The organism is Microbacterium sp. UCD-TDU (genome assembly GCF_000340625.1).
In the GTDB taxonomy this organism is placed as follows: domain Bacteria; phylum Actinomycetota; class Actinomycetes; order Actinomycetales; family Microbacteriaceae; genus Microbacterium; species Microbacterium maritypicum.
In genome coordinates, this window is the sequence record NZ_KB454446.1 from 1425278 (window position 1) to 1482948 (window position 57671).

General features: G+C 69.0%; 51 protein-coding genes (1 of these 51 cut by a window edge). 25 read left to right on the forward strand and 26 right to left on the reverse strand.

Annotated elements, in window-relative coordinates:
* Positions 1 to 41: 41 nt before the first annotated feature.
* The 6 genes from D514_RS29795 to D514_RS29820 all read left to right on the forward strand — a co-directional run bounded on the left by D514_RS29795 (position 42) and on the right by D514_RS29820 (position 5256).
* Complete coding sequence (locus tag D514_RS29795; RefSeq protein ID WP_017830016.1) at positions 42 to 1478, forward strand: NAD(P)/FAD-dependent oxidoreductase; 1437 nt, start codon at positions 42 to 44, stop codon at positions 1476 to 1478.
* Positions 1479 to 1639: 161 nt separating this feature from the next.
* Positions 1640 to 1942 (forward strand): DUF427 domain-containing protein, encoded by a 303-nt coding sequence (locus D514_RS29800; RefSeq protein ID WP_017830017.1) that lies wholly within the window; start codon positions 1640 to 1642, stop codon positions 1940 to 1942.
* Between the two features lie 60 nt (positions 1943 to 2002).
* Positions 2003 to 2875 carry an ABC transporter ATP-binding protein gene (locus D514_RS29805; RefSeq protein WP_017830018.1) on the forward strand — a complete coding sequence of 291 codons (873 nt, stop codon included), beginning with the start codon at positions 2003 to 2005 and terminating at the stop codon, positions 2873 to 2875.
* Complete coding sequence (locus D514_RS29810) at positions 2872 to 3555, forward strand: ABC transporter permease (protein WP_017830019.1); 684 nt, start codon at positions 2872 to 2874, stop codon at positions 3553 to 3555. Before D514_RS29805 ends, D514_RS29810 begins: the two co-directional genes overlap by 4 nt.
* Positions 3552 to 4277, forward strand: coding sequence for an ABC transporter permease (locus D514_RS29815; RefSeq protein WP_031205882.1), 726 nt, complete (start codon positions 3552 to 3554; stop codon positions 4275 to 4277). The genes D514_RS29810 and D514_RS29815 overlap by 4 nt, the downstream gene beginning before the upstream one ends.
* 64 nt (positions 4278 to 4341) lie before the next feature.
* Positions 4342 to 5256: an ABC transporter substrate-binding protein gene (locus D514_RS29820; protein ID WP_017830021.1), complete on the forward strand. Its 915-nt coding sequence runs from the start codon at positions 4342 to 4344 to the stop codon at positions 5254 to 5256.
* Positions 5257 to 5329: 73 nt separating this feature from the next.
* Here D514_RS29820 and D514_RS29825 read toward each other — a convergent pair whose 3' ends face one another.
* On the reverse strand, positions 5330 to 6547 hold the full coding sequence (locus D514_RS29825; protein ID WP_017830022.1) for an AI-2E family transporter: 1218 nt from the start codon (positions 6545 to 6547) through the stop codon (positions 5330 to 5332).
* Between the two features lie 62 nt (positions 6548 to 6609).
* Between D514_RS29825 and D514_RS29830 the strand changes: the two genes are divergently transcribed.
* The 3 genes from D514_RS29830 to D514_RS38130 all read left to right on the forward strand — a co-directional run bounded on the left by D514_RS29830 (position 6610) and on the right by D514_RS38130 (position 11845).
* The gene (locus D514_RS29830) at positions 6610 to 6909 is read left to right on the forward strand and encodes a chorismate mutase (protein WP_017830023.1); all 300 of its coding nucleotides are present in this window, start codon (positions 6610 to 6612) and stop codon (positions 6907 to 6909) included.
* A 164-nt stretch (positions 6910 to 7073) separates the two neighbouring features.
* Positions 7074 to 8240 carry an ROK family protein gene (locus D514_RS29835; RefSeq protein ID WP_017830024.1) on the forward strand — a complete coding sequence of 389 codons (1167 nt, stop codon included), beginning with the start codon at positions 7074 to 7076 and terminating at the stop codon, positions 8238 to 8240.
* Positions 8241 to 8473: 233 nt separating this feature from the next.
* Positions 8474 to 11845 (forward strand): family 20 glycosylhydrolase, encoded by a 3372-nt coding sequence (locus tag D514_RS38130; RefSeq protein WP_017830025.1) that lies wholly within the window; start codon positions 8474 to 8476, stop codon positions 11843 to 11845.
* Between the two features lie 99 nt (positions 11846 to 11944).
* Here D514_RS38130 and D514_RS29845 read toward each other — a convergent pair whose 3' ends face one another.
* The 4 genes from D514_RS29845 to D514_RS29860 form a co-directional block, all read right to left on the reverse strand.
* Positions 11945 to 12379, reverse strand: coding sequence for a DUF3995 domain-containing protein (locus D514_RS29845; protein ID WP_017830026.1), 435 nt, complete (start codon positions 12377 to 12379; stop codon positions 11945 to 11947).
* Between the two features lie 172 nt (positions 12380 to 12551).
* A complete protein-coding gene (locus D514_RS29850; protein WP_017830027.1) occupies positions 12552 to 13478 on the reverse strand; it encodes a carbohydrate ABC transporter permease in 927 nt (308 codons plus the stop codon).
* Positions 13479 to 13480: 2 nt separating this feature from the next.
* Positions 13481 to 14452: a carbohydrate ABC transporter permease gene (locus D514_RS29855; RefSeq protein ID WP_017830028.1), complete on the reverse strand. Its 972-nt coding sequence runs from the start codon at positions 14450 to 14452 to the stop codon at positions 13481 to 13483.
* 31 nt (positions 14453 to 14483) lie between these two features.
* Positions 14484 to 15728, reverse strand: coding sequence for an extracellular solute-binding protein (locus D514_RS29860; protein ID WP_017830029.1), 1245 nt, complete (start codon positions 15726 to 15728; stop codon positions 14484 to 14486).
* A gap of 326 nt (positions 15729 to 16054) precedes the next feature.
* Between D514_RS29860 and D514_RS29865 the strand changes: the two genes are divergently transcribed.
* Genes D514_RS29865 through D514_RS29885 form a run of 5 tightly spaced genes read left to right on the forward strand, consistent with a single transcriptional unit; the run spans position 16055 to position 20536 of the window.
* Complete coding sequence (locus D514_RS29865; RefSeq protein ID WP_017830030.1) at positions 16055 to 16951, forward strand: SIS domain-containing protein; 897 nt, start codon at positions 16055 to 16057, stop codon at positions 16949 to 16951.
* A gap of 24 nt (positions 16952 to 16975) precedes the next feature.
* On the forward strand, positions 16976 to 17968 hold the full coding sequence (locus tag D514_RS29870; RefSeq protein ID WP_017830031.1) for an ROK family protein: 993 nt from the start codon (positions 16976 to 16978) through the stop codon (positions 17966 to 17968).
* Positions 17965 to 18909 carry a 1-phosphofructokinase family hexose kinase gene (locus tag D514_RS29875; protein ID WP_017830032.1) on the forward strand — a complete coding sequence of 315 codons (945 nt, stop codon included), beginning with the start codon at positions 17965 to 17967 and terminating at the stop codon, positions 18907 to 18909. The genes D514_RS29870 and D514_RS29875 overlap by 4 nt, the downstream gene beginning before the upstream one ends.
* Positions 18906 to 19760, forward strand: coding sequence for a class II fructose-bisphosphate aldolase (locus D514_RS29880; protein ID WP_017830033.1), 855 nt, complete (start codon positions 18906 to 18908; stop codon positions 19758 to 19760). Before D514_RS29875 ends, D514_RS29880 begins: the two co-directional genes overlap by 4 nt.
* On the forward strand, positions 19760 to 20536 hold the full coding sequence (locus D514_RS29885; protein ID WP_017830034.1) for a DeoR/GlpR family DNA-binding transcription regulator: 777 nt from the start codon (positions 19760 to 19762) through the stop codon (positions 20534 to 20536). The genes D514_RS29880 and D514_RS29885 overlap by 1 nt, the downstream gene beginning before the upstream one ends.
* A 247-nt stretch (positions 20537 to 20783) precedes the next feature.
* Here D514_RS29885 and D514_RS29890 read toward each other — a convergent pair whose 3' ends face one another.
* From D514_RS29890 to D514_RS29905, 4 genes are all read right to left on the reverse strand, one after another.
* Positions 20784 to 23234: a CHAT domain-containing protein gene (locus D514_RS29890; RefSeq protein ID WP_017830035.1), complete on the reverse strand. Its 2451-nt coding sequence runs from the start codon at positions 23232 to 23234 to the stop codon at positions 20784 to 20786.
* A 274-nt stretch (positions 23235 to 23508) separates the two neighbouring features.
* Positions 23509 to 25080 (reverse strand): S8/S53 family peptidase, encoded by a 1572-nt coding sequence (locus tag D514_RS38135; protein WP_017830036.1) that lies wholly within the window; start codon positions 25078 to 25080, stop codon positions 23509 to 23511.
* A 57-nt stretch (positions 25081 to 25137) separates the two neighbouring features.
* The gene (locus tag D514_RS29900; RefSeq protein WP_017830037.1) at positions 25138 to 25593 is read right to left on the reverse strand and encodes a hypothetical protein; all 456 of its coding nucleotides are present in this window, start codon (positions 25591 to 25593) and stop codon (positions 25138 to 25140) included.
* Entirely contained in the window at positions 25590 to 26216 is a 627-nt protein-coding gene (locus tag D514_RS29905; protein ID WP_236610939.1) for an RNA polymerase sigma factor, read from the reverse strand. Before D514_RS29905 ends, D514_RS29900 begins: the two co-directional genes overlap by 4 nt.
* Positions 26217 to 26339: 123 nt before the next feature.
* Between D514_RS29905 and D514_RS29910 the strand changes: the two genes are divergently transcribed.
* Positions 26340 to 26558, forward strand: a complete 219-nt coding sequence (locus tag D514_RS29910; protein WP_017830039.1) for an SCO4848 family membrane protein — start codon at positions 26340 to 26342, stop codon at positions 26556 to 26558.
* Positions 26559 to 26590: 32 nt separating this feature from the next.
* On the opposite strand, the gene D514_RS29915 is transcribed toward D514_RS29910, so the two are convergent.
* Positions 26591 to 27886, reverse strand: coding sequence for an MFS transporter (locus D514_RS29915; RefSeq protein ID WP_017830040.1), 1296 nt, complete (start codon positions 27884 to 27886; stop codon positions 26591 to 26593).
* Between the two features lie 74 nt (positions 27887 to 27960).
* Between D514_RS29915 and D514_RS38140 the strand changes: the two genes are divergently transcribed.
* Entirely contained in the window at positions 27961 to 28551 is a 591-nt protein-coding gene (locus D514_RS38140; RefSeq protein WP_017830041.1) for a helix-turn-helix domain-containing protein, read from the forward strand.
* 19 nt (positions 28552 to 28570) lie between these two features.
* Here the strand turns inward: D514_RS38140 and D514_RS29925 are convergent, their stop codons facing one another.
* The 7 genes from D514_RS29925 to D514_RS29955 all read right to left on the reverse strand — a co-directional run bounded on the left by D514_RS29925 (position 28571) and on the right by D514_RS29955 (position 35094).
* A complete protein-coding gene (locus D514_RS29925) occupies positions 28571 to 29680 on the reverse strand; it encodes an aromatic acid exporter family protein (RefSeq protein ID WP_017830042.1) in 1110 nt (369 codons plus the stop codon).
* A 165-nt stretch (positions 29681 to 29845) separates the two neighbouring features.
* Positions 29846 to 30532, reverse strand: coding sequence for a hypothetical protein (locus tag D514_RS29930; protein ID WP_017830043.1), 687 nt, complete (start codon positions 30530 to 30532; stop codon positions 29846 to 29848).
* Positions 30532 to 31446 (reverse strand): ABC transporter ATP-binding protein, encoded by a 915-nt coding sequence (locus D514_RS29935; protein ID WP_017830044.1) that lies wholly within the window; start codon positions 31444 to 31446, stop codon positions 30532 to 30534. The genes D514_RS29930 and D514_RS29935 overlap by 1 nt, the downstream gene beginning before the upstream one ends.
* Positions 31443 to 31832: a GntR family transcriptional regulator gene (locus D514_RS29940; protein WP_017830045.1), complete on the reverse strand. Its 390-nt coding sequence runs from the start codon at positions 31830 to 31832 to the stop codon at positions 31443 to 31445. The genes D514_RS29935 and D514_RS29940 overlap by 4 nt, the downstream gene beginning before the upstream one ends.
* 123 nt (positions 31833 to 31955) lie before the next feature.
* Positions 31956 to 32468 carry a GbsR/MarR family transcriptional regulator gene (locus tag D514_RS29945; RefSeq protein ID WP_017830046.1) on the reverse strand — a complete coding sequence of 171 codons (513 nt, stop codon included), beginning with the start codon at positions 32466 to 32468 and terminating at the stop codon, positions 31956 to 31958.
* Positions 32469 to 32479: 11 nt separating this feature from the next.
* Entirely contained in the window at positions 32480 to 34102 is a 1623-nt protein-coding gene (locus D514_RS29950; protein WP_017830047.1) for an ABC transporter permease, read from the reverse strand.
* Positions 34102 to 35094 (reverse strand): ABC transporter ATP-binding protein, encoded by a 993-nt coding sequence (locus D514_RS29955; protein ID WP_017830048.1) that lies wholly within the window; start codon positions 35092 to 35094, stop codon positions 34102 to 34104. The genes D514_RS29950 and D514_RS29955 overlap by 1 nt, the downstream gene beginning before the upstream one ends.
* A gap of 90 nt (positions 35095 to 35184) precedes the next feature.
* On the opposite strand from D514_RS29955, the gene D514_RS29960 reads away from it, so the two are divergent.
* The 4 genes from D514_RS29960 to D514_RS29975 all read left to right on the forward strand — a co-directional run bounded on the left by D514_RS29960 (position 35185) and on the right by D514_RS29975 (position 39914).
* Positions 35185 to 36315, forward strand: a complete 1131-nt coding sequence (locus tag D514_RS29960; RefSeq protein WP_017830049.1) for a class I SAM-dependent methyltransferase — start codon at positions 35185 to 35187, stop codon at positions 36313 to 36315.
* Positions 36316 to 36652: 337 nt separating this feature from the next.
* On the forward strand, positions 36653 to 37954 hold the full coding sequence (locus D514_RS29965) for a glycine betaine/L-proline ABC transporter ATP-binding protein (protein WP_017830050.1): 1302 nt from the start codon (positions 36653 to 36655) through the stop codon (positions 37952 to 37954).
* Positions 37954 to 38955 carry a proline/glycine betaine ABC transporter permease gene (locus D514_RS29970; protein ID WP_017830051.1) on the forward strand — a complete coding sequence of 334 codons (1002 nt, stop codon included), beginning with the start codon at positions 37954 to 37956 and terminating at the stop codon, positions 38953 to 38955. The genes D514_RS29965 and D514_RS29970 overlap by 1 nt, the downstream gene beginning before the upstream one ends.
* A gap of 53 nt (positions 38956 to 39008) precedes the next feature.
* Complete coding sequence (locus D514_RS29975; RefSeq protein WP_017830052.1) at positions 39009 to 39914, forward strand: glycine betaine ABC transporter substrate-binding protein; 906 nt, start codon at positions 39009 to 39011, stop codon at positions 39912 to 39914.
* A 50-nt stretch (positions 39915 to 39964) separates the two neighbouring features.
* Here the strand turns inward: D514_RS29975 and D514_RS29980 are convergent, their stop codons facing one another.
* From D514_RS29980 to D514_RS30000, 5 genes are all read right to left on the reverse strand, one after another.
* The gene (locus D514_RS29980; RefSeq protein ID WP_306413949.1) at positions 39965 to 41218 is read right to left on the reverse strand and encodes an ATP-binding protein; all 1254 of its coding nucleotides are present in this window, start codon (positions 41216 to 41218) and stop codon (positions 39965 to 39967) included.
* A 296-nt stretch (positions 41219 to 41514) separates the two neighbouring features.
* Entirely contained in the window at positions 41515 to 42282 is a 768-nt protein-coding gene (locus D514_RS29985; RefSeq protein WP_017830054.1) for an ABC transporter permease, read from the reverse strand.
* Positions 42279 to 43052 carry an ABC transporter ATP-binding protein gene (locus D514_RS29990; protein ID WP_017830055.1) on the reverse strand — a complete coding sequence of 258 codons (774 nt, stop codon included), beginning with the start codon at positions 43050 to 43052 and terminating at the stop codon, positions 42279 to 42281. Before D514_RS29990 ends, D514_RS29985 begins: the two co-directional genes overlap by 4 nt.
* Positions 43049 to 43417 (reverse strand): DUF1048 domain-containing protein, encoded by a 369-nt coding sequence (locus tag D514_RS29995; RefSeq protein WP_017830056.1) that lies wholly within the window; start codon positions 43415 to 43417, stop codon positions 43049 to 43051. The genes D514_RS29990 and D514_RS29995 overlap by 4 nt, the downstream gene beginning before the upstream one ends.
* Before the next feature lie 2 nt (positions 43418 to 43419).
* Positions 43420 to 43782: a PadR family transcriptional regulator gene (locus D514_RS30000; RefSeq protein WP_017830057.1), complete on the reverse strand. Its 363-nt coding sequence runs from the start codon at positions 43780 to 43782 to the stop codon at positions 43420 to 43422.
* Positions 43783 to 44282: 500 nt separating this feature from the next.
* Here D514_RS30000 and D514_RS30005 point away from each other — a divergent pair, with 500 nt between their 5' ends.
* A complete protein-coding gene (locus D514_RS30005; protein ID WP_017830058.1) occupies positions 44283 to 49379 on the forward strand; it encodes an isopeptide-forming domain-containing fimbrial protein in 5097 nt (1698 codons plus the stop codon).
* Between the two features lie 82 nt (positions 49380 to 49461).
* Here the strand turns inward: D514_RS30005 and D514_RS30010 are convergent, their stop codons facing one another.
* From D514_RS30010 to D514_RS30025, 4 genes are all read right to left on the reverse strand, one after another.
* Positions 49462 to 51981 carry a LuxR C-terminal-related transcriptional regulator gene (locus D514_RS30010; RefSeq protein WP_236610940.1) on the reverse strand — a complete coding sequence of 840 codons (2520 nt, stop codon included), beginning with the start codon at positions 51979 to 51981 and terminating at the stop codon, positions 49462 to 49464.
* 71 nt (positions 51982 to 52052) lie between these two features.
* On the reverse strand, positions 52053 to 53408 hold the full coding sequence (locus D514_RS30015) for an anaerobic C4-dicarboxylate transporter family protein (protein WP_017830060.1): 1356 nt from the start codon (positions 53406 to 53408) through the stop codon (positions 52053 to 52055).
* The gene (locus tag D514_RS30020) at positions 53405 to 54145 is read right to left on the reverse strand and encodes a peptidase E (RefSeq protein WP_017830061.1); all 741 of its coding nucleotides are present in this window, start codon (positions 54143 to 54145) and stop codon (positions 53405 to 53407) included. The genes D514_RS30015 and D514_RS30020 overlap by 4 nt, the downstream gene beginning before the upstream one ends.
* A 103-nt stretch (positions 54146 to 54248) precedes the next feature.
* Positions 54249 to 54986 (reverse strand): SGNH/GDSL hydrolase family protein, encoded by a 738-nt coding sequence (locus D514_RS30025; protein ID WP_017830062.1) that lies wholly within the window; start codon positions 54984 to 54986, stop codon positions 54249 to 54251.
* 182 nt (positions 54987 to 55168) lie between these two features.
* Between D514_RS30025 and D514_RS0119450 the strand changes: the two genes are divergently transcribed.
* The 4 genes from D514_RS0119450 to D514_RS30040 form a co-directional block, all read left to right on the forward strand.
* Entirely contained in the window at positions 55169 to 56302 is a 1134-nt protein-coding gene (locus D514_RS0119450; RefSeq protein WP_017830063.1) for an MFS transporter, read from the forward strand.
* Between the two features lie 37 nt (positions 56303 to 56339).
* The gene (locus D514_RS30030; RefSeq protein WP_017830064.1) at positions 56340 to 56891 is read left to right on the forward strand and encodes a hypothetical protein; all 552 of its coding nucleotides are present in this window, start codon (positions 56340 to 56342) and stop codon (positions 56889 to 56891) included.
* A gap of 82 nt (positions 56892 to 56973) precedes the next feature.
* Entirely contained in the window at positions 56974 to 57303 is a 330-nt protein-coding gene (locus tag D514_RS30035) for a hypothetical protein (protein ID WP_144052993.1), read from the forward strand.
* Positions 57304 to 57331: 28 nt separating this feature from the next.
* Positions 57332 to 57671, forward strand: partial view of a glycoside hydrolase family 15 protein gene (locus tag D514_RS30040; RefSeq protein ID WP_017830066.1) — the 5' end (the start) only. 1487 nt of this gene lie beyond the right edge of the window; only the first 340 of its 1827 coding nucleotides appear in the window; the start codon lies at positions 57332 to 57334; the stop codon falls past the right edge of the window.

Below are 57671 nucleotides of genomic sequence, written 5' to 3' on the forward strand. Positions count from 1 at the left end.
GAGACTGGGCCACGTAACCGGCTCATGGAGAGGTGCGACGCATGAACGCTGCGGAGAAGACCGACGAGTACGACCTGATCGTCTTGGGCGGTGGTCCGGTGGGCGAGAACGTCGCCGATCGGGCTGTGCAGGGCGGGCTCACCGCGATCATCGTGGAGAGCGAGCTCGTCGGAGGTGAGTGCTCGTACTGGGCGTGCATGCCGTCGAAGGCGCTGCTGCGTTCGGCGCAGGCGCTCCGTGCCGCTCAGCACGTGGGCGGGTCTTCGCAGGCGGTGACCGGAAAGCTCGACGTGCGCGCCGTGTTCGACCGTCGCGACTCGTTCACCAGCAACTGGTCCGACGACGGTCAGGTCAAGTGGCTCGACTCCGCAGGCATAGACCTGGCCCGCGGCCACGGACGCATCACGGGCGAGCGCGAGGTGACCGTGACGGATGCCGACGGCGCGGAGCGCGTGCTCAAAGCCCGGCATGCCGTCGCTATCAGCACCGGATCGGATGCCGTCATCCCACCCATCGAAGGCCTGCGCGAGGCCACCCCGTGGACGAGCCGCGAAGCGACCAGCGCCGAGGAGCTTCCGGAGAGCCTGGCCGTCATCGGCGGAGGCGTCGTGGCCGTCGAGATGGCGACCGCCTACGCTGCACTGGGCTCGAAGGTCACCGTGATCGCCCGCAGCGGTCTGCTCGGCGGCATGGAGCCCTTCGCGGGCGAGCGCGTCACCGCAGGCCTCAAGGAACTCGGCGTCGACGTGCGCACCGGCACGGGAACGACATCCGTGCACCGCGGCGCGAACGGCGTGACCATCACCCTCGACGGTGGCGACGAGATCACCGCCACCGAGGTGCTGGCCGCGACCGGTCGTTCGCCGCGCAGCGGTGACATCGGCCTCGACGTGGTGGGGCTGGAACCCGGCCGCTGGATCGAGACGGATGACACGCTCCGCGTTCCCGGATCGGACTGGCTGTACGCGGTCGGCGACGTCAACGGGCGCGTGCTCCTCACCCATCAGGGCAAGTACCAGGCCCGCGCCGCGGGCGACGTGATCGTGGCCCGCGCCCAGGGTAAAGGCGTGGACGACGCCCCGTGGGGCCGTCACGTCGCCACCGCCGACCAGGCCGCCGTGCCGCAGGTCACGTTCTCGATTCCCGAGGTCGGCTCCGTCGGTCTCACCGAGGCCCAGGCGGTCAAGGCCGGCATCGCGGTGAAGGCCGTCGACTACGACCTGGGCTGGGTCGCCGGTGCGAGCCTCTACGAAGACGGCTTCGAGGGCCAGGCACGGCTCGTGGTCGACACCGACCGCGACGTCGTGGTCGGTGCGACGTTCGTCGGTCCCGAGGTGGCGGAGCTCGTGCATGCGGCCACCGTGGCGATCGTCGGCGAGGTCCCGATCGCCCGCCTCTGGCACGCGGTGCCGTCGTACCCCACGATCAGCGAGATCTGGCTGCGGCTGCTCGAGGGATACGGCCGCGACTCCGCCTGATCCGTGGAGGGAGTCGATCCCGACATCGGGAGCAATCCGTTCGCGTGATCGTGCCGAACAGGAACGGGATTGTTTCTCATATTGACGGCCGCGACGCAACCCTCATCCCCGATGTCGCAGCCGTCTTATACGCTCGAACTCACATCCGAGGAGGCAGGACCATGAAGGCTGTACTCGCAGGAACCGTCATCGCCGAGGCCGACGAGAGCGATCTCGCCCGCATCGAAGGGAACTGGTACTTCCCGCCCGCATCCATCACACCCGGGGCGCTCGTCGAGAGTCCCACGCCGTACACCTGTCCGTGGAAGGGCGCGGCGCAGTACTTCTCGGTGCAGACCGACGGAGAGCTCTACACCGACTACGCCTGGTCGTACCCGAACCCCTACCCCTCTGCGTTCGATCGCGTGGGCAAGGACTTCTCCGGGTACGTCGCGTTCGATCCCCGCGTCGAGGTCGGCCCGTAGCCATCTGAAGAGCCAAGACTCGTCCCCTCGCACATCGATCGACCGACTGGAGACCAGCCCATGATCGAGTTCCGCAACGTCACCAAACGGTTCCCCGGTGGTGCCCTCGCCGTCGACGACTTCAGTCTCGTGCTGCCGTCGCGCAAGACCACCGTGTTCGTCGGTTCGTCCGGCTGCGGCAAGACCACCCTGCTCCGCATGATCAACCGCATGGTCGAGCCCACCTCCGGCGATGTCGAGATCGACGGCGAGAACGTGCTCCAGGGCGACCCCGTGGCTCTGCGCCGCCGCATCGGCTACGTCATGCAGAACTCCGGCCTCATGCCGCACTTCACGGTGATCGACAACGTGGCCACGGTGCTGCGGCTGACCGGCGTGAAGAAGACGGCTGCCCACAAGCGGGCGCGTGAGCTGCTCGACACGGTGGGCCTCGACCAGGCGCTCGCCGACCGCTACCCCAGTCAGCTCTCCGGTGGGCAGCAGCAGCGCGTCGGTGTCGCCCGCGGACTCGCCGCCGACCCGAACATCCTGCTCATGGACGAGCCGTTCGGCGCGGTCGACCCCATCGTGCGGGCCGACCTGCAGCAGGAGACCCTGCGGCTGCAGCGCGAACTCGACAAGACCGTCGTGTTCGTCACCCACGACATCGACGAGGCGTTCCTGCTCGGCGACCAGGTCGTCATCCTCGACAAGGGCGCGCGCATCGTGCAGGTGGGCAGCCCGAGCGAGATCATCGAGAATCCGGCAGACGATTTCGTCGCAGCCTTCATCGGCGCCGATCGAGGTCGCCGCGCCCTGCACCTCAAGCAGACACCGCGCGGCACCGTGGTGGTCGACGCCGACGGCCGCACCCAGGGCTCGATCGTCGATGTGCCGGATGCCGTGACCGACGCTCTCCTGAGCGAGGAGAGCGTCACGAAGGGCGCTCCGTGAACTGGATCGTCGACAACCTCGGCCTCATCCTCGAGCTGACCGGGATCCACCTTCAGCAGAGTGCGATCGCGATCGTGCTCGGCTTCGTGCTGTCGGTGCCGCTGGGCTGGGTCGCCTGGCGCTATCAGCTGGTGAAGGGGCCGGTCATCGTCCTCACCGGGCTGCTCTACACGATCCCCTCGCTGGCGCTGTTGATTCTTCTCCCCTCCGTCGCCGGGTATCCGGCCCGCAGCCCGGTCAACCTCATCATCGGCCTCACCATCTACGCGGTCGCGATCCTCGTGCGCGCCGTGTCCGACGGCCTCGACTCGGTCGATCCCGCCATCCGGCAATCGGCCACCGCGATGGGCTACGGCGGCTTCCGCCGGTTCTGGACCGTCGACTTCCCGCTCGCAGGTCCCGTCGTGCTCGCCGGTCTCCGCGTCGCGGCCGTCAGCACGATCTCCCTCGCCACGGTCGGCATCCTCGTCGGTGTGACCAACCTCGGCTATCTGTTCACCAACGGACTGCAGCGGCGCATCCTCGCCGAGGTCTTCGCCGGAGTGATCGCCGTCGTCGTGATCGCTCTCGTGATCGACCTGCTGCTCCTGCTTCTCGGGCGGGCACTGATGCCGTGGACGCGCGCCGCGAAGACGCCGTCCGCCGCGCGACAGACCGCCACCCTGAGGGCCGCCGCATGAACGTGTTCACCGAGGCCTTCGCCTGGCTCTTCTCCCCCGACCGGTGGGAGGGGTCGTACTCGCTGCCCATCCTGTTCGGCCAGCACATGTACTACACGCTGATCTCGGTGCTGATCGCCGGGGTCATCGCGATTCCTCTGGGCTGGCTCATCGGCCACACCGGCAAGGGGCGCGAGATCGCGGTCGCCGTCTCCGGGGCAGCGCGCGCCATCCCGTCGTTCGGTCTCATGGTGCTGCTCGTGCTGATCCTGGGCGTCCTGCGCATTCCCGAGGCCGCCGTCATCACGTTCGTGCTCCTCGCGATCCCCTCCCTCCTCGCCGGCGCCTACACCGGGCTCGAGGCCATCGACCGTCGAGTGCTCGACTCCGCGCGTTCGATGGGCATGACCGAGTGGCAGGTGTTCTGGAAGGTCGAGGTTCCCCTCGGACTGCCCCTGCTCGTCGGCGGCATCCGGGCGGCTCTCCTGCAGGTGATCGCCACGGTCACGATCGCGGCCTATGTGAATCTCGGCGGGCTCGGATGGCCGATCATCCAGGGCATCCCGCTGCGAAAGTTCGATCAGGTGCTCGGTGGGGCGATCCTCGTCGCCGTCCTCGCGCTCGCTGTCGACCTGATCTTCGCCCTCCTCCAGCACGCCGCCGTCCCCGCCGGGGTGCGCGCGCCGACCACCACACGCCGGTCGCGAGCCGCAGCCTCGTCTCCGTCGCCCGCCACAGCCTGACCTCCACAGCCCCGACAGAGTTCCACAGCACCATCCCTGTTGTCCCAGAGAAGAGGAAGTCCTCATGTTCACAGCACGTAAATCACGACTCGCCCTTGCCGGTGGTGCCGCGCTCGCCGCGGTGCTCGTCCTCGGCGGCTGCGCGAACAGCAACCCGCTCGACGCCCCGAGCGAGGGCTCGAGCTCCGCCGACGACACGATCGTCATCGGCTCGCAGGCCTACTACTCCAACGAGATCATCGCCGAGATCTACGCGCAGGCTCTCGAGGGCGCGGGGTTCAAGGTCGACAAGCAGTTCAACATCGGCCAGCGCGACGCCTACATGCCCGACGTCGAGTCCGGCGCGATCGACCTGTTCCCGGAGTACACCGGCAGCCTTCTCGAGTACCTCGACAAGAACGCGACCGCGACCAGCCCGGAAGACGTGTACACGGCGCTGAAGGAGGCGCTGCCCGAGGGGCTCACCGCTCTCGACTACGCGGAGGCTTCCGATCAGGACACGTACACGGTGCTGAAGAGCTTCGCCGAGGCGAACGATCTCACCTCGATCGGCGACCTCGCCAAGGTCACCACCCCGGTGACGATCGGTGCCTCACCGGAGTTCGAGGAGCGTCCGTACGGCCCCGCCAAGGCCAAGGAGGCCTACGGTGTCGACCTGACGTTCTCGGCCACGGGGCCGACCACCCTCGAATCGCTGCTCGCCGGCGAGATCCAGGTGGCCGACATCTACACCGCCGACCCGGCCTTCCAGACGGAGGAGATCGTCGCGCTGGAAGATCCGGAGAACCTGATCATCTCGTCCAACGTCGTGCCGATCGCCTCGAGCGACGTCGCTGACGAGATCGCCGATGTGATCAACGCCATCAGCAAGAAGCTCACCGCCGAGGAGCTCGTGGGTCTGAACGTGCAGAGCACGGTCGACCAGAAGTCGGCGGAGGACATCGCCAAGAAGTGGCTGGCCGACAACGACCTCAGCTGAGTCGCCCAGACGGAAGCGCCCGGACCCTCGCGGGGTCCGGGCGCTTCTGTGTGTGCGAGAGGCGAGGAGACGTCTAGAGCCGGGCGTCCTGCTTCGGGACGAGCACCTGCTTGATGATGATCAGGATCGAGGCGGTGACCGGCACGGCCACGAGAGCACCGAGCAGGCCGAGCAGCGTGCCGCCGGCGAGGGCACCGATCACGACGAGTGACCCCGGGACCGAGACGGCGCGGTTCATGACGCGCGGCGTGATCACGTAGGCCTCGATCTGCATGTAGACGAGGTAGATGGCCGCGAAGATCAGTGCCGCGATGGGGTTGGAGAACAGTGCGAGGCACGTGCCCAGGATCCAGAACAGCACCGAGCCCACCAGGGGGATCAGGGTGACGCAGAATGCGATCGCCGCCATCAGCGGGGGGAACGGGAGCCCGAGGAAGAAGTAGAGCAGGAAGGCGAGCGTCGCGTTGCAGAACGCGAGCACCACCATCCCCATCACGTAGCCGCCGACTGAGTCGGTGATCTGCTCGACGATGTCTCCGGCGCGAGCGCGGTCGCGGGCGGGAGCCAGACGCAGCATCCCCTGCTTCATGGAAGGGAGAGATGCGAGGAAGTACAGCGTGAGCACGAGCACCACGATGGCGCCCGAGATGCTGGTGGCGATCGAGGCCCCCACGGCCAGAGCGCCGCCGCCGATCGTGGCCAGGTTGCCGAAGTCGGTGAGGAACGACTGCACCTGGGAGACGAGCTCCTGGAACTGCTCGCCGAACTGGGCTTCGAGGGTCGCGTAGAGGTCGCTGCGGGTGAAGTCCCTGATCATGCCGGGAACCGACTGCACGAAGCTCACGATCTGGTCGATCACCACGGGAACGATCATCCACAGCACGAGGGCGAACACCACGAGGAGCGCGAGGATCGTGATGACCACCGAGATGACGCGCGAGAGGCCGCGACGTTCCAGGAACCGCACGGCGGGATCGAGGCCGAGCGCAGCGAACAGCGCGAGGGCGATGTAGATGAGCACGGTCGACAGGTTCGATAGCGCGAGGCCGATCACGATCGCCCCGAGTCCTCCCAGCGTCACCAGGAAACCGAACACGAACGGGCGGTCGATGCGTGTCCAGAACGACCGGCTCGGGGTCATCGGCTCGATCACGACGGGGAGCGGAGCGTCTGTCGTGGCGGTCACAGGTGCCCGGCGAGCTGTGCGTCGGGCGGTCGCGGATGCGGCGGGAGCTGCGGCGGATGCGTCGTCGTCGTGGGGCGCGGATTCCGGCGACTCTTCGTTGCTCATGTGCTCACGATAGCGGTGCCACGGATCGAAACCAGGATGTCACGCGGCTCTAGAGTAGGGGCATGACCGCCGCCGAGGATCCGAAGGCCGAACTGCTCCGGCTTCGCGCCACCATCGACAACATCGACGCCGCACTGATCTTCATGCTGGCCGAGCGCTTTCGCGCCACCCAGCAGGTCGGGCATCTGAAGGCCGAGCACGAGATGCCGGCGTCCGACCCCCGTCGGGAAGAGCAGCAGGTCGCGCGGCTGCGCGCTCTCGCCGAAGAGGCGCATCTCGATCCGGAGTTCGCGGAGAAGTGGTTCAACTTCGTGGTGGCGGAGGTCATCCGGCACCACACCGAAGCGGCCGAGAGCCGATGAGGAGGAGGAGCCGGACGGGCGACGGTGTGTGCAGCACTCGCCCGTCCGGAGCTTTGTGAGGTCGGTTGACCAACTAAGTTCAATGAATAAACTTAGGGAGAGACTACGGATCGCGTCACGATCTGTCAACTGCTCGCAACGGACGAGCGTCGGAACGGAAACGCATGCTCAGCACGGATGATGGCTTCGATACCCAGGCGTCGGTCCGGCGCGCGAACCTTCGGCGGGCGCTGCAGCTGGTCTTCCGGAATCCGGGGACGCAGACGCGGGCAGGCATCGCGAGGGCGACAGGTCTGACGGCCGCCACCGCATCGTCGCTGGTGGCCGAGCTCATCGAGAACCGACTGATCATCGAGGGGGAGCAGGCGGCGAGCACAGGTGGCAAGCGGGCGACCACGCTGAGCGTCGACGCGAGCCACCACCTGATCCTGGTGCTGGTGATCCAGCCGCGGCACGTCGACATCGCCCTCGTCGCCCTCGACGGCACCGAGGTCGACATCCGGCGGGTGAGCTACTCCGTCGAGAACCGCGATCTCGCCCTCGACGAGGCGGTGTCTGCGGTGGCCGAGGAGTTCCGGGGGCGACTCCTCGGCGCCGGTGTCCAGCTTCCGGGTACGACGGATGGGCGGTCGGTGCTCGAGAGCGTGCAGCTCAAGTGGGAGGACGTGCCTCTCGCCGAACGGTTCGAGCGTGTGCTGGGTGCGCCCGTGCTGCTGATCAACGACGTCGACGCCGAGGCCATCGCCGAAGCCGGCATGGAGGAGTCGCCGTCCGGCTATCGGCTCTTCATCCACCTTGGTGGCGGTGTCGGTGCGGCGGTCACGCTCGACGGCGAACTGGCGCCGGGGCCGCGTGATCGGGCGGGCGAGATCGGGCATGTGCAGGTCGTCTTCGGTGAGGCCGCGCGCGCCTGCCGATGCGGTCAGCGCGGATGCCTCGAGTCGGCCGCCGCGCTCGGGGCGATGCTCGGCGAGGAGTTCTCCGACGCCATGGATGCGCCGGAGATCCGTGAGCTCGCCGCCCAGGCCGATGAGGAGCACCTCGACGAGGGTGCTCGCGCGTTGGCACGGGCCGTCAAGCTCATCGGTGCGCTGCTCGACCCGATCGAGGTCGTCATCGGCGGACCGGCGACGCAACTCGGGCCCCGCTTCCTCGACCGTGTCCGTCGGGAGACCGAGTACCCCGCCCGCGGCACGGCGCAGGTGCCCGTCCGCTACGCCGACCCTCGCGTATCGCTCGCGGCGGGAGCCGCCCAGGCCGCCCTGACCGCGGCGCTCGGCGTGCGCTGGAACCCGGAGCAGCTGCGCGCCGCATCCGCGTCGAGTCTCTGAGCGCCGCGCGTCTTCCCTCGCGGGGGGCGTGGAGTCCCTCGAGATGAGGGAGAGACAGTCGAGACGGATTTCGTCGGCATCCTTGTGCTCTCGCCGATCCTCTGGATACTCTTTACCCATCCAATAATGAATGGATACTTAACAAACTAAGTATCCCGGCGTCAGCTTCACTGTGGAACGACGCCAGAGACGCGAGTCGCCTCGTCGGAAGCACGCTCCCGGAATGTGTCGAGATGACCCCGCACCAGCTCGAACTGGAGATCAAGATGCGCAACGACGCACACCGTGACCGTCCCCGATCCCTCCTTCGCCGTCTCGCCGGCGCGCTCGCCGTGCTCGTGACGCTCGGCGGTCTCGCCTTCTCCGCCTCTCCGGCCAGCGCCGCAGACAGCCGCGACGTCGCGCGTGAAGGCACCGCCACGGCACGGTCCACGTACTCGCTGAGCGGCAGCTTCGCCGCGGCGCACGTGAACGACGGTGACGCCGCGACGCGCTGGGGGTCGAGGTACACACGCACGAACCCGAACGACACCTACGACACGAACGGCGAATGGGTGCAGATCGCCCTCGCCGAGCCCACCTACATCCTCAAGGTCGTGCTCGACTGGGAGGCCGCCTACTCCACCGACTACGAGATCCAGGTGTCCCAGGACGGGGCGGAGTGGACATCCCTGCGCCGGGTGACGACCCCCACCGGGCAGGCCGTCGGAGGCCGCCTCGTGCAGCAGAGCGATGTCGACACGTCCGACGCCTGGTCGTTCGTGCGCATCCTGTCCCACAGCGTCGCGACGAAGTACGGCCTGTCGCTGTACTCGTTCCAGGTCTGGGACCAGCCCGTCAGCGTCCCTCCGGGGGAGGCGAGGGACCTTGCCCTCGACGGCACCACCACGGCGAAGTCCTCGTACAACACCACGACCTTCGCTCCCGCGAACGCCACGGACGGTGATTCGGCATCGCGCTGGGGCTCGCACTACACCCGCGGTACTCCCGCCTACGACAACAGGTCCGACTGGATCCAGGTCGAGCTCGCAGAAGCCTCTCGCGTGCACACGATCGTCCTGAACTGGGAAGCGGCCTACGGAAAGAAGTACCTCCTCCAAGTCTCCGGCGACGGTGCAGCGTGGACGACGATCCATGAAGGCGCCGCCACGAAGGCCGGTGTGCAGGAGATCGTCGTCGACACCGCGGATGCCTGGAAGTTCGTGCGCATGCAGGGTGTGGAGACGGCCGGAATCTACGGGTACTCGCTGTTCGACTTCGAGATCTGGGGAGCGGCCAAGCCTCCGGTGGAGGTGCCCGACCCGCAGGGCGGAGACATCGTCCCGAAGCCCGTGAGCCGGAACGACGCCGACGGCGCCGCGTTCACCCTGGGAGCGGATGCGCGCGTGGTCGCTCCCGCATCCTTCTCCGGCATCGCCGAGCAGCTCGCGGCGACCCTCCGCAGCGGCACGGGTTACGCGCTCCCGGTCGTCGCGAACCCGCCGCGAGACGGCGACATCGTGCTCGTCGAGGGTGACCCGGCCACGGGCGGCGCGAAGGCGTACCAGAAGGAGCAGGGATACCGGCTGAACGCCGACGCCTCGCGTGTGACCATCACTGCGCAGGCCGCGGCCGGAGTGTGGAACGGTACGCGCACCCTGCTGCAGCTGCTGCCCTCCTGGGTGCTCGCCGGCGACCCCGACGTCGTCGTCGACTGGACGGTGCCGGCGACCGAGGTCGTCGATCACCCTCGGCTCGAGCAGCGCGGACTGATGATCGATCCGGCGCGCAACTTCATCACGGTCGACGCGGTGAAGGCCATCATCGACCAGGCCTCGCAGGCGAAGATGAACAGGCTGCACATGCACCTCACCGACGACCAGGGCTGGCGGCTCGAGATCGCCTCCTGGCCGAATCTCACCGCGCACGGCGCATCGTCGTCGATGAAGAACGGGCAGTCCGGCTTCTACACGCAGGCCGAGTTCCGCGACATCGTCGCCTATGCGGCCGCTCGCCAGGTCACGGTCATCCCCGAGATCGACGTGCCGGGGCACGTCGATGCGGCACTGTCCTCCTACCCCGTGCTCGATTGCGCCGAGCGCAGCATCCCTATCCGCACCACCGGCGGCATCTCCACCAACTCGCTGTGCATCGGCAAGCCGATCGTCGAGACGTTCATGCGCGACGTGATCGGCGAGCTCGCCGCGATCACCCCCGGCGACTATCTCCACATCGGCGCCGACGAGGTGGAGGGTGTGAGCACAGAGCAGTACGCATCGTTCATCCGCATGGTCGAGCAGATCGCGGCCGAGAACGGGAAGAAGATCATCGGCTGGACTCCGATGCCGCAGGCCGGAGTCTCCAAGGACGCCGGGCATCAGTACTGGGCTGATCGCAAGAACCACCTCGCGACCAGCTGGTTCGAGGGACGCGACGTCATCCTCTCCCCCGTGAACAACGCCTACATGGACTACAAGTTCCCCGGATCGCCGCTCGGCTTCCGGGAGGCGATCTACAGCACCAAGTACCAGTACGACTGGGACCCCAGTCGTGTCGTCGACGCCACGACGAAGAAGAACCTCAACACCTCCTTCGGTCTCACCGAGGACGACGTGCAGGGTGTCGAAGCGGCAGCGTGGGGAGAGACCTTCCTCCGCGGAGGCGAGGATGTGGAGTACATGCTCTGGCCGCGCACGCTCGGCATCGCCGACAAGGGCTGGTCGACCAAGGCGGACACCACCTCGTTCGCCGACTTCTCCCAGCGCGCAGGGGCGCAGGGCGCACGGATGCTGGTGCAGGGGCAGAACTTCTGGAACGACCCCGAGCTGGCCTGGGTCAGCGAGCTCGCCGGCACGCGAGTCGCCGCGGGCTCCGCGGGCGAAGTCGCCGGCGTCGTCGCACAGATCGCCTCGCCCCGGGTGCCGAAGGGTCAGCTCAACGCGACGATCACCTGGCCGGACGGACAGACGTCGGCAGGGGTGATCGACGGCAAGGATGCGATCGGGGCGGATGCGGCCTCGCTCTTCACCGTGACCGGCAGCCACACCAGTGCTCCCTCCGCTGCGGCCGGCACCGGCTCGGTACGGGTGACGGGGCCGGCGGGTCTGGACATCACGGCACCGTTCATCGTCGAGGCCGAGGTCGTCGCACCTCCCGTGATCGCGCTCTCCACCTCCACCATCCAGGCCGGATCGACGGTCACGGTCGATGCCACCGGCCTGACCCCGGGGGAGCGGGTGTCCTTCGCGCTCCATTCGGATCCGGTCGACATGGGGGCGGCCATCGCCGATGACGACGGTGCGGTGTCGCTCACCTGGAAGGTGCCGACGGGCACGCCGGCCGGGGCGCACGAGGTCGTGATGACCAGGGCCGACACGACCACGATCGCCGTGCCGCTGACCGTCACCGCCGCGGCCGTGCCGGGAGGCGATCCCGGCACGGGGGGCGGCACCGGTGGAGGGGCGGCATCCGGTTCCGGTTCGGGTTCGGGCGCCGGATCGTCGGGACCCGCCGGGCTCGCCGGAACCGGAGCGGACCCGATCCTCATCGCCAGCGGACTGCTGCTCGCGGCGCTGCTGCTCGCGGGTGGTGCGGTCGCGCTCAGGCGACGGAGCCTCGGGATCTGAGCGCGACGTTCCGCCGCCGGTGGTCGGTGCGCGCGGGAACCTGGAGCGGCCGCGGGCAGGGCTCCAGGTTCCCGCCCCTCGGTAGCCGACCCCGCGACGTCAGCTTCGTCGGTCGCCACGCACCGCGAGGGCGATCGCGGCGCCGGTGATGAGGCACAGCGGACGGTAGATGCGCCTGTCGAGCGCGACGAATCGGCGATGGGGCCCCGGACGCCCGAGAAGCGCGGTCACTCGAGCCCCGTCCATCGCGCCGCGGAGGAGGAACGCCAGTGCCGCCGCCACGCGGGCGGCGATGGCGAGCGTGCGGGTGCCCCCTGCGCCCGCGACGATCGCGCTCCCGGCGAGCATTCCTCCACCGACCACGAGGCATGCGCCGGCCGAAGGCATCTCGTCGCTGCCGATGACCTGTCGCGCCAGCCGCTTCCGGTTCGGTGCCGGCCAGGAGGCGCCGGAGGCCCACAGCAGATGGATGGCTCCGATGGCGCCGAGCGATGTCGTCGCGACGACCTGACCGATCCGTCCGAGAGGAGTCATGCCCCCATTGTCCTCTGAGCCGGATCAGCCGCCGAGTTCACCGGTGCCGCGCCCGGCGCGGATGTCGGGAGAACGGACGGATGTCGGGTGACACGCCGCAGGTCGGTCCTGCAAACGCACATCCGCCCGACAGATGTGCTGTCGGGCGGATGGCGAAGCGCGGCGAGGAGCGTTACTTCACGCTGCCGGCGGTGAGTCCGCCGACGAGTCGCTTCTCGATGAGCATGAACAGGATGACCACCGGCAGGATCGCGACGATCGAGACACCGAACACGTACTGCCAGCTGGTCTCGTACTGACCGACGAACTTGGTCAGAGCGACCGACAGCGGCTGGTTCTTGTCGGTCGACAGGATTACGAGGGATGCCGCGAACTCGTTCCAGCAGGCGACGAACGTGAACACGATCGCGGTCACGATGCCCGGCCACACGAGCGGCAGGTTGATCTTGAACAGCACCGTGAAGCGCCCTGCCCCGTCGATCTGGGCGGCCTCGTCGACCTCCTTGGGGATGCCCGCGAAGAACGAGTGCATGATCCACACCGCGAACGACAGGTTGAACGCGGCGTTGATGAAGATCATCGCCACCCAGGTGTCACCGAGTCCGAGGACCGTGAACTGACGGAAGAGACCCGAGGTCAGCACCGCCGGCTGCAGCATCTGCGTGACGATCACGAGGAAGAGGAACACCATGCGGCCGGGGAACTTGAACCGTGCCGTGTAATACGCCGCCGGCAGCGACACCAGCAGCACGAGCAGCGTCGCGAACACCGCGATCACGATCGTCGAGATCAGGTTGTATGGCAACGGCGTCTCGGGGGTGGACCACATCGTGATGTAGTTCTCCCAGTGCCACTCCGTCGGCAGGTACGTCGGGTCGACCGACCGGATCTGCGGCTTGGTCTTCACGGAGCCGAAGAACATGATCAGGTACGGCAGCACGAAGATCGCGAGCACCAGGAACCCGGCGGCGGTGCGCAGGATGACGCGGGGCAGCGTCACCTGGTCTTCGGTGTAGCGGCGCTTGCGGCCGGGGGTCGGCGGTGTACGACGGCCGCGGCCACCGGCGGTGGTCACGAGGGCGGTCTCGGTCACGGTCATGATCAGACCTCCTTCATGGGCTTGACGATCTTCACGTAGGCCGCGACGATCAGGATGACGATGAGGAATGCGACGACCGAGAGGGCGCTCGCGACATCGACCTTCTTCTGCAGCTCGATGTACTTGAAGATCAGCGTCATGATCGTGTCGGCGCCGTAGCCGGGGATGGATCCGGTCATCACCTTCAGGATCGGCAGCGAGTTGAACACGTTGATGATGTTGATGAGGACGGCCACGGCGAGAGCGCTGCGCAGCTGCGGCAGCACGATCGACCAATAGGTGCGGGCGGGGCTGGCCCCGTCCATCTTCGCGGCCTCGATCGCATCGGCCGGTACCGACTGGAGCCCGGCGAGGATCGTGTAGGTCGTGAAGGGGAGCGACACGAAGATCGCGATCACGATCGACCAGGTGAAGGCCGTCGCGGGGTTCTTCGTCCACCCGTATCCGACCGCGTCATCCGAGAGCCCGATGTCGTAGAGGAACTTGTTGAAGACTCCGAAGTACGGCTCGAGGCTGTAGTAGAACACCATCGTGGTCATGACGACCGATGCCGCCCACGGCACGATGACGGCCATGCGGACGAGCTGGCGTCCGGGGAAGGCCTTGTTCAGGATCTGCGCGAGGCCGAGCGAGATGACGACCGTGAAGACCACGACCGACACGACCCAGAGGATCGTGCGGAAGAAGATCGGCCAGAACTCGGCGAACGTGAAGACCGTGACGAAGTTGTCGAAGCCGACCGATCCCTTGTCGAGGCCCGACAGCGAGATGTCGCGCGTCGAGTTGAAGAACATCACCCCGGCGGGGAAGAACACCACGCCGATGATGAGCAGCAGTGCGGGGGCGATCCAGGGCAGCGCCTGGAGGAGGTCCTTTCCGCCCGGCCTGCCCCGAAGGGCATCCGGGGTCTTCCGGGTGCGGGGGCGGCCGGTGGCCGCCCCCGCGAGGTTCGAGGACTCTGTCTTCTGGTTCATTCGGGTACCCGAACCTCTCCGTTCAGCGGGCTCAGCCCGCGTCGACCTGCGCCTGGATCTCGGTCAGCACGTCCTGAGCCGGCTTCGTCTGGATCTGACCGAACAGGGACTTGAACGCACCGTCGGCGGCAGACCACTGCGGGTTCGTCGACGGGTAGAACTGCGCGTCGGGCAGCACGTCGAGGAACGGCTTGAGAGCCTCCTCGCCGGAGAGCTGCTCAGCACCGGACTTGGTGACGGGCAGGAAGCCCTCGGCCTGCACCCACGGCACGTACACGTCTGCCGAGTAGTAGTAGTCGAAGAACTTGGTGATCGCTTCCTTCTTGTCGTCGTCGTTCTGGAACGCCATCAGCTGGTCCATGACGCCGAGCGTGAACGGCGAGCCGTCCTTGGTCGGGATCGGGACGATCGAGTAGTCCAGGTCGGGGTTGCCCTCTGCGATCTGGCCGACCGTCGGCGGGAGGCCGACCTGCATGCCGATCTTGCCCTGGATGAAGATGTCCATCAGCGGGGAGCGCTGCGTCGAACCCGGGTCGGCCTGGGTCGCACCGGCGTCGATCATCTTCTTGATCTGCTCGGCACCCGCCAGGTTCTCGGGGGTGTCGATCGTGATCTCGGATGCGTCGCCGAACGATCCGCCGCCGCCCCACAGCCACACGGCCGCTTCGGCCTGAGCCTCTTCGGATCCGAGCGGCATGCCGTAGCCGGCGACGCCGCCGCCGAGCGCGGAGACCTTGGTGGCGGCATCCAGCAGCGAGTCCCAGTCGGTCGGCGCCTCGACGCCGGCCTGGTCGAGCAGGGCGTTGTTGACGAACAGGGCGCGAGCCGACGCGATCAGCGGGAGAGCGTACGCGGTGCCGTCGATCTCGGCGTTCTTGATGAACGACTCCTGGAAGTCGGAGAAGGTGTCTTCGGAGACGACGTCCTTCGTCGGGTAGAGCAGCTCATCCCCGACGAAGCCCGCGAAGGGTCCGCCGTTGTAGATGTCCGGAGCCTCACCGGCCTGGATCTTGGTGGAGACGACCTTCTCGAGGTTGTCCCACGACTGCACCTCGAGCTTGACCTTGATGTCGGGGTTCGCCTTCTCGAAACCCTCGATCACCGTCTCCCAGTTGGCCTTGGTGCCGTCGGAGTAGCTGGGGACGAGGAGATCGAGCGTGGTCGCTCCATCGGCATCGCCGCTGTCGCCGGAAGAACCGCCGAACCCGCACGAAGCGAGCGAGAGCGTGGCGACGGCCGCGATGGCGGCGGCGCCGAACCGCAGTGACTTCTTCATGTGTATTGCATTCCTCACTGTGATGTCCGAACCCTCGGCGGCGGGGCCGCTTCGGGAGGGGGTGTGGTGCACAGTCGCAAGCACATCACGCGACAGTGCGTGGTGATCGCGTCGCCCGGGAGGGCTGCCGCGATCGTTCAAGCCGGGGCTCGGGGCTCTCGACGTCGGCCGGGGTCGGCGTCGAGGGTGGAACTCGTCTGATTATTTGTCAGGAGAACAAACAAATCAAGGTAAAGCTGGTGTTGCGTCGATCTGACGCCATACTATGATCGAATCAAGCTTCAAACAATCACAAGTCTGCAACTTATCGCCAGAAAGGCACATCGATGACCGAATCGCTGCCCGGCGCACACATGCGCGAAGAGCTCAACTCACAGCCTCAGACGTGGGCCACGGCCGCAGATCTGAAGGCCGAGCAGGCGCTGCTGCCTGCCTCCGGCGCCCGGATCGCCGTCGTCGGCTGCGGCACCTCATGGTTCATGGCGCAGTCGTACGCGGCCCTGCGCGAGTCCGCCGGCCACGGGGAGACCGACGCGTACGCGGCGTCCGAGGCGTTCCTCGACCGCGGATACGACGCCGTCGTCGCGCTCACCCGTTCCGGCACGACCAGCGAGGTGCTCGAGCTCGTCGACCGCATCAAGGGGCGCATCCCCACCGTCGGCGTGATCGGCGACCCGGACTCGCCGCTCGTCTCACTCGTCGACGAGGCCGTGCTGCTGCCGTTCGCCGACGAGAAGTCGGTCGTGCAGACGCGATTCGCGACCACGGCGCTGGCCCTCTTCCGCGCTTCGCTCGGTGAAGACCTCACCGGAGCCATCGCCGATGCCGAGGCCGTGCTCGCCGAGGACGGCGACGACGAGCTGCGTGACGCCGAGCAGTACACGTTCCTGGGTCGCGGCTGGACGATCGGTCTCGCCCACGAGGCCGCGTTGAAGCTGCGGGAGTCGTCGCAGTCGTGGACCGAGGCGTACCCGTCCATGGACTACCGCCACGGCCCGATCGCGATCGCGGCACCGGGGCGCGTCACCTGGCAGTTCGGCCAGGCTCCCGAGGGGCTCGCGGCGCAGGTCGAGGCCACCGGTGCCCGGTTCGAGCAGCGGACGATCGACCCGCTCGCCGACCTCGTGCGCCTGCACCGCACCGCGCTCGACCGCGCTGTGGCGCGAGGCCTCGACCCCGATCAGCCCCGCAACCTCACGCGATCCGTCATCCTGGATGCATGACGCAACCCGCCGCCGGAGCTGACCATGACCCGAGCTGACGGGACGGCCGCCGTTCCCGACGTCGAGCGTGACGCCACCGGGGAGAAGCTCGCCGCCGTGCGTACCCTCGGTATCGGCGCGCCCGTGCTGGCCTTCGACGTCGGCGGCACCGACATCAAGTCGGCGCTGTTCGACGCCGAAGGCACCGCTCTCGGGCTGCGCCGCACGCCGACGCCGATCGCTGAGGGCGACCGCACGCAGGTGCTTCTCGAACGCCTCGAGGTGCTGGCGGAGGAACTCCGTGCCGCTCACCCCGAGGTCGTGCCGCAGGCGGTGGGACTCGTCGTGCCGGGGATCGTCGATGCGGATGCCGGACTGGGCGTCTTCGCGAGCAACCTCGGCTGGCACGACTCCCCGCTGCGCGACCTCGCAGCCGATCGCCTCGGGCTGCCCGTGGCGTTCGACCACGACGTCCGCGCCGCGAGCTGGGCGGAACGGCGCCTGGGCGGCGCGCGGGATTACGCCGACTCGGTGGTGCTCGTGATCGGCACCGGGATCGCCGGCGCCTTGCTCGTCGGCGGCGTGCCCTACACCGCCGGGGGATACGCGGGCGAGATCGGGCACTCCCCGATCGCGGACGGGCCGATCTGCGCGTGCGGGGCCCGAGGCTGCCTGGAGGCCGTCGCATCCGCCGGTGCCATCGCCCGGCGCTACCGCGAGGCGACCGGGATCGCTCCCGACGGCGCGAAGGACGTAATCGCCCGCGCGGCGGCCGGCGACCGGATCGCCGCGGATATCTGGAACTCGGCGCTCGACGCGCTCACGATGTCGCTGGCTCAGCTCACCGCCGTCGTGGCTCCGGAGGCCGTGGTCATCGGCGGCGGGCTGTCGCGCGCCGGAGGCGCACTCTTCGACGAGCTGCGCACCCGCCTGGCCGCACGGCTCAGTTTCCACCGCATCCCCGCCCTCGTGCCCGCCGAGCTCTCCGGCAACGCGGGGCTGCTCGGGGCTGCCCTCCGCGCGCGGGAGCTCACGTGATCCTCACCGTCACCCCCAATCCCGCACTCGACCTCACCTGGCGCGTCGAACGGCTCGTCGAAGGCGGAACGCACCGGGCGGATGCCGGGGCCGCACGCGCCGGCGGCAAGGGGCTCAACGTCGCGCGCGTGGCGCACGCCGAGGGCACTGAGGTGCTCGCGGTGACCACTGTGGGCGGTCGGGTCGGCGAGGAGTTCGCCGCAGAGCTCATCGCGAGCGGGGTGCCGCACGCCCTGGTGCCGGTGGCTGCCGAGACCCGTCGCAGCATCGCGGTGGTCGATGAGACCCTCGGAGACACCACGATCATCAACGAGCGGGGCGTGAACCCGACCGATGTCGAATGGGCTGCCGTGCTCGCCGAAGTCGTCGAGCGGCTCTCGGGCGCGCGTGTGCTGGTCGTGTCCGGCAGCGTGCCCCCCGGAGCGCCGGAATCGCTCATCCCCATGCTCATCGCGGTGGGCAAGGATGCCGGCGTGCCGGTGATCGTCGACACCTCCGGTCCCGCCCTGCTGCGTGCGGCGGATGCCGGCGCCACCGTCCTCAAGCCGAACGCCGCCGAGCTGGTCGAGGCCACGGGTGTGGCGGATCCGGTCGAGGGTGCCCGCTCGCTGATCGCCCGAGGTACCGAGCTCGTGCTGCTCTCCCTCGGAGCCGAGGGCATGCTCGCGGTCACGGCGACCGCTCTCGTGCATGCGCGTCTCGACGAACCGCTCGCCGGCAACCCCACGGGCGCGGGCGATGCCGGTGTCGCCGCCTGTGCCGTGCAGTACGCCGACGGGGTGCGCGATCCCGAGCAGATCCTCCGCCGCGCCACGGCGTGGTCCGCCGCCGCTGTGCTCACCCCGCTCGCCGGCGACATCTCCCCGCGCTGGCCCGAGATCGAGCAGCAGCTGCGCATCTCGCATCCCGACCCTGAATCGTTCCGGAAGGACCCTTCGTGACCCTCGTCTCCGCTCGTGACCTCGTCTCCGCCGCATCCGCTGCCGGCACCGGTATCGGCGCCTTCAACGTGATCCACCTCGAGACCGCGGAAGGGCTGGTGCGGGCGGCCGCTCTGGCGCAGCTGCCGGTCATCCTGCAGATCTCGCAGAACTGCGCCGATTACCACGGCGGGCTCGAGCCCATCGCCCTGGCCACGCTCGCGGTGGCGCGGCGCGCGCAGACACCCGTCGCGGTGCATCTCGACCACGCCGAGCGGCCCGAGCTGGTCGACGAGGCCATCGCGCTGGGCTTCGGCTCGGTCATGTTCGACGGGGGCGCGCTGCCCTACGACGACAACGTGGCTCTGACGGCGGCGGTCGCCGCCCGTGCACACGAGGCCGGGGTCTACGTCGAGGGCGAGCTCGGAGAGGTGGGCGGAAAGGACGGTGCGCACGCTCCGGGTGTGCGCACCGAACCCGAAGAGGCGCGCGCGTTCGTGGCCGCCACGGGGGTGGACGCCCTCGCGGTCGCGGTCGGCTCCTCGCATGCGATGACCGATCGCACGGCGTCGCTGGACCTCGATCTGATCGGGCGCCTGCACGAAGCGCTCCCGGTGCCGCTGGTGCTGCACGGATCGTCCGGCGTCGCGGATGCCGTGATCGCCGATGCCGTGCGCGCCGGGATGACGAAGATCAACGTCTCCACCCACCTGAACGGGTTCTTCACGCGGGCGGTGCGCGACAAGCTCGACGCCGACGAGCGTCTGGTCGACTCCCGCAAGTACCTCGCGCCCGCCAGGGAGGCACTCGCAGAGGAGGCCGCCCGCATGCTCCGACTCTTCGCGCTGCAGCCCGCGGAACCGGTGTCCTGATGAAGCGGGCCGCCCGGCTGAACGCGATCCTCGACCTGCTGGCCGCGAAGGGCGAGGTCACGGTCGAAGAGCTGGTCGAGCAGTTCGAGGCGTCGTCTGCGACCACGCGGCGAGACCTCGACACGCTCGCCGAGCAGCGCCTGCTCACCCGCACCCACGGCGGTGCGGTGGCGCAGACCGTCGCCTATGAGCTGCCCATCCGCTACAAGAGCCACCTGCGCACGCACGAGAAGGAGAGCATCGCGCAGACCGCCGCCGGCCTCGTCGCACCCGGCATGGTGGTGGGGCTCTCCGGTGGCACGACCACCACGGCCATCGCGGCAGCCCTCGCCGCGCGCGACGATCTCGCAGCGAACGGCGGCATCACCGTCGTCACCAACGCCGTGAACATCGCCGCCCAGCTCGCCACGCGGCCCGAGATCAAGGTCGTCGTCACCGGCGGCGTCATCCACTCGCGCAGCTACGAACTCGTCGGTCCGTTCGTGGAGCAGCTGCTGCGCGGGGTGCGGCTCGACATCGCCTTCATCGGCGTGAACGGGATGGATGCCCTCGCCGGTGCGACCACGCAGGACGAGCGCGAGGCTGCGGTGAACCGCATGATGGCCGAGCGTGCCCGCCGCGCGGTCGTGGTGACCGACGCCAGCAAGCTCGGTGTCGAGGCGTTCACGGCCGTCGGCGGGGTCGACCTCTTCCCGACCGTGATCACCGACGCCGGAGCGGATGCCGAAGCACTCGCGTCGCTGCGGGCGGCCGGGTACGTGGTTCTGGTCGCCTGACCCCGGGGACACCCCGAGGGCCCCGACGTCCCCACAACGTCGAGGCCCTCTGAGGGTGTCACGGCTGTGCGCCGCGATGCCCCCGAGTAGATGGTGTCCGTGTCGTGTTCGCGCTCCCCAGTGCGCATGATCCCCAGATCCGACAGCGCCTCCCTCGCGCCTCATCCTTCGAGGCCCTTCGCCTGGCACCTTCCGAAGAACAGGAGCGTGCGGCCTCCGTTCTGATACACCGAATGGAGGAAAAAGTTCAGAATCCGTCGCCGTGGCACTGGAACGGCGCACTCAGACCGGTGTCGAGGCCCGCCTTCGCGAGCGCGACAGCGGGCGCTGCGCCTTCGGAGAGACCGATGTGCACGGCGCTGAGCAGTTCCCCGGCCACATCATCGGGGACCGCGACGGGGGCGGCGATGACGCAGTCGGCTCCGGCGTGCAACCACACCCGTGTCATGCCCAGCGCTTCTTCTCCCCAGCGCACCGAGGAGCGTCCGAGTTCGCAGGCCGAGAGGATCACGATCGTCGGGACGCGAGGTATCAGGTCGACGTCGTAGCCGAAGAGGATGCCGTCGCTGAGCTCGAACCCGGAGAACAGCGGGTTGTCCACCGCGTGCCGGCCGTGCGCGGCGATATGGAGCACGTCGGTGGCGGCGGCGAGCTCGGTGACCGCCGCGACGGTCGCCGCGGAGGACTCCAGGATCCGGGGTTCGCGGCCCGCGTCGCGCCAGGCCGCAGCCGCACGCGCGACCTCGCCTCCGGCGCGCGGGACACGGGGACCTGCGGCGAATCCGATCGTCGTCGGCCGGGTCCGGTCGCGGGCGGACGCGGCCAGCAGACGCGACACGGATGTCGCGAGGGTGAACGCGATGCCGGACATGCCGGGGAGCATCGCCCACGGCACGCCGCCCAGCGCTCCTGGCACCGTGATCGCGAGACGCGCCGCGGTCGGCGCCGCCAGCAGCAGCGGGGTGAGCAGTTCGGCGTCGAGGATCGCCAGCCGTGACGCGAGCGCCCGCGCGGTGACCTCCCCCATCAGTCCGCCACGGGTCAGCGCGACCATGTCGAGGTCGGCGCGCAGGCCGTCGAGAGCCGACTGCACCCGCTCCCACGACAGGTCGACGATGGTCGCCCCCGACGAGGTGACCACGATCGCATGCAGTGTGGACCCGGTGAACACGTAGGACAGGACGACGACGTCGGCGTCGAGCATCGCGGTCGCCTCGGCGAGCCCCCATCGTTCGCGGGTGCCGCCCGATCCGGTGGCCGCCCATTGCCGCTCGCGCACGCGGTCGCGGAGGGCGCGCACCCTGGCATCCGTCGTCCAATCGGCTCCGGCCAGCTCGGCGCGCAGCATCCGCAGCTCCGCCAGATCCACCGCCAGGGATTCGTCACGCGGGGGTCGCACCGGCGCGACCTGCTGGCTGAGGTGGCGTGCGCGTTCGGACCACTCGAACAGGATCGCGGGGTCGCGCAGTCGGGCAGCAGCGGCGAGGCCGGCGAACATCAGGTCGCTGCCGTGCATCGCGACGGATGCCTGCAGGTCGAGTGCACCGAAGGATTGCTGCCAGGCGGTGAGCAGGTCGAGGCCTTCGGCGGCCGCACGCAGCGCGTCGCGGTCACGGCCGGCAGCTGCGGCGCGCGCAGCACGCACCTCCTGGGCGCGCAGACGCAGAGGCGTGGGGGCGGCGTCGTCCAGCCGTGGGAGTCGTCCGGTGCCGTCGCGTCGAGCACTCAGTCGCAGTGCTGTCGCCTCGGTGCGAAAACCTCCCCGGTCCAGGGCTTTCGCTGTGCGGGCGAACTCCGCGTCGTCAATGGGACGGCGCGGTCTCGCCCGCTGCTGCGCCTCGAGACGCACCGCCTCGGCCCGCGCCGCCCACCCGTGGTTCGCGAGTGCTGTGAACCGTCGCGCCGCGGTGCGGGCTGCGCGCTCGGCGGCGGCGGGATCGTGGCGCAGGAGCGAGCGGGCGAGGTGGAACTCCGACTCGCCTCTGGCCTGCCGCATCCGCTGCGCGCCGAACTGGGTGGCGACCTGCTCCAGGAGCGCTTCGGCCTCGGTCGTGAGACCCGCGTCGCGCAGCACCTCCGCCCGGTCGAGGTCGCTGATCGCCGCCGCGAGGTCGCTGATCGCGGCGAGCTTCGGTCGAGAGCGGGTCATGAGCGTGAGCGCGGTGACGAGATCTCCGCCGAGCAGCGCCGCGTACCCGAGATTGTGCCGGGCCTCCGCCAGCGGCTCCTCGTCGTCGTTCGCCTCGTACACGGCCACCGCGCGCCGCAGATCCGCGATGCAGGAGTCGAGCTCGCGCTGCTGCATCCGCACCACGGATCGGTTCATCAGGAAGTTCGCCAGCTCGGTCGTCTCGTCTCCGGCCGCCGTGAGCGTGTCGATCGCGCGGGTGAGTTCGGCCTCGGCGTCGACCAGCCGACCGCTGTGCGTCAGGAGCGTGCCGAGCTGGCCGCTGAGCACCGCGATGGTCTCGGCACGCAGTCCGGATCGGCCGAGGGCGTCGCGACACAGCTGCTCGGCGGACGCCGGCTCTCCCGTCTGGGCGAGGACGTAGGCGGTCGTGCCGTCGATGCGCGCACGAAGATCAGGGTCTTCTGTGCGGGCGGATGCCGCGTCGAGAGCGCGCTGCGCCTGCGCGAATCGCCGGGCGTTGGCCGCTTCGACCCCGCGCCGGTGCAGCTCGATCGCGGACAGGGGCATCCCTTCAGAATGCCGTGCGTCGGGGCTGCAGGGAAGAGCGCGTGTTCCGAGCGGGAGCGGTGCGTGATCGCTCGGGTGAGGCAGTGGACACCTGTCGGGAGGAAGAGCACGTGTCGGGCGACACGCGGGGTTCGGATCCGACAGCCGTGCATCCGCCCGACAGGTGCGCCGGAAGAGCCGCCCCGAGCGTGTCCCCGCGGGCCACGAGGGCGGCGGCGCTCGGCACCAGGACGAGCCGCCCGCGTCGGTACGGACGGCTCGTCCCGGGGGTGCGTCAGCCGGGGTCGACCGGGGTCGGCAGGGACTTCAGGACTGCGGCGACGGCTTTCGCCGCAGCGCCGGGGCTGACGCCGCCGACGGGGACGGTGCCGAGCTGGGCGGCGATGCGCGCTGCGACGTACGGGGCCGAGAACGAGGTGCCGCTCCACACCGCGAAACCGCCCCGATAGTCGTCGGGATCGATCGTCTCGCGGCGGAGGCCCTCGACGTCGGCCCTCGTGACCGCTTGGGTGCCGCCCACGAACGCGGGCGACGTGCTCACCACGGCGGCCCCAGGCGCGTAGGCCTGAACCCACGGGCCGATGTTCGAGAAGAGGGCGACCGACTGCGCCGAGGGGTTCAGTGCTCCGACCGACACCAGCGGCGCGTCTCTGTCCCGACGGATGCCGTTGTCGGCGCCGGGCCAGGGCCAGAGCGACGCCGGGAACGAGGGGCGGTCGATCGCGTCGTTGCCGGCCGAGCACACGACCACGCAGCCGAGCTCGCGTGCCTTGGCCAGCAGCTGGTACAGCGTGAGGCTGAACAATCCGTCGATCGGCGTCTCGTGGTAGTAGCTGAGCGACAGGTTCAGCACATCGATCGGGAAGCCCGTCTTCGGGTCCTCCCGGTGGCGGGCCAGCAGGGTCACGACCTGGGCCACGGTCTCGAGCAGGGTGCTCTCGTCGACCACCCCGAGGGCTCCCGCCACCCGGATCGAGAGGATGTCGGCCTCCGGAGCCGCCTGTCTGACGATGCCGGCGATGAAGGTGCCGTGTCCGGCGACCGCGTCGATCTCACCATCGAGCTGTCCGTACAGATCGGGGTAGCGTTCCGGATCGGCGTCGTCGGTCAGGCCGACCGGCACGCCGTCGAGGTCGACCGCGCGCGTGACGATGTCGGCAGGCAGCCAGGCGTGCTCGCCGCAACCGGTGTCGAGCACCGCGACCACGGGGCGCCGTCCGCGTTTCGGCGCGGGTCCGCGCACAGGGGCGGGGCCCAACCAGCTCACGGGCTGCCGCGCGCCGCGTCCGGGCTCGAGGTAGTCGTCGCTGCCGCCCGCGCCCCCGCCGGCTCCGCGCACCGGGTTCGTGCGGGTGAACGGGTTGGTGCGTGTGAAGGGGTTCGTCCTGGTGAAGGGATTGAGCCCGACCGGATCGATGGACAGCACGTGGTCGAGGCTCGTCCGCGGCATCGTCGAGCGCGACATGCGGCGTGCGCGCTGGAGCACTCGCCAGGCATCGGGTGCGACGGGTGACTCGCCCCTGACCGGTTCGTCGGGAGTCCGCAGCCGTGCGCGCAGGAAGCCGGGAACCCCCGGAACCAGCTCGCCGTCGACCGCCGATCGGGCGCCGTCCTCGATCTCGAGCTGCCATCCGAAGGTGTCGGCGGCATCACGCAGAGTGCGCACCTCGCGGTCGTAGGCCTCCTCGTCGCCGAGGGCGCGGGTGATCAGCAGCCGCTCCGGCAGATACGCGGTCGGAAACGCGCGGATGCCGTCCACCGGCTCCGTGCTCGGATCGAGCGCGGTTCCCCGGCGGATCGATCCCTCCGCGCGGTCCTGCCAGGTCCATCCCTTGGGCTGATCCATGCGTCATCCTCTCCCTGCGGGTCGCCCCGCGTCCTCATCGACGGGCGGCGCCCGTGGTCACAGCTCGAACTGCGGGGTCGCGAGCGTGCGCGTCTCGCCCCCGACCACGGTCGTCAGGCGCACGCGCGTGAGACCGGGCGGCACCTCGTCGAACACGAAGCGTCCGGTCTCCTCCGGCGAGACCGACCTGGCCTTCTCCCCCTGGGTCAGGACGATCTCGGCGGCCGCGGTGTCGACCCAGCCGTCGACGCGGCGGCGGCCGGACGCGGCGGTCGTCACATGCAGCAGGATGCTGGTGGAGCCGTCGCTGAACTGCAGGGTCAGTGCATCCGCTTCGCCGCGTACCTCGCCGAGCTGTCCCTCGACCAGGGTCAGCAGCGCATACTCGCTGTTCAGACCGTCCGAAGCGACTGCGGCGACCATGCGGTCGATCAGGCCAGCGGGCACCGGGTCGACCGCGCTCCAGTGCGTGCGGAGCCGGGCGAGCATCCGAGCGTCTTCGTGGTCGGTCATGCGAGTCCCCCCGCCGGCGCTGTCGGCGGTGCGTCCAGCAGGGCGCGGAGCTTCGCGAGGCACCGGTTCCGTGTGGGGCCGATGCTGCCGATGGGCATCGCGAGGTCGCTGGCGATGTGCGCATAGTCCGGGCGGTCCTCGAAGGCGATCACGCGCAGCAGCCTCTGGCAGCGGTCGTTCAGGCGGCGCACGGCCGACCACAGCCGACGGTTCTCGTCGCCGATGGTCGCGTGCTCCTCGGCCGAGGCCTGCTCGGGGAGCAGGGTGTCGAGGTCGTCGACGTCGGTCGTGTCGACCTTGCCGTGTGCCTTCGCGACCTTCCACGCCTCGCGGCGTGCGGTGGTGGTGAGCCAGGCCGACACGGCCCGCGAATCGCTGATCGATCCGTGACCGCGTACCAGCCGCAGCCAGGTGGTCTGCACGACGTCTTCGGCGAGGGTGCGTTCGAGCCCGTACGCGCGCACGACGTGCCAGAGCACGGGCGTCATCAGCCGTACGAGCTCGTCCATCGCGCGGCCGTCGCTCTCGCGCCATGCGTCGAACAGATCCGCAGCGCGCTCCCAGCGTGCACGCCCGTCATCCGAGGCATGATCGAGACCGGCGCCGGGTGCACCGTCGATCATGAAGCCCATTGTGATCACACCTACCAGGAGCGCGGCAAGGGCTTTCTGATACAAGTCCGCATCCAAGAATTCCGCATCCCGGCGGCGGTCGGCACCCATAGGCGATGTCGATAGCGTTGAGGGGTGATCCCGCTCGCCGTCCTGCTCCTGCTCAACGCCGCCTTCAACGCCCTCGTCTGGCCGCGGTTCTACACGCGCGTCGCCAAGGATCCGCGTGCGCGCGACGAGAACGGCAGGGCCACGGCATTCCTCAAGGTGCACGCCATCCTCATCGCGATCGCTCTCGTGCTCGCCCTGGTCTCTCTGGTCGCCGGCATCGCGGCACTGACCGGCGCGCTCTAGCCCGACGGGTCGGGTCTCGCCGCGGCGCGGGGTCAGGCCGTCTCGTACTGCTTCGCGTGCGCGGCCCAGCCTGACTCGACGGGCAGTGCGCGCAGCGCTCTGTTGCTCACGGCGAGCACCACCGAGATCAGGCAGAGCCCGGCGCAGATCAGGATGGTCCATTCCCTCCCGATCCACGCGAGACCGAAGCCGGCGATGAGCGGTGCGAGCGGCATCGCACCCATGCCGAGGACCCCGGCGGCGCTGTTGGCGCGACCGAGCAGATGGCTCGGGGTGGCGACCATGAAGTAGCCCATCATCCCGGCATTGAGCGCGGGCACGAGCAGGACCGCGGCGCCGAGCACCACGGCGATGGCCCACGGCTCGGTGACCATCGACAGCACGATCGCACCGACCGAGACGACCGAGAGCCCGGCGATGGTCAGGATCCCGGTCTTGATCCGCGGGACGAGCAGCGGAGCGCACACGGCGCCCACGAGCATCACGGCCCCGATAGACGCGCTCAGGGTGCCGATCAACAGCTCGGAGTATCCGTCCTGCTGGAGGGCGTAGATGACGGTCGTGATCGTGGCGTTGAAGCCGAGGTTGATGACGGTCGTGATGAGCAGCACGCCGCCGAGGTCGGGACGGGAGAGCAGCCAGCCGAACCCCTCGCGCAGCTCCGCCCAGGCATTGGTCTTCGCCGTCGCGGTCGGCTCCACATCGTCGTCCGCGCCCGCGTCGATCACTCCGGCCCGGCGCGCCTGACGGCCGAGCAGCCATGCGGTCAGGGCCGCGATCGCGTGGCACAGGGTCATGACCACGCCCACGAGCCATCCGCCGACGCCCAGCAGCAGACCGCCGAGCGGTCCGCCCGCGAGCTGGAGCGCCGCGTCGCGCCCTTGGTTGGCCGCCTGCGCTCGGCCCATCGCGTCGTCGGGCACGATCTCCTTGATCGCGCTCTCCCCGGCGACGTCGAAGAGTCCGCTGCGCGCGGCGAGGAGCACGTCGATCACGAGCAGTGATCCGAACGTCATCGCGTCGCCGAGGGCGAGGAGGGTGAAGCCGCCGGCGAGCACGATGCCGATGAGCGAGCCGAGCAGCATCAGTGCGATGCGGCGATGACGGTCGGCCAGCACGCCGCCGGCCAGGGTCATGAGCAGTCGCGCGACCATTCCGGCTCCGCCGATGATGCCGGCCTGGGCGGGGTCGTTCGTCACGATCAGGGCGAGCAGTGGGATGGCGAAGCCGAACAGGGAGGCCGCGAGGCCCTTGCTCGTGTCGCTCACCAACCAGGTGAGGTAGCGGGTGTTGCGCCACAGACGGTGGGGCTCGGTGACGGTGGTCATGGGTCGAGAGTAGATGCGCAAGAAGAATTGCGCAAGTCTTATTGCGCAATTCTGCGTGCGGGTAGGATCGGCACATGACGGAGGACAACGCGAAGAGCACGAGCGACGATCCCGTCTGGATGACGTCGGCGATGCTCAAGGCCTACTCGCACCCGCTGCGGCGCCAGATGATCCGGCTGTTCTCGCGGCGGGAATTCCTCCGCGCCGCCGATATCGCGACTGAACTCGGCGTGCCAGCGAACAGCGCGAGCTTCCATCTGCGCGCGCTCGCCGACGCCGGTCTCATCGAAGAGGCGCCGGACAAGGCCCGCGATCGGCGCGATCGTGTCTGGACCGGACACAAGGGTGCGCTCAACGTCGGAGGACCCGAGAGTCCGGTCGCCGACGAGGCCCTCGGCTCTGCGGTGATCGCCGCCCTCGTCGAGGACCATCAGGATCTGATCCGACGAGTGATCGCCTGGACCCCGGAGTACGTCGCCGGGCGCACGACCGAGGTGCACGCCGCCTTCACCCAGCGCACCATCCGGCTCACCGAGTCGGAGTTCGACGACGTGATGGTGAAGATCAACGACATCCTGAGTGCCGCCGACGATGCGCACGACAGCACCGACACTGAAGGTCGCTACTGGCAGATGGATCTGGTCGCCGCCGACGACACCATCTGAGGCGACGGGCCCGGTCGGATCAATCCTCGGTCGGAGGGCGCGAACCGCTCAGGATCAGGATGCGACGCAGGTGCATGGCGGTGAGCACACCGGGTCCCATCGAACGCCGCACATCGATGGTGCGGTCGTCGACCATCTCGAGAAGCAGCCGGATCGCGCGCGCCGCTTCACCGCGGGCGCGATGATCCTCGCTCGAGGAGGCATCCCCCCGCGCGATCACATCGGCGACCGCGTGACAGGCCGCAGAGAGGGGCGCAGGCAGAGCGGGGTCGAGCGCCAGTGCAGACGGCCGGTCCCAGATCGTGTCGGCGATCTCGTCGGAGATGTCGCGGATGAGGTGGGCGATGCGATCGAGAGCCGCGAGCTCGTCGTGGCTCTGCCGGATCCGTGTGCGATGCCCCCTGGCGCGCGGGTTGCCCCGTCGGCTCTCGTCCGCCTCCGTCAGCGCCGCTCGTAGTGCGGAGGAGGTGTCGGCGAGAGAGGCCGCATCGTCGGCCCATTGCTCGTGCTCGGGCGGCCATGCCTCCGACACCGCGGATCCGATGTCGTGCAGGTGCGCGGCCAACTGCTCCCGGAACGCCGCCACCCGTCCCGCCGCGGCGACGGTGAGTGGTGCGGGTGCGATCACCAGGTTTACCACCAGCCCGACGACCACGCCGACCGCCGTCTGTGTGAGGTAGCCGAGCGAATAGTCGTCGGCGTTCTGTCCGCCGATGATCAGCACGAACAGGGCGGCCATCGGCACGTATTCGCGGCCGACGCCGAACCAGCCCGTGCCCGAGAGCAGCACTCCGACGCCGACCACGAGGGGGATCGTCCACCAGGTCGGGCCGACTGTCAGCACCACGATCGTGGCGAGACCGATTCCCGTGGCGAGGCCGAGCAGCGTCTGCAGGCTCGACTTCGCCGAACCCATCAGCGTCGGGTACATGCTCAACAGGGCGCCGAGGGGCGCGTAGTACGGGTACTGGTCGGTGACCCCGGGCATGTGCGGAGCGATCATCCAGGCCAGTCCGACGGCCAGGGTCGTCTTGGCCACGAGCAGCAGCCGGGCAGGACGGACGGCGTCGTGGAGCGCGCGTCGGGCGCCCGCTCGTCGTACCCGGAGCCGGGTGCGGGTCTGCGTCACGGCATCCTCTCTGTCGGGGGCAGGGGGTTCCGCGAGCGTAGGCGCTCCGGTGCGCAGGAGGCGAGCGGGTTGCGTGCTCGGCGGCGTACCGGTAGCGCGCACACGCGACGCCGGCCGCCCAGGAGGGCGACCGGCGTCGGCGAGAGCGGTGGATCTGCGGTGGGTCTACGGGATGGCTCTGCGGAAGGCGAGGAACGAGACGCCCATGAGGGCCGCCGTGACCACGAGGCCCCAAAGGGCGAGGCCGAGGGCGCCGAGGCTTCCGATCCCCGTCCAGATCTGCCCCCACAGCTCGAGTCGGGTCGCGAGATACACCAGGCCGACGAGCACGAGCGCCAGCGTGATCCACACGACTGTCAGCACCGTCAGCCCCCAGCTCTTGTAGATGGTGGCTCCGGTGAAACCGATCACGAAGAAGAACAGCGCGAGGGTGAAGTAGACGACGAACGCTCCGAGCGGACCCGCCTCCCACAGCCACGGGAGGTAGAACACCCACCCGTTCACGCCGTAGCCGTTCGTGGCGACCTCGATGCCCCCACCGATCAGGAAGAGTGCGCCCATGAACGTGCTGGCGAGCATTGCAGTCAGCATCGTGCCGAAGAAGAACTCGCGACGTGTGACGCTCATCGCCTGCGAAAACGGGAACGTGAGCGTCATTGCCGACAGCCCGATCGCGAAGAAGTACCAGAGGGGCGCCTGGCCGCCGCCGCCGTACTTCGGGGAATCCCCCGGGATCATGGCGTAGATCAGCACCGAGATCAGGGTCGCTCCGGCGAGGACGATCAGGGGGACCCAGATGAAGGTCTGCCGGTTGATCAGCTGCAGGCGGATGACGTTGAGTGTGCGTCGCATCAGCGCACCTCCTCTTTCGTGGCGGCCGATCTCGTGGCATCGACCTCGGCCTTCTGGGTGAGACGCACGATCAGCTGCTGCAGTGAGACCGGTGCGAGATCGAGCCCTGCTGCCGCGATCTCCGCGCGCTCCTCTGCGGACACGGCGCCGAGGACGGTGACGGATGCCACGCGCCCGAGCGCCTCGCGGTGCAGCACCTCTCGGGTACCGATCCAGGCGTCGACCTTCGCGGCGTCGCCTACCACGGTCACGGCGCGGTCGCGGACCGCATCCGTGTCTTCGTTCAGGAGGATCTGGCCGTTGTCGATCACGATGACCTTCTCGATGAGGTTCGAGACCTCGTCGATCAGGTGCGACGAGAGGATGACGGTGCGCGGGTGCTCGGCGTAGTCCTCGATCAGACGGTCGTAGAAGATCTGCCGTGCGACAGCGTCGAGGCCGAGGTAGGGCTCGTCGAAGAACGTGATCTCGGCGCGCGAGGCGAGTCCGATGATCACCCCGACCGCGGAGAGCTGACCGCGGGAGAGCTTCTTGATGGTCTGCCTCATCGGCAGCTGGAACTCGGCGATGAGCTCGTCGGCGAGGGTCTGATCCCAGTTCGGGAAGAACAGGCTCGCAGCCTTGAACGCGTGCTTGGGGTAGGCGTCGTCCGGGTACTTCTGGCTCTCGCGGACGAAGCAGATCCGGCTGAGCACGTGCGCGTTCTCGTACGGGTGCTCACCGAACACCTTCACGGTGCCGGACGACTCGAAGTTCTGAGCGGTGAGGATCGACATGAGTGTCGTCTTCCCCGCACCGTTGCGGCCGAGGAGGCCGTAGATCGCGCCTCCCTCGATGGCGAGCGAGACGTTGTCGAGCGCTCGCTTCTCCTTGTAGCGCTTGCTGAGGTTGTGCACCTCGATGACGGCGGTCATGCGGGGGTCTTCCCTTCTGCGTCAGTGGTCAGTGCGGCACGCTGCCGGAGCAGGGCCGTGAGGTCTTCGGCGCCGAGCCCGAGCGTGCGGGCTTCGGCGAGGAGCGGGTCGATGTAGCGGTCGGCGAACGCGGCGCGGCGCTCGCCGAGGAGGAGGTCCCTCGCGCCCTCCGCGACGAACATGCCGATGCCTCGGCGCTTGTAGAGCACTCCCTTGTCGGTGAGCACGGCGACTCCCTTCGCTGCGGTGGCGGGGTTGATCCGGTAGAACGCGGCCAGCTCGTTCGTGGAGGGGGCCTGAGCCTCTTCGGCGAGTGAGCCGTCGACGATCGAGTCCTCGATCTGCTCGGCGATCTGGACGAAGAGCGGCTTGCCTTCTTCGATCACGAGTCCTCCGCTTGGTTAGTGGGTTACTTACTCGACTAAGTAACCACATAACCCGGACGGGTGTCAAGAGGTGAGGCGGACGGCAAGCTCCCCGGCTCCCCGACGGATGACCGAGCGATCCCGTCAGTCGCGTTCGCGGCGCTGTTCGTGCCAATCGTCGACGATCCGCAGCATGCGCGCGGAGAGGAAGCGGAAGAACTCGGCGAGATCGACGGCCCGGTCGTGGGCGCCCTGGTCGTCGGTGTGCGCGGCGGCGATCTCGTCGATGTACGCGGACAGGCGGGAGTACACGGGCATGTTCCCCGCGATCGAACTCGTGAACGGGTCGTGCACGAACTCGTAGCGGTCGCGGCGCTCTCCCGGCCGTGAGCGGCGCTGGACGAAGTGCAGCTGCTGCAGGTAGCGCACCGCACCGGAGACGGCCGCCGCCGAGACGCCGAGACGCTCGCCGAGCTCGGAGGCCGTGTACCCGTCGTCGGGCGCGGCGATCAGCGCCATCATCACCCGCGCCGGCATCCGGGGCATTCCCGCAGCGGTCATCATGGCCGCCGCCTTCTCCGCCGGTTCGATCCCTCGATGCACCGCGACGGTCTCGAGGTCGGTGCTATCGAGGCTCTCGGTGCTGTCGTCGGGCATCCGGGCTCCACCTATGCGCCGAGGGCGAGCTCGCGTCGCCGCATCAACGTCAGTGCTGCCGCGCCTCCTGCGGCCAGGGCGAGCACGAGCCACCACAGGCCGCGCACGTCCACTCCGCCGCCGTCGACCACCGGGGTCACCGCGAACGGCGAGAGGTTCGCGCTCCACTCAGGCAGCCCGAACAGCGGCCCGAACATGCCGAGCAGGGCCGCCACCAGCACGAGGCTCCACGCCACGGCGGTCGTCGCCCCCGGGAGCAGCACGAACACCAGGGCGGTCAGCACCGCGAAGATCGAGGCGGCGACCGCCTGCCCGAATCCGGCCACCGCCACGATGCGATAGAGCGACTCGTCGCCGCCGTTCGACCAGGCGCCGACCCAACCGGCGAGCACGGCAGCGGCGACGACGATCAGCACCGCGGCCACGCCGACCATCATGTAGTCGGCGAGCCAGCGCACGCGTCCGATCGGGGTGGCGAGCACGGCCTCGGCGGTGCCACGCGCCTCTTCCTGGCGAGCGCGCACCACGGTCTGCACCGCCGCGCACGCGGCGAGGATGCCCAGCAGTGTGAAGAACACGGTCACCACGACCTCGTCGAGCCCGCCCGCGGCGCCGCCGATCTTCTTCAGGATGTCGGCGACGGCCGGGTTCTCGCCCGAAATCCGGTCGACCACCCCGCTCAGCGTCGTGGCGAGGATGCCGGTGATCGCCCCGCCGATCGCCCATCCCACGATCGAACCCGAGGTGAGCCGCCACACCAGCGCGTGCGGCGACGCGAGCGCCGCTCGCGCCGAGACCCGGCCCGGGCGCTCCGCGACGAAGCCGGCATCGACGTCGCGCACGGATTGCAGGGCGACGGATGCGCCGGCGAGCACGAGGCCGAACGCGATGCCCAGCAGTAAAGGCCAGGCCAGATCGGTGTCGTAGGGGCGCGTCTGCTCGGCCCAGCCGAACGGCGAGAGCCAGGCAGGCCAGGCGCTCGTGATGCGGGTCAGGTCGTCGCTCGGGGTTCCCGCCGCGTTGCCGATGCCGCGGATGAGGAAGGTCGCCACGAGTACCCAGATCGTCAGGGAGTTCGCCCCGCGCGATGTGCGCATGAGCTGCGCGGCGAGTAGGCCGACGCCGAGGAACGCGATCCCGGTCGCGCCGGCCGCCGCCCCCGCGAGGAGCGCGCCTGCGGCCGGAAGCCCGGTGGCGATCAGCGCGAGCGCGGTGAGCGCGGCCAGCACCGCGTTCGCCAGGAGGCCGTGCACGATGGTCGCGATGGTCGGCAGGCGGCGCCCGGCCGGAGTGGCCCACACGAGCTCCGCTCGTCCCGCCTCCTCATCGCCCCGCGTGTGCCGCACCGCCAGGAAAGTGCTCATGAGCGCGGCGAGCAGCGCCAGCCACGGAAGGACCGCGAAGGCGAGGAAGGCTCCTTCGGACGTGCCGGAGGGCAGCCCGCGGAACATCAGGATCACGGGGTTCGCGAGTGCCGCGGCGAGGATGCTCTGCCGGTCGGCGACGGTCGCGTACGACTGGCTGACGCCGGCGTATCCCGCGAACGCCATGAGCGCGGTGCCCACGATCCACAGCGTCAGCTGCAGCCGGTCTCGTCGCAGCCGCTGTCGGAGCAGCACGCCGAATGCGGACATCACGCGCGGCCCTTCAGGGCGCGACGCTCGCGACGGGTGGCGGGTGCCGCGTCATCACGGCCACCCTCTTCCGCGGCCTCGAGTGTGGCGAGGTCGTCGCCGTAGTGACGCAGGAACAGCTCCTCGAGCGAGGGCGGGGCGACCCGGAGGTCGTCGATGCCGAGTGCGGCGAGGGCGGGGAGCACCGTGGCCGTGCGGTCGCTGTCGACGGCGAGGCGGATGCGGTCGCCCTGCTGCTGGGCGTCGTGTACATCGGGGATGCGGGACACCTGGTCGAGGGTGGCCCCGGCGGGGGTGAACGACACGTCGCTGCGGGTGAGGTGCCGCAGCTGCGTGAGCGTGCCGGTCTCGACGATACGGCCGGCGCGGATGATCGACACCCGGTCGCACAGCTGCTCGACTTCGCTCATGATGTGGCTCGACAGCAGCACAGTCGCGCCGTTCGCATGGGCGCGGGCGACTTCGTGCTGGAAGATGACCGCCATCAGCGGATCGAGTCCGCTGGTGGGCTCGTCGAAGATGTAGAGGTCGGCGGGCACCGCGAACGCCGCGATCAATGCGACCTTCTGCCGGTTGCCCTTCGAGTAGGCGCGGCCCTTCTTGCGCGGGTCGAATTGGAAGGCGTCCAGGAGCCGCTTCTTCTCGCGCTGATACCCGGGGTCGTTCGTGCGGGCGCCGCGCAGACGGGCGAGCAGATCGACGGCTTCGCCTCCGGACAGGTTCGGCCACACGCTGACGTCGCCGGGAACGTACGCGATGCGTCGATGCAGGTCGACGGCGCGCTCCCAGGGGTCTTCGCCGAACACGGTCGCCTGGCCGGAGGTGCGCCGGGCGAGGCCGAGCAGGATGCGGATCGCGGTCGACTTCCCTGCCCCGTTCGGCCCCAGGAAGCCGTGCACCTGACCATGCCCCACGGTGAGGTCGAGGCCGTCGAGCGCGTGCACGGTGCCGTAGTGCTTGGCGAGGCCCTGGGTGGCGATGACGGTGGTCATGCGCGGGAGCGTACGCCCGATTCAGGAAGTTGTGAATCGGGCGAAGACGACGCATGCGAAATCCTCACGGCCCCCGCGTACAGTGGGCTGGTGCCGGAGTTCCCCTACAGCCGCCTGCGCCGCTGGCCCGACGTCGAGGCGGACAACCTCCAGGCGTATGACGCGACCGATCTGCTGCTCGTCGAACGGGCGCTCGCCCTCGATGCCCCGGGTACCGAGACCGTCGTGATCGGTGACGAGTACGGCGCGATCACCCTGGCGCTGACGGCTGCCGGACGACACGGCATCCGGGTGCATCAGGACCTCGCGTCCGGTCGTCGAGCTCTGAGCCGAAATGCCGAGGAGCTCGGGCTCGCCGGCTTGACCGCGCACGAGCTCGACGCCGAGCTGCTCGCCGGGGCGAAGGTCGTGCTGCTGCAGCTGCCGAAGGCGCTCGCGGAACTCGAGGAGATCACGGATGCGGTGGTCCGTTGGGCGGCGCCCGACGTCGTGCTCATCGCGGGAGGTCGCGTGAAGCACATGACCCTCACCCAGAACGAGGTGCTCGGGCACCGTTTCGCCCAGGTGCAGGCCCAGCGCGCGGAGCGCAAGTCACGGCTGATCGTGGCGTCGGAGCCGCTCCCCGCCCCGTCGACACCGCCGTTCCCGGTGAGCGCGCAGCACGACGGGCTCATTCTGGTGGCGCACGGCGGGGCCTTCGCGGGCGCGCGCCTCGACATCGGCACCCGGGTGCTGCTGGAGGTGCTCGGCGCTCAGGTGACGGGGGCGGCGGTCGACGTGCTCGATCTCGGCTGTGGCACCGGGGCGCTCGCCGTCTCATACGCGCTCGCGCACCCCGATGCACGCGTGACGGCGACCGACCGATCCGCCGCCGCCGTGGCCTCCGCGCGGGCGACGGCCGCTGCGAACGGGGTCGCCGACCGCGTGACGGTCACGCACGACGATGCGGCCTCCGCGGTTCCGGACGCGAGCGTCGACGTGGTGCTGCTGAACCCGCCGTTCCACCTCGGTGCGAGCGTCCACACGGGGGCGGCGACCCGCCTGTTCGAGGCCGCGGCGCGCGTGCTCCGACCCGGCGGAGAGCTCTTCACGGTCTACAACTCCTCGCTCGCGTATCGTCCGGAACTCGCCCGGCTGATCGGTGCGACCACACAGGTGACACGCACGGCGAAGTTCACCGTGACGCGCAGCATCCGCCGTTCCGACACCCCCGATTCCTGACGCCGTGGCCCTCGTCAGGGGGATTGTTGAATACGCGTGCAATTCCCCGGTCAGCCGCTGAAACTCGCGCACGTCGTGCACCCGGGATTTGCCCCTGATCGGCCATTTCGTTACGTTGGAACGTGGGCCTGACGGCCCGAAGACCAGTCCGCGACCACGTCCTTCTTTCGATGAGCTGTGCTGCGAAGAGGCGTGGACGTACGGTCGATGCTCTATCGCGGCGGATCCGAAATCCGCCGCCTGTGCCGCCACAGCGATCATGTCGAACGGCCCCGAGAGCTCACCCGGGCGTAACCGAAGCAGGCTCAGCCACCCGAAGGCGAGCCGCGGGGGAAACGTGTCCGAAATCGCTCTCGAAGCGCGCAATCTGTACAAGGTTTTCGGTAAGAATCCGAGCACCGCCGTCCGTCGGTTGAAAGCCGGTGAGAGCCGCGCCGCCGTCGCGGATGCCGGCACCGCAGCGGTCATCGACGCCAGCTTCACCGTCAACCGCGGTGAGATCTTCGTCATCATGGGGCTGTCCGGATCGGGTAAGTCCACCATCATCCGCATGCTCAACGGGCTGCACGATGTCACCTCCGGGACCGTCACGGTGAACGGCGATCCCATCACGGGCATTCCGTCGTCGAAGCTCCGCGAGATCCGTCGCGACCGCATCTCGATGGTCTTCCAGCACTTCGCCCTGCTGCCGCACCGCTCCGTCGCCGCGAACGTCGCCTACCCGCTCGAGCTGAAGGGCGTCGGCAAGGTCGAGCGCCTGGCCAAGGCGGAGGAGATCCTCTCCCTGGTGGGTCTCGAGGGCCAGGGCGAGAAGCTCCCGTCCGAGCTTTCCGGTGGCATGCAGCAGCGCGTGGGGATCGCCCGTGCGCTCGCCGCCGACAGCGACATCCTGCTGATGGACGAGGCATTCAGTGCGCTCGACCCGCTGATCCGTCGCGAGATGCAGGAGCAGCTGCTCGAACTGCAGCAGAAGCTGCAGAAGACGATCGTCTTCATCACGCACGACCTGAACGAGGCCATGTTTCTCGGCGACCGGATCGCTGTGATGCGCGACGGCCGCATCGTGCAGATCGGCACCCCCGAGGACATCCTGATGGACCCGGCCAACGACTACGTCGAGCAGTTCGTGCAGGACGTCGACCGCGCTCGCGTGCTCACCGCCGCGAACGTGATGGAGCGCCCGCGCCCCGTCGTGCCGCACACCGCAGGTCCTCGCACCGCACTGCGCCAGATGCGCGATGCGTACATGTCGGCGACCTACGTGGTCGGTCGCGACCGCCAGCTCGTGGGTGTCGTCACCGACCGGGATGCGGTCAAGCTCGTGCGCAACGGCGCGACCACCCTCGACTCGATCCTCAAGCCTGTGCTGCAGAGCGTGCGCGAGGACGAGGTGCTGATGAACCTGTTCGTGCCCGCCGTCGAGTCGCCGCTGCCGCTCGCGGTGACCGATGCCGACGGCCGCCTGGTGGGCGTGATCCCGCGTGTGACCCTGCTCGCCGCCCTCGGTCCCGGCCCCGGAGCGACCGAGGAGATCACCCTCCCGCTGATGCCGATGCCGCAGGCCGAGATCGATGCCGTGCTCGATGACGGGTGGACCGCCGACCCGGCGGATGCCCCGACCACGGAGGAGGTGCGCTGATGGACGACTTCCGCATTCCCGTCGGAACCTGGATCGAATCCGGCGTCGACTGGATCAAGGACAACCTCGACGGTCTGCTCGATGTGATCTCGTTCGTGATGAGCTTCCTCGTCGACGGCCTCACACGCATGCTGCTGACCCCGCACTTCGCGGTGATCATCGTGATCGCCGCGCTCATCGCCTGGGTCGTGCGCTCGTGGCAGCTCGCGATCGGAACGGTCGTCTCCTTCGGCCTGATCGTGGCGATGGATCTGTGGGTCCCCGCCATGCAGACGCTCGCGCTCGTGCTCGTCGCCGCCGTGATCGCGGTGCTGATCGCCGTGCCGCTGGGCATCTGGTCGGCACGTAACGCGACCGTGCGTGCGGTGCTCAAGCCCGTGCTCGACTTCATGCAGACCATGCCGGCGTTCGTGTACCTGATCCCGGCGATCGTGTTCTTCGGCATCGGCGTGGTGCCGGGTCTCGTGGCCACCGTGATCTTCGCGCTGCCCCCGGGCGTGCGACTGACCGAGCTCGGCATCCGCGGTGTCGACTCCGAGACCGTCGAGGCCGGGCACGCGTTCGGTGCCAAGCCGGGTCAGATCCTGCGCGGCATCCAGCTCCCCCTCGCGATGCCGACCATCATGGCCGGCGTCAACCAGGTCATCATGCTCGCCCTGTCGATGGCGGTCATCGCCGGAATGGCGGGTGCGGACGGCCTCGGGAAGATGGTCGTCGAGGCGATCTCGACCATCAACATCCCCAAGGGCGTCGAGGCCGGCCTCGGCGTCGTGCTGATCGCCGTCTTCCTCGACCGCGTCACCGCAGCGCTGGGCGCACCGGGCGAGAACCGCTCCTCGCTGCTGGGCATGCTCGCGCGGCGCCGCACGCCGCGCGACGGTGGCGGCGGAACAGCATCCGCCCCCGCCCCCGAGGTCACCGCGCAGCAGGACGCCGCGGACGAGGCGGAGCAGGCCGCGGTCGCACCGCGCCGCAACGCCGTCGGCGGCGGAGTGCACTGAGAGTTTCACCCCTACGGAACAACACACATACGGAACCGAGAGAGAGAAATCACATGAAGAAGAAGATCCTCGCAATCACAGCAGTCGGCATCGCGGCATCCCTCACCCTCGCGGGATGCAGCGGGGACGGCGCCGGTGGCACGGGCGGCGACAGCAACGCCGACGACAAGGGCACGATCACCCTGGGTTTCCTGCCCTCGTGGACCGACGGCCTGAGCACCGCATACCTGCTGCAGGACCAGCTCGAGAAGATCGGCTACACGGTCGAGATGAAGACGCTCACCGAGGCGGGCCCGCTCTACACCGGCCTCGCGCAGGGCGACGTCGACATGTACCCGTCGGCCTGGCCCGAGCTCACCCACGCCACGTACATGGAGAAGTACGGCGACGACATCGAGGACCTGGGCAAGTACTACGACAACGCCAAGCTCACGCTCGCGGTGCCCGAGTACTCCGAGCTCACCTCGATCGAGGACCTCGTAGGCAAGGGCTCCGAGTTCGACGGCAAGATCTACGGCATCGAGCCGGGTGCGGGACTCACCGCGCAGACCCAGAAGATGATGCCCGAGTACGGACTCGACAGCGAGTACGAGCTGGTCACCTCGTCGACCGCGGCCATGCTCACCGAGCTGAAGACCGCGACCGACAAGCAAGAGGACATCGTCGTCACGCTGTGGCGTCCGTTCTGGGCCAACGACGCCTTCCCCGTGAAGGACCTCGAAGACCCGAAGGGCGCGATGGGCAAGGCCGAGGGCCTGCACTTCCTGGGTACCAAGGGCTTCGCCGAGGAGTTCCCCGAGGCCGCAGAGCTGATCGAGAAGATCAAGCTCGACGACGAGCAGTACGGCGCGCTCGAGGACCTCGTGGTCAACGAGTACGGCGAGGGCAAGGAAGCGGATGCCGTCGACGCATGGCTGAAGAAGTACGGCGACCAGTTCGACTGGACCGTCACCAGCTGACCCGCCTCACGAAGGAGGGTCTCCCGCACCGGGAGGCCCTCCTTCGTCATTCATCCTGCTCTCTTCACCTTGCGGCTCCTCTTCTGCAGTTCAGGAACGACAAGTGTGGGCACGGCACGCTTCATGAACTTGTCGAAGTCGGGGACGGTGAACGCCGCGTATCCATGCTCTGGCGTGTAGAGCAGACCCATATCGATCAGCTCCGCCCGCGTCGGTCCGAGCTGAGTGGACTCTCGGCCCATCACTCTCGCGACCTCGGAAGCCTTCTGGGGTTCGGGCCCGAGCTCTGCCATCGCCCGCATATACGCAGTCTGGAGCGGAGTGGCGCGGTCGAGTCTGACGCGGAAGAAGGAGCTGTCGAGCTTTGCTTCGTAGCCTTCCCGGGCGGTCTCTACGTCCAGTCGTGTGATCGGTGACTGTTCCGCGATCTCCCACACCTGGAAGCCGAGCTCTTGAATGAAGTACGGGTATCCCTGGGAGATCTCGAGCGCGAGCGCGACGGCGTCGCTTTCGAAGTCCACCCCTTCGGCACGAGCTGGTTCGATGAGCGCCTGGCGCGCGTCCTCGTCCTCCAGCGAGTCGATCTTAGGGAACTGGAACAGCCGCTCGGCGTACGACTTCGCATCGCCCGCGAGCTCTGCGATCTGGGGCAGGCCTGCGCCCACGAAGGTAATGGGCAACTTTCGCTGCACTGTCTTGTGGACGGCCTGAATGAGAGCTTCGAGCTGCTTCGGGCTGAGGAATTGGACCTCGTCGATCAGAATGGCGACGCCGCGTTCGCGCTCCTGAGCGATATCGCCGATGGCGACGAGCACATCGGTCAGGTCCATGGCCAGGTCGCCATGGTCGGCCAGGCCCTCTTCGGGTTCGATGTCCCATGACAGCGACCACGCGCCCTGCTGATTGACGGACAGCGCGAACGACGAAATGACCGCTGCAGCGCGTCGCGCTCGATCAGTCCACTTCACGCGGGGCGAGAGACGCAGAAGCGCGGCCTTGAGCAACGAGGCCATCGACTGTCGGAAACGGGTGTCATCATGCTTGCTCGCCTCGATCTCGAGGACCTCCCAGTGTTCGCCTCGGGCGATGTCTCCGAATTCGTTGAGGAGAACTGTCTTCCCGACTCCTCGGAGGCCGGTGATGATCATGGACTGGTGCGTCCTCCCCCGCGCGAGCCGCCGCAGAAGGGTGGTGAATGCCTGCGTCTGCTCATCTCGACCGACGACGATGTCGGGCGATGCGCCGGCGTTCGGCGTGTACGGGTTGAGCACGCTGTCCATAGGAGTCCTTAGGTTTCTTACCATGCTTTATAAGAAATGAATAAAGCAATGTAAACACCCTAACAGGAGGGTCTCCCACCGCGGATGACTCGCTGTCCGGTCTCGCAGTCGGACTCGCGGCGATCGCTCTGCTGGTCGCGCTGGTGGTCGGCGTGATCGCGGGGCTGTATCCGGCGATCAGCGCCGCGCGGCTGTCGCCCACCTCGGCGTTGCGCACGGCGGAGTTGGCCTCCTGAGCGCGTGAATCCCGCCGAGCGCGGCGAAACGCCCCGGCCGGGTCGAGTGACCCGGTCGGAGCGTCCCGTCTCGCTGGGCGAAGATCAGCCGACCTTCTTCCGATAGGAGATGATCGCGAACACGTACGCGACCACGAGGATGCCGACGCACCAGGCGAGGGCGATCCAGATGTCGTTGCCGACGGGCTTCTCGGCGAACAACGCCTGGACGGTGTCGACGATCGAGGTGACGGGCTGGTTGTCGGCGAACCACTGCACCGGAGCCGGCATGGTGTCGGTCGGCACGAACGCCGAGCTGATGAACGGCAGGAAGATCAGCGGGTACGAGAATGCACTCGCGCCGTCGACCGTCTTGGCGTTCAGACCCGCGATGATCGCCAGCCAGGTGAGTGCCAGGGTGAACAGCATCAGGATGCCGATCACTCCGAGCCAGGCCCACAAGCTCGCCCCGGTGCGGAAACCCATCAGGAATCCGACGCCGAAGATGATCGCCAGGGTGATGGCGTTCGCCGTCAGCGACGTGAGCACGTGCGCCCACAGCACGCTCGATCGGGCGATCGGCATGGAGTGGAACCGCTCGAAGATGCCGCTCTGCATGTCGGTGAACAGCCGGAACGCCGTGTACGCGATGCCCGAGGCGATCGCGATGAGCAGGATGCCGGGGAGCAGGTAGTTCACGTAGTTGTCGGTGCCGGTGCTCTGCTGGAGTGCACCTCCGAAGACGTAGACGAACAGGAGCATCAGCGCGATCGGGGTGACCGCCGTGGTGATGATCGTGTCGGGGCTGCGGAAGATATGCCGCATGGAGCGGCCGGTGAGTGTCGCCGTGTCGGCGGCGAAGTGCGTGGTCATGCTGCATCCTCCTTCTTGGACGTGGTGCCGACGAGAGTGAGGAAGATCTCCTCCAGAGTGGGCTGCTTCTCGACGTACTCGACCTTCGCGGCCGGGAGCAGCTTCTTCAGCTCGGCGAGTGTGCCGCCGGCGATGATGCGGCCCTCGTGCAGGATCGCGATGCGGTCGGCCAGATGTTCGGCCTCGTCGAGGTACTGCGTGGTCAGCAGCACGGTCGTGCCCGTGTTCGCGAGTTCCTTGACCACGCCCCACACTTCGATGCGGGCTTCGGGGTCGAGGCCCGTGGTCGGCTCGTCGAGGTAGATGACCTCGGGGTGTCCGACCAGGCTCATCGCGATGTCGAGGCGGCGACGCATGCCGCCGGAGTAGGTGCCGACCTTGCGGGCGCCGGCATCCGTCAGACGGAAGGTCGCCAGCAGGTCGTCGGCGACCCTCCCGGCGTCTGGCAGGTGCCGCAGCTTCGCGACCAGCACGAGGTTCTCGCGTCCGGTGAGGATCTCGTCGACCGCGGCGAACTGTCCGGTGAGGCTGATGTGCTCACGCACGCCCACCGGGTTCGCGGCGACATCGATGCCCTGCACGGTCGCGGTTCCGGCATCCGACTTCAGCAGGGTGGAGAGGATGCGCACCACGGTGGTCTTGCCGGCGCCGTTCGAGCCGAGGAGAGCGAAGATGCTGCCCTTCTCCACCTCGAAGTCGACGCCGCGCAGCACGTGCAGATCTTTGTACGACTTCTCGATGCCGCGCACCGAGATGGCTGCATCCGTCATGATTGCTCCTTCTTCTTCGCGTCGTCGAACGCCTTGATGAGACGCGTGCGCTCCTTGTCGATCCACTGCCGCCCTCCGTAGGCCGCCGCGTAGTTCTCGGCGAACTCGACCGGGTCGTCGCCGACGATCGCGCTGACGGGGGTGCCGTCGATCGCGGCGCGCTCCCACAGGTCGGCGATGTCGAGGAACATCTGCACGATGATGTCGCCGTCGGTGACGCCGCCGTAGTACATGTTGTAGCGCTGCTGGGCCTTCGCGACCTCGCGATAGGGCTCGGGCAGGGCGTTGATGCGGGCCTGCGCCTGCTTGTACTGCTTCTTCTCCTCGAGCGACCCGGTGAGGGCTTCGATCCACTTCGCGGCCATGATCAGTTCTCCTTGCTCTGGGTGTTGCTCTTGTTGTCGGTGTGGGTCTGCTGCAGTTGCGCGATGCGCTGCGCGAGGAAGTCCCAGGTCTTCCAGAACTCCTCGAGCTCCTGTCGGCCCTGCGCGTTCAGGGTGTACACCTTGCGGGGCGGCCCCTTCTCGCTCGGGACCTTCTCGATGTCGACGAGGTTCTTCTGCTCGATGCGCACGAGGAGCGCGTAGATGGTGCCCTCGGCGGTGTCGGTGAACCCGTGCGCGCGCAGCCGTGTGGTGATCTCGTACCCGTACGCGGGCTGCTCGGCGAGGAGGGCCAGGACGATGCCCTCCAGAGTGCCCTTGAGCATCTCGGTCATCTGCTTGCCCATCGGGTCCCCCTTTCGTGTCGTTGGTACTCAGTGTTGCTGGGTACCGGTACAAAGTAACACCGATTACCGGTACTTAGCAACACCGATTACTGGGCTTGCTTTTCCGAGAGCAGTGTCGAGACCCATCGCGCGCGTCGAGACCCACGCCCGCGTGCGTCCGCGGCGGTGGGTATCGGCGATGGGCGTGGGTCTCGAGTCAACGGTGCGCCCTTCTGTGTGGGGTGAAAAGGTGGGGTGAATTCTCCGGGATCGGCGAGGTCGCGTGTCGGGGGCCGGGCAGGCTGGTCGTGTCCCGGACCGAGTTCGTCATGCCCAGATGACGCTCGGCGGTCGCCTGAGGGGGCGGGGGCTTCCGCGTGCGAACGCGCAGCGGTGAAGCGATGATTGGGGAGACAGTCATGGGGTTTCGTGTTGCCCGCAAGGACCACACATCCGATGGCCTTCCGTCCAAGCGGCAGAGCCGCTGGCGGGGCCGTGCAAGGAAACTGATCGGCGGCGCCGTGAGTACGGCGCTCGTCGCGTCGTCGATGGTGTTCGTCGGCGGCACGCTGACGGCCGCGCCCGCGGCTGCGGCCAGTCCGTTCCTGTGCACACCGGGCGCGGTGTACGTGCAGAACGCCACCGAGGTGCGCGAGTTCACGGTGAAGGAGCAGGGTGCACCGGGTGACGGCGGCACGCTGGGCTCCTCCACGATCGGGCTCGACTACTCCAACAACGCCCTCGGCATCTCGTCCAGTGGTCAGTACGCGTACACGGTCACCAACGCCGCCGGCTCGAAGGTGCTCGCCAAGCACGATCGCGTGACCGACTCCACGAGCCGCACGACGTTCACGCTCAACTCTTCTGTGCTCCGTGGTGCTGTGCACCCCGTGACCGGCGTCTACTACTTCGCCAGCGGTACCACCGCCGACGGCGCCATCAACCTGTACGCCTGGAACGAGAGCGTCACGCCGCAGGCCTATGTGCAGGTCGGCACGCTCCGCCCGACCGCTGACAGCACCGCGTTCGGCGCCAACGGCGACATGGCCTTCAGCGCCTCGGGTCAGCTCGTGCTCGTGGCGGACAACGTCATCTACTCGTCCGACCTTCCGACCTCGCTCGTGCCGAGCAACGCGACCATCGAGGCCAAGCAGGTCCACAACATGGGTGCCGGTGTGCAGGGCAACGGCATCGCCTTCGGTAACCTCGGGCACATCTTCGTGTCGGTCGCCGGTAGCGATCCGAGGATCATCGAGGTCGATCTTCCGCGCGGGCTGACCGTCAACTCGACGTCGACCCCCGGCTTCTCGCCCACCGACATGGCGAGCTGCACCTTCCCGAACACCCTCACCCTGAAGAAGGACCTTCCCGAGGGACGTCACGCCGCCACCGACCAGTTCGCGCTGCGCGTGCAGTCGCCGGCCGGATACCAGGTCGCGCAGACCGACGCCACCACGCGCGGTGAGCGCACGGGGCTGCAGCCCGACTACGCGGGACCGGTGTTCACCAACCAGGGCGACACCTTCCGCCTCTCCGAGGCCGCATCCGGAACCACGGACCGCACCCGCTACGCCGAGTCCCTGGATTGCGTGCAGGTCAATTCCGACGGCTCCACGATCCCGGTGGCCGTGACGGCATCGGGTGAGGTGAAGCAGCCTGCTGGTTCGCTCGGCACGGATGTCACCTGCACGTTCACGAACGTGCGCCTCGCCCCGGACCTGGCGCTGCGCAAGACGTCCGACCCCGCAGCCGGGGTCGCCGTGCACGCCGGTCAGCGCCTCACCTACACCGTCGAGGCGGAGAACACGGGCAACACGCGCCTCGACCCCGTCAGCGTGACCGACGACCTGTCCGGTGTGCTCGCGTTCGCCGCGTACCAGGGTGATGTCGCCACGAAGATCGACGGAACGCCCGTCGCCTCGGGCGCTGCGACCGTCACGGGCGACGACCTCGCCTGGACCGGCGCACTCGAGCCCGGCCAGGTGCTCACCATCACCTACTCGGTGATCGTCGACGCCGGTGTCGAAGGAGAGCGGATCGCCAACAGCGTCACCGCCTCGGGAACCCCTCCGGGAGGTCTCCCCCCGATCGATCCCCCCGCCGTCACGACCGAGCACCCTGTCGCGGGCTACACCGTCGCCAAGAGCTCCAGCCCCGCCGCAGGCACCGTCGTGGAGCCGGGACAGACCATCGAGTACACGGTGACCGGGACCAACACCGGCGCCACCGTGCTGAACCCGGCCTCGATCGCCGACGACCTGTCGGGTGTGCTCGCGCACGCCGCGTACAACTCCGACGTCACCACCTCGATCGACGGCACGCCCGTCACCACGGGGGCGGCCACCATCACCGGTGACGACCTCGCCTGGACCGGCGCGCTCCAGCCCGGGCAGACCGTGACCATCACCTACTCCGTGACCGTGGATGCGGCATCTTCTGGCGAGGTCCTGCAGAACACCGTCAGCGGCACGGCCACTCCGACGACCCCGAACCCGGGCGACCCCACCGGGCCGCAGGTGCCGGGCGAGCCGATCGTCCCGCCGACCGTGACCACCGAGCACCCGGTCATCGGGTCGGGCTTCACGATCAGCAAGTCCGCTGATCCCGCCTCGGGCACGGCCGTCTCCGCCGGAGACACCGTCACGTACACGATCACCGGCACCAACACCGGCGACACCGACCTCGACCCGGCCCGGATCGTGGACGACCTCTCCGGCGTGCTCGACAGCGCCGCCTACAACGACGACGTCACCGCCGACCGCGGCTCGGTCGCCGTCACCGCCAACACGCTGACCTGGACCGGCGATGTGCCCCGGGGCGAGTCGGTCACCATCCGCTACACGGTGACCGTCGACGCGGGCGTGAAGCAGGCGCTGCTGAACAACGTCGCCACCGGTACGGCCACGCCTCAGATCCCGGTCGACCCGAGCGACCCCGACAGCCCCACGACCCCCGGAACGCCGATCGTCCCGCCGGCCGTGGAGACGAACCACCCGGTCGTCGACAACGGCTTCGAGGTGACGAAGTCCGCCGACCCAGCCTCCGGCACCGCCGTGCGCGCGGGTGACACGATCACCTACACGATCTCGGGCGTCAACACCGGCAACACGACACTCGACCCGGCGACGATCGTCGACGACCTGTCGGCAGTGCTCGCACACGCCCAGTACGGCGGCGATGTGTCGGCCTCGACCGGTGCGGTCGATCTCACCGGCACCACGCTCACCTGGACAGGAGCGCTCGCGCCCGGCGCCCGCGTCGACATCACCTACACGGTGACGGTCGACGAGGACGCGACCGGCGTGCTGCTGCGCAACACCGTCACGGGAGAGGGAACGCCCCTCATCCCGACCGACCCGACGGACCCGGACAGCCCCACCACGCCCGGCACCCCGGTGACGACGCCGCCTTCGACCACGGAGCACCCGGTGGCCACCCCCGGCTTCACGGTCACGAAGTCGGCCGACCCCGAGACGGGTTCGCGCGTCGACCCCGGCAGCGTGATCACCTACACCGTCACCGGTCGCAACACGGGTGACACCGTGCTCGACCCGGCGTCGATCGCCGACGACCTGCGCGGCGCGCTGGCGCACGCGTCGTACAACGACGACGTGACGGCCACCCGCGGCGACGTCGACGTGGCTGACGGCGCCCTCTCGTGGAGCGGCGTGCTGCGTCCTGGCCAGGACGTCGTCATCACCTACTCGGTGACGGTCGACGCCACCGCCGGCGGTGAGACGATCGCCAACACCGCGACCGGTTCGGCGACTCCGCTGATCCCGACGGACCCGAGCGACCCCGACAGCCCCACCACGCCGGGCACGCCGATCACGCCGCCGCCGTCGACGACGGAGCACCCGGTCAACGAGCCCGGCTTCACGTTCGCGAAGACGGTCGACCCGGAAGCGGGCACGGCCGTGGATCCCGGTGACGTGCTCACCTACACGTTGACCGCCGTCAACACCGGCCAGACCGTTCTCGACCCGGTCGAGATCACGGACGACCTCTCGAAGGTGCTGCCGTACGCGTCGTACAACGGCGATGCCGCGGCCGTGATCGGCGCGCAGCCCGCCGGTGTGGTGACCGTCGACGGCGCGAAGCTCGGCTGGTCCGGCGCACTCGCGGTCGGTCAGACCGTCATCGTCACGTACTCCGTGACGGTCGGCGCCGACGGCGTGGGCTCCGTGATCGAGAACAGTGCGAGTGCGACCGCGACCCCGCCCGGAGGCTCGGTCATCACCCCGCCGCCCGGCACCACGACGAACGCCGTCAACGTGCCCGGATTCTCGGTGTCGAAGAGCGCCGACCCGGCAGCGGGTACGGCGGTCGACCCCGGCAGCGTCATCACCTACACGGTGACCGGTGTGAACACGGGCGAGACGGCCCTCGATCCTGTCGCGATCACGGACGACCTCTCCGGCGTCCTCGCTCATGCCGACTACAACGGCGACGCGACCGCGACGATCGGTGCCGCCGCGACGACCGCCCCTGCGGTGGCCGGCGATCGCCTCTCGTGGACGGGTGTCCTCCAGGTCGGCGAGACCGTCACCGTCACCTACTCGGTGACCGTGCACGCGGATGCCGGGGGGACGATCCTCGAGAACTCGGCTTCCGGCTCGGCGACCCCGCCGGGTGGGGTGCCTCCGATCGAGACGCCTCCCGCGACGACCGAGAACCCGGTCAACGAGCCCGGCTTCGAGCTGCGCAAGACGGCAGACCCCGCCTCGGGGACCCGGGTCGACCCCGGCAGCGTCATCACCTACACGGTGACCGGTGTGAACACCGGTGAGACGGCGTTGGCGCCGGTGCGCATTACCGACGACCTGTCGGGTGTTCTCGCCCACGCCGCCTACAACGACGATGCCGCAGCGACCGTGGTCGACGGACCCGCTCTGGAGCCTGTCGTGGAGGGTGACGAGCTCACCTGGTCCGGCGCGCTCGCCGTGGGTCAGCGCGTCACGATCACCTACTCGGTGACGGTGAACGGCGACGCCGGTGGTGCGACGATCGCGAACACGGTCGCCGGAATCGCCACCCCGCCCGGTGGCGCGGAGATCACGCCCCCGCCCGTGACGACCGAGAACCCGGTCGGAACCCCGGGCTTCACGTTCGCGAAGACCGCCGATCCCGGCTCGGGCACGGCCGTCGCCACGGGAAGCGTCGTCACCTACACGCTCGTCGGCACCAACACCGGTGAGACGGGACTGGACGACGTCGCCATCGCGGATGACCTCTCCGGAGTGCTGCGGCACGCCGACCTCCGTCCCGGTGCGACCGCCGTCATCGGCGACCGCACGGTGGCCGCACCCGTCGTGGACGGAACGCAGCTGCGCTGGTCCGGCAGCCTCGCCGAGGGCGAGAGCGTCACGATCACCTACTCCGTGACGGTGCACGCCGACGCGGCAGGGGCGACGCTGCGCAACGCGGCCGTGGGCTCGGCGACACCTCCCGGCGGTGAGACGATCACGCCGCCGAAGAGCTCGACCGAGAACCCGGTGCTGACGCCGCTCGCCCTCACCGGCGGACTGCTGGCGCCGTGGGTGCTGGCGCTCGCGATCGCTCTGCTGCTCGGCGGTGCCGTGCTGCTGATCGTCCGTCGACGCCGGTCGCAGGGCTAGCGGTCACAGGAAAGGCCTCGTCTGTCGCGTGCGACGGACGAGGCCTTCCGTGTCTCCCGGGCGGTGTCTCGCCCGGTCGCCCTTAATCGGGCAGCAGACCGTGGCGCGCCGCCTGCTCCATCGCCTCGGTGCGGTTGTGGGCGCCCAGCTTGCGGTAGATGCTGCGGAGCTGGGTCTTGAGGGTGTTCTGCGAGACGTTCAGCTCGTCCGCGATCACCGGCACAGACGCGCCCGATGTCAGGGCCCGCAGCACGATCTGCTCGCGGGACGACAGCCGTGGCCGCGTCGCGAACGACGGCAACGCGGATCGCAGGGGGAAGGTCCCACGGCCCGTCGGGTCGAGGTCGGCCCGCACGGCGCCGAAGTCCTCGGCGCTCAGGAGCACGAGCGGGGTGGTGAGTCCCCGGTCGATGAGCTGCACGCTCAGCGCCTCGCTCGAGGGCTGCGCGGCCGCAGGGGACACCCGGTGCAAGGCGGCACTGTGCACCGCCGCCGCCTCTGCGCGTTCTCTGGCCGTCGAGGGGCGCAGGCGGGTCTGTCCCAGAAGTCGGACCACGTCGGCGGCCTTGCCGTCGATGAGGGCCAGGCGGGCACGCTTGAGGACCGTGCCGAAGCGATCGGCGACCGCATCCCGCTGCAGGACGCTCCGGGCCGAGCTCACGTCACCGAGGGCGAGGTGCAGCAGAACGCGCGGCTGAACCAATGCTTGGCGCACGTGGGCTGCACCCGCCTCCTTCCCTCGGAGACGCACGAACGATTCCAGACGCTCCAGTCCGGCTGCGGGTTCTCCGTCGTGCAGAGCGACCCACGCCTCGACGGCGGCCATCGTGGTCCAGTGCTCGCTGGTCGCCCGGTACGGCTCGAAGAAGCGGATGTGCCGCTTGGCTGCGGTGACATCGCCGTCCTCCACCGCGAGCATCGCCTCGGCGACATGGTAGAACGTGCTCCGATAGCTGTCGAGGAGCGCCGGATCCCAGTCACCGTCGCGGATGAGAGCGACATAGTGCCTGGCCTCCGGCAGGTCACCGTTCAGCGCGTGGACCCCGGCCAGGAGGCAGATGCCGTGGAAGGCGTTCTTGTTGCCGTGCGCTGCGGCGAGCGCCGTCGCCTGCTCCCAGATGTGAACGGCGTCGTCTCGTCGTCCGCCGTCGTAGAGCGAGATGCCGAGGTGGGTGCACAGGAGGGGCATGTCGCAGGCGTACTGCTGCCACTGCGACTCGGGCGTCTCGGTGAACAGGGCCAGTGCGCGTGCGGCCACCTGGGCGGCGCGCTCGGGTCGGCCGATGGCTCGCAGCGATGCGCTTTCTGCGGCCCAGATGAAGATCCGCTCCGTCGCTGAGAGCGTGGTCCGACGGGCATCCGCCGCTGCCACCGCGATGCGCAGGAGCTGGAGCCCGCGCTGGCGGCGAAGGCGATTGGGTTTGAGGCACATCCCGAGCAGCATGGCCACGAGAGGTTCCTCTTTGAGGCGTGACACCGGCACATCGCCGAGCAGGTCGACGACGGCATGTCGGTCGCGGTGCAGCAGGCGGTTCCACCCCGACATCGTCACGTGCGTCGCGAGACGCAGGTCGTCATCCTCCACGGCGAGGCGCAGCCCCTCGAGCGGCATGTCGCGGCGCACCGCCCCCTCCGCAGCCACTCGTCGCAGCTGAGCGACCTCGTCAGGAAAGCTCCGGCGCAGTTCGCGGCGCAGCATGCCGCGGGTGAGGGGCGTGAGGGCGAAGCTGCTGCGTCCATCGACCGACCAGCGGCCGAAGCCGAACATCTCAGCCTGGTCGAGAGCCTTCGCGATCGCGGAGTCGCCGGTGAGCGCCACCGCGAGGGGAAGGTCGACGGAGTCGGTGACGCTGATCCGCAGCAGTCCCTGCAGGGCCTGAGGATCGAAGGCGCATTCGTCGAGCCGATCCTGCAGGTAGTCCTCGATCACGGAGGTCGCGGCGCGCAACGAGGAGGCATCCACGGCGGCGCCTCGCAGCGCGAGAGCCCGGATGAGGGCGGGGAAGCCGCCCGTCGCCTCTCGCGTGGCAGCGGCCGTGTGCTCGTCGACGTCGAGAGCACGACGGATCTCGTCGGTGTCGAACATGAGCTCGTTCGGGGAGATGAGCGTCGTGTCGATCACGAGGTCGAGGCCCTCGCTGTCGAAGGGACTGGGGCGGTTGGAGGCGACGATCAGCCGGGTCATCGCCGCGGTGGCCACGGCACGGCACAGGGCGAATACGCCCTCGCGGTCGACCGCGGCCGCGTCGTCGAGCACCAGGACCAGAGGGCTGTCGACGGCGCGCAGCCGTGCCGCCACGGCGGCCCAACCGTCCTCTCCGGCGGCGGTGTGCGCGGGATCCGCCTCCGGCAGGGCCCGTAGCAGGGCGCCGGCGAGGGCGTCTCCGGTCGCGATGGCGGGGGTGACGGTGATCCACACGACGTGGGACGCGGTGGCGGACGCCCATTCCACGAGGGCGGTCGTCTTGCCCGACCCGGAGGCGGAGCGCATCAGCGTCAGCGGTGACGCGGTCTCGAGCGCGGCGGTCAGGCGGGGGCGACTGACCGCATGCGCCGATACCCGCGGCAGATACCCGTCCGGTTGCACGGCAAAAGACGACACTGCACCTCCCCAGGTCCCGTCTCCACGATATCGCCCGGCGGGCTCGTCGAGGTGACGTCTTCGGGGGCGGCTCAGGCGAACAGGAACGACAGGGGCACGCCGATGATGATCGCGGCGGCCACGTAGATGAGGTTCGGCAGCTGGAACGAGTGGTCGAAGACGAACTTGCCCATCTTGGTCGTGCCGGTCTGGTCGAAGGCCACGGTGGCGACCTGACTGCCGTTGGCCGGCAGCGTGTAGATGCCCATCGCGGCCGGCCACAGGCCCACCAGGAGCGGGGCGGGTAGGCCGATCGTGATGCCGATCGGCACGATCGCGTTCGTCGCGCTCGACTGGCTGGTGGTGAGCATCGCGACCGCGAAGAGGGCCAGCGCGAACAGCAGCGCACCCAGGAACGCCGACGACCCGGAGACCACGGCTCCGAGCCCATCGACGATGAGGGTCTGGTTCGCGGCGACGAAGGTGTTGGCCAACCAGGCGATGCCGAAGAGGGCGATGGCGCCGACGATACCGGCGGGGAAGGTGGGCTGCTTGGGCACATCTGCCGCCTTCACCTTGCAGAAGATGAAGATGAGGGCGGCGATGATGCCCATCACGACCTCGATGATGACCGTGACGCTGAGGCGCACCGGATCGCCCGCGTCGTCGGTGCCGATCACCGGACGCAGGTTCTCGAACAGGCCGAAGAGCACGATCACGCCGACCCCGGCGAGGAACAGCGAGGCGGAGAGCACGGCGGTGGGGGGCAGCTTCTTCTCGTGCGCGTCGGTCTCGGGCGGCGTGATCTGGTGCTCGGCGAGACGCCGCTGGAACTCGGGGTCGTCTTCCAGGTCCTTGCCGTGGCGCATCATGACGAGCGCCGCGACGAACAGCCCGACGATCGACGCCGGCCACATGATGAGCAGCAGCCCGCCGAGATCGACGCCCTGCGGGGCCAGCAGCACCACCATCGAGGCGGTCGCGGCCGAGACGGGAGAGCAGAGGATGCCGACCTGCGAGGCGACGGCCGAGACCGAGAGTGCCCGCTCCGGGCGGATCTTCTGCTGGTACGAGACGTCGTAGATGACGGGAAGCAGCGGGTAGAAGATGTTGCCCGTGCCGGCGCCGACCGTGAACAGGAACGACATCGCCGGGGCGAGGAAGACCACCGACCTCGGCCGACGCCTGATGACCTTCGCTGCCACCGACACCATCCAGTCGATGCCGCCGGCCGCCTGCATGGTCGAGGCCGCGGTGATCACCGTGATGACGATGAAGACCGCATCGACCGGGGCGTTGCCCGGGGCCTCTCCGAAGAAGAAGATGAGCACGGCCACGCCGACCAGTCCCCAGACGCCCAATCCGATCCCGCTCGTGCGGGTGCCCATGTAGATGGCGCCGATGACGACGAGCAGCTCGGCGATGAGGATCCACACGTTGTCGTTCATGACGAGGGCCCCTTCACGATCGGGGCGCTCCCGGTGAGCAGGGTGGTGGGAAGCGCGGTCTCGACGATCTTCCCGTCGACGGCCTCGACGCGCAGGGCGAGGGGGTTCTCGACCGGGCTGACCGCGGTGACGAACGCGGAGTTCTCGAAGTGCAGCGACTGGAGGTTGCCGACCGCGTACCCGGTGGAGAGCTCACCGCTCAACAGGGAGGCGTGGAAGAGCGGGCGGCGCTGGTCCTCGGCGTCGTAGTGCGGGCAGAAGCTGCCGTGCAGGAACCCGAGTCCCTCGGGGAGCACCTGAAGCGTCGGGCCGTAGCTGTCGGTGGTCCCGCCCTCGAACCAGCAGATACCGCCGGCGCTGCCCCCGGTGAAGACCACGTTGGAGTCGGGGTCCTCCCACATCTCGCGCATGATCTCGTCGAGACCCTGGCGCTTCCACACGTCGAGCATGTTCGCGGTGTTGCCCCCGCCGACGTGGATCACGTCGAATCCCTTCACGAAACCGGCGAGGTCGTCGACCGCTCGGTGGAAGAGGGGCAGGTGATGCGGCGCGCACCTGTCGGAGTCGTAGGTGGCGTAGAAGCTCACGATGTACGCGGCGTCGTCACCCGTGGCGGTGCCGACGAAGAGCACCCGGGGTCGCTCCTTGCCGGTGAGTCCGAGGATGTAGTCGTGCGTCGGATCGTTCCGCCGCTCCATCATGGCCTTGCCGGCCCCTGTTGCCACCACGTGAGACATGCCCCCACCTCTCCGACGAGTGTGAATGCGCTCAACCTAGTTGCGGGCCTGCGGCTGCGTCCAGAGGTCTTTCGTCCACGACGGGTGAGGGGGTCCGGGCCGCCTATGCGTTCTGTCGGGCGGTCGCCACGAGTCCTTCGAGCAGCGCGAAAGTGCGTGCGCGAGGGCCTTCGGGGCGGATACCGATGGCGTGGGCGAGTTCGAGGGCGAGGGCCGCGTGGCCTTCGGTGTTCGGGTGGAACGGGTCGTTCATGAGTCCCCACGGCACTCCGCCGGCGCCGAGCTCGGCGAAGCGGGCGTACTGGTCGACGAGGATGACGTCTTCGCCGGCGGCCACCTGACGCACGGCCTCGGCGAACTCTCCGATGCGGGCCCGCTCCGGGGCGTTGCGGACGTCGATGGCCGGCGGTGTCTGCAGGACGGGAACGGCGCCGATCTCGCGCACCCGCGCGACGAAGTCACGCAGTGAAGCCGCGTAGTCGTCGGCGGTGATGACCTCGCGCGGTCCGCCGTCGGAGGCGTCGTTCGTGCCGATCATCAGGGTGACGACGTCGGGCCGCCATGACGCGACGCGGCGATTCCAGTCGTCGAGGAGGTCGACGATGCGGTTGCCGCTGATCGCGGTGTTGAGCACGACGTCGCGCACGCGCTCCAGTTCACCGCGGATCAGCTCGTGCAGGTGCTCCGGATAGCTGCGCCCGCCCTGGGTGTGCACCAGGCCGTGCGTGATCGAGTCGCCCGTGATGACCCAGTTCAGCGGTGCGGGTGCTGCGAGTGAGGCGGCGATGCGGCGGAGGTCGGATGCGGCGGAGGCGGAGGCGGGGGATTCGGCGTTCGACACGGCTCCGAGCCTATCGGCCGCGTGGCGTGGGTTACCGTGGAGGGGTGAGCCCTGAGTCCGACAGACCGTAGATCGCGGGTCGAGTGCACGTCGTGCGCTCCCCGCATCCCTGTCGACCCTTCTCTCGCCCGCTGTTCCTCGCCCTGAGCGATTCGCGCGGCGTCTTCGTGTCTGGATGCTCCATGCCCTTGCTCGTCCCTGTCCTGGCCCTGGCGATCTTCGCCCAGGGCACCAGCGAGTTCATGCTCGCCGGCCTTCTCCTTCCCCTCTCGGCCGACCTCGACGTCGATCCGTCCACCGCTGCGCTGCTGACGTCGGCATTCGCGGTCGGCATGGTGATCGGCGCGCCGATCATGGCGGTGTTCGCCAGCCGCTGGGCACCGCGGCGCACTCTCGTGCTGCTGCTCCTCGCCTTCATCGCCGCGCATGCGGTCGGCGCCCTCGTCTCGTCCTTCTGGGTGCTGCTCGTCAGCCGGGTGTTCGCGGCGCTGGCCTATGCCGGGTTCCTCGCGATCGCATTGGCGACCGTGCGGGTCATCGTCGAGCCGGCGCAGACGACACGTGCCGTCGCGGTGCTGCTCGCCGGCACGACTCTGGCCACGATCGTCGGAGTTCCTGCCGGCGCGGTGCTGGCGAACGCCCACGGATGGCGTTCGACCTTCTGGGCCGTCGTGCTGCTGTGTCTGCCCGCCGTGGTGGCCCTGCTGCGTGATCGCACCCTCGTCGCCGTCGCGCGCTCGCCGCGGATCGCTGTGCGCGGGGAGCTCGCCGAGCTTCGGCGTCGTCCGGTGCTCGTCGCCGTGGTGATGGCCGTCGTGGTGAACGCCGCGACCTTCGGCGTCTTCACATTCCTCGCCGTCATCGGCACCGATGCCGGCGTCGGCGATTCCTGGATCCCTCCGCTCCTCGCCGCCTTCGGTGTGGGGGCCTTCCTCGGGGTGTCCGCGACCGGTCGGTGGGCCGCCGGCATCGAGCGCACCTGGATCCGGGTCGGCGCCGTGGCGACGACCGCGGTGTGGATCGTCTTCGCCGCGTGCGTCGACGCGGTGCCCGGCGTCTTCATCGGGGCGGCGGCCGGCGGCATGCTGTCGTTCGCCGTCGGCTCGGCGCTGATCGCTCGCATCGTCGGGCAGGCGTCGGGTGCTCCGGTGCTCGGGGGCGCCTACGCCACCGCGGCACTGAATCTCGGAGCCTTCGCCGGTCCTGTGGTCGCCGGCATGGCCTACGCACAGAACGGGGCGGCCGGGGTGCTGGTGGTGGCTGCGATCCTGGCGGCCATCGGGGTGCTCCTGGCTCCGCTGCTCCGTGCGCGATGACCGCCCACGACCGCGCTCGATGCGAAAGACTGGAGGCATGACTTCGCCTGCGCTCGACACCCTCCTGGCCCGCATCGTCGAGAGCGGACTGCTCGAAGATCCCCTCGCGGAGAACGGCCTGGTCTACGGACGCGCGAGCATCGACGCCGCGGGCACCGTGGTCAACGTCAACGTCGACCCGGAGCTCGAAGACGATGATGAACAGGGCGACGACGTCGATCACGATGCGTTGATCGCCGCGGTCTCGCGCATCCTCTCGGTGGGGGAGTCGCGCTGGCGCGCGATCATCGACGAGGTGGCCGCCGACATCGACGACGCGGTGGACGACGAGCCCGTGGTCGAGCAGATCGACCTGCGCGACGACCTCGAGGCCACGTCGGTCGTGGTGTTCGCAGACGCCGTACTGCTCGCCTTCCTCGCACCGAAGCAGTTCCCGGACTCGCGGATCCTCGTGCAACTGGACGACGATCTCGAGGTCGACGGCGTCGAGGTGCGAGAGCTCGACGGCTCGGAGACCATCGCGTTCGACACGCTCGACGACCTGCTCGACCACATCAGCGGTCCCGACGAGAGCGCAGCGCCGGCGTAAGTCCGCTCCCGTGGAGACCGCGAGCCCTCGTTCCGATCCGCCGAAGCGGCGTGGAGCGGCGAACCCGAGTACCGTGCTGTCGGTGCTCGGGTCCGCCGCGGTCGGCGTCGTGGTGACGTGGTGGATCAGCGTCGGCCAGCGTGTCCCCGTGCACGCCGACGCCGACCTCGCCTCCGTCCGCTTCGGCTTCCCTCTTCCCTGGATCACGCAGGATCATTCGTCCAACCCGTTCGTCGCGTATCCGCAAGAGGTGGCGCTGCGCCTGACCGGCCGCACCGGGATCAGCTATCCGACGGAGTACGACTGGGCGTCGTTCGCCGGTGACGCGCTGATCTGGGGTGGCGTGTTCTGGGGGATCGCGATGGTCGGGCTCCCCGTACTGGTCAGGACGATCCGCGGGCAGGAACGCTGAGGCGGACACGGAGGAGGACGAACAGGCGATGGACAGGATCGACACCCCCGACCTCGAGGTGCGCGCACGCATCGAGGACTATGCCCTGCTGAGCAACTGCCGCACGGCGGCGCTCGTCTCGCGCGCGGGGAGCATCGATTGGCTGTGCCTGCCGCGGCTGGACTCGGCGTCGACGTTCGCGGCCGTGCTCGGGGACGAGTCTCATGGGCGATGGCTGTTGCGCCCGACCGACCCTGCTGCCGTGAGCACCCGACGATACGACGATGACACCTTCGTTCTCGTGACCCGCTGGGAGAGCGCGGGAGCAGTGGCGGAGGTGCACGACTTCATGCCGATCGGACTCGACCCCGACACCGCGATCCGCCGCA

Bases quoted from the DNA above. Each gene is read 5' to 3' on its own strand.
- D514_RS38135 (WP_017830036.1), bottom strand. From the start codon at position 25,080: ATGGATCAGCCCAAGGGATGGACCTGGCAGGACCGCGCGGAGGGATCG.
- D514_RS29865 (WP_017830030.1), top strand. From the start codon at position 16,055: ATGACCGAATCGCTGCCCGGCGCACACATGCGCGAAGAGCTCAACTCA.
- D514_RS29815 (WP_031205882.1), top strand. From the start codon at position 3,552: ATGAACGTGTTCACCGAGGCCTTCGCCTGGCTCTTCTCCCCCGACCGG.
- D514_RS29905 (WP_236610939.1), bottom strand. From the start codon at position 26,216: ATGATCGACGGTGCACCCGGCGCCGGTCTCGATCATGCCTCGGATGAC.
- D514_RS38140 (WP_017830041.1), top strand. From the start codon at position 27,961: ATGACGGAGGACAACGCGAAGAGCACGAGCGACGATCCCGTCTGGATG.
- D514_RS29970 (WP_017830051.1), top strand. From the start codon at position 37,954: ATGGACGACTTCCGCATTCCCGTCGGAACCTGGATCGAATCCGGCGTC.
- D514_RS29860 (WP_017830029.1), bottom strand. From the start codon at position 15,728: ATGAAGAAGTCACTGCGGTTCGGCGCCGCCGCCATCGCGGCCGTCGCC.
- D514_RS29955 (WP_017830048.1), bottom strand. From the start codon at position 35,094: ATGACCACCGTCATCGCCACCCAGGGCCTCGCCAAGCACTACGGCACC.
- D514_RS29950 (WP_017830047.1), bottom strand. From the start codon at position 34,102: ATGTCCGCATTCGGCGTGCTGCTCCGACAGCGGCTGCGACGAGACCGG.
- D514_RS29995 (WP_017830056.1), bottom strand. From the start codon at position 43,417: ATGGCCGCGAAGTGGATCGAAGCCCTCACCGGGTCGCTCGAGGAGAAG.
- D514_RS29845 (WP_017830026.1), bottom strand. From the start codon at position 12,379: ATGACTCCTCTCGGACGGATCGGTCAGGTCGTCGCGACGACATCGCTC.
- D514_RS29855 (WP_017830028.1), bottom strand. From the start codon at position 14,452: ATGAACCAGAAGACAGAGTCCTCGAACCTCGCGGGGGCGGCCACCGGC.
- D514_RS29980 (WP_306413949.1), bottom strand. From the start codon at position 41,218: ATGGTAAGAAACCTAAGGACTCCTATGGACAGCGTGCTCAACCCGTAC.
- D514_RS29800 (WP_017830017.1), top strand. From the start codon at position 1,640: ATGAAGGCTGTACTCGCAGGAACCGTCATCGCCGAGGCCGACGAGAGC.
- D514_RS29805 (WP_017830018.1), top strand. From the start codon at position 2,003: ATGATCGAGTTCCGCAACGTCACCAAACGGTTCCCCGGTGGTGCCCTC.
- D514_RS30030 (WP_017830064.1), top strand. From the start codon at position 56,340: ATGACTTCGCCTGCGCTCGACACCCTCCTGGCCCGCATCGTCGAGAGC.
- D514_RS29885 (WP_017830034.1), top strand. From the start codon at position 19,760: ATGAAGCGGGCCGCCCGGCTGAACGCGATCCTCGACCTGCTGGCCGCG.
- D514_RS29990 (WP_017830055.1), bottom strand. From the start codon at position 43,052: ATGACGGATGCAGCCATCTCGGTGCGCGGCATCGAGAAGTCGTACAAA.
- D514_RS29830 (WP_017830023.1), top strand. From the start codon at position 6,610: ATGACCGCCGCCGAGGATCCGAAGGCCGAACTGCTCCGGCTTCGCGCC.
- D514_RS29835 (WP_017830024.1), top strand. From the start codon at position 7,074: ATGCTCAGCACGGATGATGGCTTCGATACCCAGGCGTCGGTCCGGCGC.
- D514_RS29795 (WP_017830016.1), top strand. From the start codon at position 42: ATGAACGCTGCGGAGAAGACCGACGAGTACGACCTGATCGTCTTGGGC.
- D514_RS38130 (WP_017830025.1), top strand. From the start codon at position 8,474: ATGACCCCGCACCAGCTCGAACTGGAGATCAAGATGCGCAACGACGCA.
- D514_RS29945 (WP_017830046.1), bottom strand. From the start codon at position 32,468: ATGCCCGACGACAGCACCGAGAGCCTCGATAGCACCGACCTCGAGACC.
- D514_RS30000 (WP_017830057.1), bottom strand. From the start codon at position 43,782: ATGGGCAAGCAGATGACCGAGATGCTCAAGGGCACTCTGGAGGGCATC.
- D514_RS29850 (WP_017830027.1), bottom strand. From the start codon at position 13,478: ATGACCGTGACCGAGACCGCCCTCGTGACCACCGCCGGTGGCCGCGGC.
- D514_RS30020 (WP_017830061.1), bottom strand. From the start codon at position 54,145: ATGTCTCACGTGGTGGCAACAGGGGCCGGCAAGGCCATGATGGAGCGG.
- D514_RS29985 (WP_017830054.1), bottom strand. From the start codon at position 42,282: ATGACCACGCACTTCGCCGCCGACACGGCGACACTCACCGGCCGCTCC.
- D514_RS29975 (WP_017830052.1), top strand. From the start codon at position 39,009: ATGAAGAAGAAGATCCTCGCAATCACAGCAGTCGGCATCGCGGCATCC.
- D514_RS29900 (WP_017830037.1), bottom strand. From the start codon at position 25,593: ATGACCGACCACGAAGACGCTCGGATGCTCGCCCGGCTCCGCACGCAC.
- D514_RS29820 (WP_017830021.1), top strand. From the start codon at position 4,342: ATGTTCACAGCACGTAAATCACGACTCGCCCTTGCCGGTGGTGCCGCG.
- D514_RS29825 (WP_017830022.1), bottom strand. From the start codon at position 6,547: ATGAGCAACGAAGAGTCGCCGGAATCCGCGCCCCACGACGACGACGCA.
- D514_RS0119450 (WP_017830063.1), top strand. From the start codon at position 55,169: ATGCCCTTGCTCGTCCCTGTCCTGGCCCTGGCGATCTTCGCCCAGGGC.
- D514_RS29870 (WP_017830031.1), top strand. From the start codon at position 16,976: ATGACCCGAGCTGACGGGACGGCCGCCGTTCCCGACGTCGAGCGTGAC.
- D514_RS29890 (WP_017830035.1), bottom strand. From the start codon at position 23,234: ATGCCCCTGTCCGCGATCGAGCTGCACCGGCGCGGGGTCGAAGCGGCC.
- D514_RS29915 (WP_017830040.1), bottom strand. From the start codon at position 27,886: ATGACCACCGTCACCGAGCCCCACCGTCTGTGGCGCAACACCCGCTAC.
- D514_RS29935 (WP_017830044.1), bottom strand. From the start codon at position 31,446: ATGACCGCCGTCATCGAGGTGCACAACCTCAGCAAGCGCTACAAGGAG.
- D514_RS30015 (WP_017830060.1), bottom strand. From the start codon at position 53,408: ATGAACGACAACGTGTGGATCCTCATCGCCGAGCTGCTCGTCGTCATC.
- D514_RS29930 (WP_017830043.1), bottom strand. From the start codon at position 30,532: ATGCGACGCACACTCAACGTCATCCGCCTGCAGCTGATCAACCGGCAG.